This is a genomic window from Actinokineospora sp. NPDC004072 (assembly GCF_053604195.1).
Window position 1 is genome coordinate 82687 of record NZ_JBSGHB010000018.1, and the last position, 46854, is coordinate 129540.

Annotated in this window: 55 protein-coding genes and 1 pseudogene (1 of these 56 only partly in view); 20 read left to right on the forward strand and 36 right to left on the reverse strand. The window is 74.1% G+C overall.

Annotated elements, in window-relative coordinates; translation table 11 throughout:
* Both ACWEPX_RS25320 and ACWEPX_RS25325 read right to left on the reverse strand, forming a co-directional pair.
* Positions 1-227 carry the 5' portion of a PEP/pyruvate-binding domain-containing protein gene (locus ACWEPX_RS25320; protein ID WP_451899731.1) on the reverse strand. It extends 1576 nt beyond the left edge of the window, so 227 of the gene's 1803 nt are visible here — the first part of the coding sequence; its start codon is at positions 225-227; its stop codon lies off the left edge, out of view.
* Positions 228-344: 117 nt separating this feature from the next.
* Positions 345-992 carry a class II aldolase/adducin family protein gene (locus tag ACWEPX_RS25325; protein ID WP_451899798.1) on the reverse strand — a complete coding sequence of 216 codons (648 nt, stop codon included), beginning with the start codon at positions 990-992 and terminating at the stop codon, positions 345-347.
* A gap of 56 nt (positions 993-1048) precedes the next feature.
* Between ACWEPX_RS25325 and ACWEPX_RS25330 the strand changes: the two genes are divergently transcribed.
* On the forward strand, positions 1049-1714 hold the full coding sequence (locus ACWEPX_RS25330; RefSeq protein ID WP_451899732.1) for a response regulator transcription factor: 666 nt from the start codon (positions 1049-1051) through the stop codon (positions 1712-1714).
* The gene (locus ACWEPX_RS25335) at positions 1715-2833 is read left to right on the forward strand and encodes a HAMP domain-containing sensor histidine kinase (protein WP_451899733.1); all 1119 of its coding nucleotides are present in this window, start codon (positions 1715-1717) and stop codon (positions 2831-2833) included.
* Between the two features lie 12 nt (positions 2834-2845).
* On the opposite strand, the gene ACWEPX_RS25340 is transcribed toward ACWEPX_RS25335, so the two are convergent.
* From ACWEPX_RS25340 to ACWEPX_RS25355, 4 genes are all read right to left on the reverse strand, one after another.
* Positions 2846-3658 carry a DUF72 domain-containing protein gene (locus ACWEPX_RS25340; protein WP_451899734.1) on the reverse strand — a complete coding sequence of 271 codons (813 nt, stop codon included), beginning with the start codon at positions 3656-3658 and terminating at the stop codon, positions 2846-2848.
* Between the two features lie 90 nt (positions 3659-3748).
* A complete protein-coding gene (locus ACWEPX_RS25345; protein WP_451899735.1) occupies positions 3749-5848 on the reverse strand; it encodes a 3-hydroxyacyl-CoA dehydrogenase NAD-binding domain-containing protein in 2100 nt (699 codons plus the stop codon).
* On the reverse strand, positions 5848-7068 hold the full coding sequence (locus ACWEPX_RS25350; protein ID WP_451899736.1) for a thiolase family protein: 1221 nt from the start codon (positions 7066-7068) through the stop codon (positions 5848-5850). Before ACWEPX_RS25350 ends, ACWEPX_RS25345 begins: the two co-directional genes overlap by 1 nt.
* A gap of 65 nt (positions 7069-7133) precedes the next feature.
* Entirely contained in the window at positions 7134-7790 is a 657-nt protein-coding gene (locus ACWEPX_RS25355) for a TetR/AcrR family transcriptional regulator (protein ID WP_451899737.1), read from the reverse strand.
* A gap of 92 nt (positions 7791-7882) precedes the next feature.
* On the opposite strand from ACWEPX_RS25355, the gene ACWEPX_RS25360 reads away from it, so the two are divergent.
* Complete coding sequence (locus ACWEPX_RS25360) at positions 7883-8317, forward strand: nitroreductase family deazaflavin-dependent oxidoreductase (RefSeq protein WP_451899738.1); 435 nt, start codon at positions 7883-7885, stop codon at positions 8315-8317.
* Between the two features lie 12 nt (positions 8318-8329).
* Here the strand turns inward: ACWEPX_RS25360 and ACWEPX_RS25365 are convergent, their stop codons facing one another.
* The 3 genes and pseudogenes from ACWEPX_RS25365 to ACWEPX_RS25375 all read right to left on the reverse strand — a co-directional run bounded on the left by ACWEPX_RS25365 (position 8330) and on the right by ACWEPX_RS25375 (position 10781).
* A complete protein-coding gene (locus tag ACWEPX_RS25365) occupies positions 8330-9559 on the reverse strand; it encodes an HRDC domain-containing protein (RefSeq protein WP_451899739.1) in 1230 nt (409 codons plus the stop codon).
* Positions 9560-9657: 98 nt separating this feature from the next.
* Positions 9658-10374, reverse strand: a pseudogene (locus ACWEPX_RS25370) (response regulator transcription factor).
* Between the two features lie 248 nt (positions 10375-10622).
* Positions 10623-10781 (reverse strand): hypothetical protein, encoded by a 159-nt coding sequence (locus ACWEPX_RS25375; RefSeq protein ID WP_451899740.1) that lies wholly within the window; start codon positions 10779-10781, stop codon positions 10623-10625.
* Between the two features lie 44 nt (positions 10782-10825).
* Here ACWEPX_RS25375 and ACWEPX_RS25380 point away from each other — a divergent pair, with 44 nt between their 5' ends.
* Together ACWEPX_RS25380 and ACWEPX_RS25385 are read left to right on the forward strand one after the other, a co-directional pair.
* Positions 10826-11260: a membrane dipeptidase gene (locus ACWEPX_RS25380; protein ID WP_451899741.1), complete on the forward strand. Its 435-nt coding sequence runs from the start codon at positions 10826-10828 to the stop codon at positions 11258-11260.
* Between the two features lie 151 nt (positions 11261-11411).
* Positions 11412-13862, forward strand: a complete 2451-nt coding sequence (locus ACWEPX_RS25385) for a M14 family metallopeptidase (RefSeq protein WP_451899742.1) — start codon at positions 11412-11414, stop codon at positions 13860-13862.
* A gap of 49 nt (positions 13863-13911) precedes the next feature.
* On the opposite strand, the gene ACWEPX_RS25390 is transcribed toward ACWEPX_RS25385, so the two are convergent.
* Together ACWEPX_RS25390 and ACWEPX_RS25395 are read right to left on the reverse strand one after the other, a co-directional pair.
* Complete coding sequence (locus ACWEPX_RS25390) at positions 13912-14544, reverse strand: type 1 glutamine amidotransferase family protein (protein WP_451899743.1); 633 nt, start codon at positions 14542-14544, stop codon at positions 13912-13914.
* Positions 14545-14575: 31 nt separating this feature from the next.
* Positions 14576-15148: a DUF3000 domain-containing protein gene (locus ACWEPX_RS25395; protein ID WP_451899744.1), complete on the reverse strand. Its 573-nt coding sequence runs from the start codon at positions 15146-15148 to the stop codon at positions 14576-14578.
* 117 nt (positions 15149-15265) lie between these two features.
* Between ACWEPX_RS25395 and hemE the strand changes: the two genes are divergently transcribed.
* The 4 genes from hemE (at position 15266) to ACWEPX_RS25415 (ending at position 19285) form a co-directional block, all read left to right on the forward strand.
* Entirely contained in the window at positions 15266-16366 is a 1101-nt protein-coding gene (gene hemE / locus ACWEPX_RS25400; protein WP_451899745.1) for a uroporphyrinogen decarboxylase, read from the forward strand.
* The gene (hemG, locus tag ACWEPX_RS25405) at positions 16363-17754 is read left to right on the forward strand and encodes a protoporphyrinogen oxidase (RefSeq protein ID WP_451899746.1); all 1392 of its coding nucleotides are present in this window, start codon (positions 16363-16365) and stop codon (positions 17752-17754) included. Before hemE ends, hemG begins: the two co-directional genes overlap by 4 nt.
* A gap of 18 nt (positions 17755-17772) precedes the next feature.
* Positions 17773-18465: a hydrogen peroxide-dependent heme synthase gene (gene hemQ / locus ACWEPX_RS25410; protein WP_451899747.1), complete on the forward strand. Its 693-nt coding sequence runs from the start codon at positions 17773-17775 to the stop codon at positions 18463-18465.
* Between the two features lie 70 nt (positions 18466-18535).
* Positions 18536-19285 (forward strand): VOC family protein, encoded by a 750-nt coding sequence (locus ACWEPX_RS25415; RefSeq protein WP_451899748.1) that lies wholly within the window; start codon positions 18536-18538, stop codon positions 19283-19285.
* Positions 19286-19734: 449 nt separating this feature from the next.
* Here ACWEPX_RS25415 and ACWEPX_RS25420 read toward each other — a convergent pair whose 3' ends face one another.
* From ACWEPX_RS25420 to ACWEPX_RS25450, 7 genes are all read right to left on the reverse strand, one after another.
* The gene (locus tag ACWEPX_RS25420; protein ID WP_451899749.1) at positions 19735-20070 is read right to left on the reverse strand and encodes a hypothetical protein; all 336 of its coding nucleotides are present in this window, start codon (positions 20068-20070) and stop codon (positions 19735-19737) included.
* Positions 20067-20870, reverse strand: a complete 804-nt coding sequence (locus ACWEPX_RS25425) for a DUF692 domain-containing protein (RefSeq protein WP_451899750.1) — start codon at positions 20868-20870, stop codon at positions 20067-20069. Before ACWEPX_RS25425 ends, ACWEPX_RS25420 begins: the two co-directional genes overlap by 4 nt.
* A 27-nt stretch (positions 20871-20897) precedes the next feature.
* Entirely contained in the window at positions 20898-21785 is an 888-nt protein-coding gene (locus ACWEPX_RS25430) for a TIGR04222 domain-containing membrane protein (protein ID WP_451899751.1), read from the reverse strand.
* A gap of 249 nt (positions 21786-22034) precedes the next feature.
* Positions 22035-22442, reverse strand: a complete 408-nt coding sequence (locus ACWEPX_RS25435; protein ID WP_451899752.1) for a type II toxin-antitoxin system VapC family toxin — start codon at positions 22440-22442, stop codon at positions 22035-22037.
* 1 nt (position 22443) lies between these two features.
* Positions 22444-22746, reverse strand: a complete 303-nt coding sequence (locus tag ACWEPX_RS25440; protein ID WP_451899753.1) for a type II toxin-antitoxin system Phd/YefM family antitoxin — start codon at positions 22744-22746, stop codon at positions 22444-22446.
* A gap of 26 nt (positions 22747-22772) precedes the next feature.
* A complete protein-coding gene (gene msrB, locus ACWEPX_RS25445; protein WP_451899754.1) occupies positions 22773-23198 on the reverse strand; it encodes a peptide-methionine (R)-S-oxide reductase MsrB in 426 nt (141 codons plus the stop codon).
* 10 nt (positions 23199-23208) lie between these two features.
* Positions 23209-23499 (reverse strand): hypothetical protein, encoded by a 291-nt coding sequence (locus tag ACWEPX_RS25450; protein ID WP_451899755.1) that lies wholly within the window; start codon positions 23497-23499, stop codon positions 23209-23211.
* A 62-nt stretch (positions 23500-23561) separates the two neighbouring features.
* Here ACWEPX_RS25450 and ACWEPX_RS25455 point away from each other — a divergent pair, with 62 nt between their 5' ends.
* Both ACWEPX_RS25455 and ACWEPX_RS25460 read left to right on the forward strand, forming a co-directional pair.
* On the forward strand, positions 23562-24608 hold the full coding sequence (locus ACWEPX_RS25455) for a DNA polymerase domain-containing protein (protein WP_451899756.1): 1047 nt from the start codon (positions 23562-23564) through the stop codon (positions 24606-24608).
* A gap of 105 nt (positions 24609-24713) precedes the next feature.
* Complete coding sequence (locus ACWEPX_RS25460) at positions 24714-24911, forward strand: hypothetical protein (protein WP_451899757.1); 198 nt, start codon at positions 24714-24716, stop codon at positions 24909-24911.
* Positions 24912-25076: 165 nt separating this feature from the next.
* Here ACWEPX_RS25460 and ACWEPX_RS25465 read toward each other — a convergent pair whose 3' ends face one another.
* A complete protein-coding gene (locus ACWEPX_RS25465; protein ID WP_451899758.1) occupies positions 25077-26594 on the reverse strand; it encodes an alpha/beta hydrolase in 1518 nt (505 codons plus the stop codon).
* A 90-nt stretch (positions 26595-26684) separates the two neighbouring features.
* Here ACWEPX_RS25465 and ACWEPX_RS25470 point away from each other — a divergent pair, with 90 nt between their 5' ends.
* Entirely contained in the window at positions 26685-27560 is an 876-nt protein-coding gene (locus tag ACWEPX_RS25470; RefSeq protein WP_451899799.1) for an EamA family transporter, read from the forward strand.
* Here ACWEPX_RS25470 and ACWEPX_RS25475 read toward each other — a convergent pair.
* The 10 genes from ACWEPX_RS25475 to ACWEPX_RS25520 all read right to left on the reverse strand — a co-directional run bounded on the left by ACWEPX_RS25475 (position 27547) and on the right by ACWEPX_RS25520 (position 32352).
* Positions 27547-28647: an ATP-dependent DNA ligase gene (locus ACWEPX_RS25475; RefSeq protein ID WP_451899759.1), complete on the reverse strand. Its 1101-nt coding sequence runs from the start codon at positions 28645-28647 to the stop codon at positions 27547-27549. The genes ACWEPX_RS25470 and ACWEPX_RS25475 overlap by 14 nt on opposite strands.
* Before the next feature lie 17 nt (positions 28648-28664).
* Positions 28665-29249 (reverse strand): alkaline shock response membrane anchor protein AmaP, encoded by a 585-nt coding sequence (locus tag ACWEPX_RS25480; RefSeq protein ID WP_451899760.1) that lies wholly within the window; start codon positions 29247-29249, stop codon positions 28665-28667.
* A complete protein-coding gene (locus ACWEPX_RS25485; protein ID WP_451899761.1) occupies positions 29246-29413 on the reverse strand; it encodes a hypothetical protein in 168 nt (55 codons plus the stop codon). Before ACWEPX_RS25485 ends, ACWEPX_RS25480 begins: the two co-directional genes overlap by 4 nt.
* Complete coding sequence (locus ACWEPX_RS25490; RefSeq protein ID WP_451899762.1) at positions 29410-29946, reverse strand: DUF6286 domain-containing protein; 537 nt, start codon at positions 29944-29946, stop codon at positions 29410-29412. Before ACWEPX_RS25490 ends, ACWEPX_RS25485 begins: the two co-directional genes overlap by 4 nt.
* A gap of 3 nt (positions 29947-29949) precedes the next feature.
* A complete protein-coding gene (locus ACWEPX_RS25495) occupies positions 29950-30285 on the reverse strand; it encodes an Asp23/Gls24 family envelope stress response protein (RefSeq protein ID WP_451899763.1) in 336 nt (111 codons plus the stop codon).
* On the reverse strand, positions 30282-30461 hold the full coding sequence (locus tag ACWEPX_RS25500) for a hypothetical protein (RefSeq protein WP_451899764.1): 180 nt from the start codon (positions 30459-30461) through the stop codon (positions 30282-30284). The genes ACWEPX_RS25495 and ACWEPX_RS25500 overlap by 4 nt, the downstream gene beginning before the upstream one ends.
* A gap of 16 nt (positions 30462-30477) precedes the next feature.
* Positions 30478-30705: a hypothetical protein gene (locus tag ACWEPX_RS25505; RefSeq protein ID WP_451899765.1), complete on the reverse strand. Its 228-nt coding sequence runs from the start codon at positions 30703-30705 to the stop codon at positions 30478-30480.
* The gene (locus ACWEPX_RS25510) at positions 30702-30977 is read right to left on the reverse strand and encodes a hypothetical protein (RefSeq protein ID WP_451899766.1); all 276 of its coding nucleotides are present in this window, start codon (positions 30975-30977) and stop codon (positions 30702-30704) included. The genes ACWEPX_RS25505 and ACWEPX_RS25510 overlap by 4 nt, the downstream gene beginning before the upstream one ends.
* On the reverse strand, positions 30977-31486 hold the full coding sequence (locus ACWEPX_RS25515; protein ID WP_451899767.1) for an Asp23/Gls24 family envelope stress response protein: 510 nt from the start codon (positions 31484-31486) through the stop codon (positions 30977-30979). Before ACWEPX_RS25515 ends, ACWEPX_RS25510 begins: the two co-directional genes overlap by 1 nt.
* 149 nt (positions 31487-31635) lie before the next feature.
* Positions 31636-32352, reverse strand: coding sequence for a pyrimidine reductase family protein (locus tag ACWEPX_RS25520; protein ID WP_451899768.1), 717 nt, complete (start codon positions 32350-32352; stop codon positions 31636-31638).
* Positions 32353-32439: 87 nt separating this feature from the next.
* Here ACWEPX_RS25520 and zapE point away from each other — a divergent pair, with 87 nt between their 5' ends.
* Positions 32440-33450, forward strand: a complete 1011-nt coding sequence (gene zapE, locus ACWEPX_RS25525) for a cell division protein ZapE (RefSeq protein WP_451899769.1) — start codon at positions 32440-32442, stop codon at positions 33448-33450.
* Here the strand turns inward: zapE and ACWEPX_RS25530 are convergent.
* The 3 genes from ACWEPX_RS25530 to ACWEPX_RS25540 all read right to left on the reverse strand — a co-directional run bounded on the left by ACWEPX_RS25530 (position 33447) and on the right by ACWEPX_RS25540 (position 36982).
* Positions 33447-33608 (reverse strand): hypothetical protein, encoded by a 162-nt coding sequence (locus ACWEPX_RS25530; protein WP_451899770.1) that lies wholly within the window; start codon positions 33606-33608, stop codon positions 33447-33449. The two genes, zapE and ACWEPX_RS25530, sit on opposite strands and share 4 nt — an antisense overlap.
* A gap of 91 nt (positions 33609-33699) precedes the next feature.
* Entirely contained in the window at positions 33700-34275 is a 576-nt protein-coding gene (locus tag ACWEPX_RS25535) for a phosphatase PAP2 family protein (protein WP_451899771.1), read from the reverse strand.
* Positions 34276-34444: 169 nt separating this feature from the next.
* The gene (locus ACWEPX_RS25540) at positions 34445-36982 is read right to left on the reverse strand and encodes a CHAT domain-containing protein (RefSeq protein WP_451899772.1); all 2538 of its coding nucleotides are present in this window, start codon (positions 36980-36982) and stop codon (positions 34445-34447) included.
* A 106-nt stretch (positions 36983-37088) separates the two neighbouring features.
* Here ACWEPX_RS25540 and ACWEPX_RS25545 point away from each other — a divergent pair, with 106 nt between their 5' ends.
* The 4 genes from ACWEPX_RS25545 (at position 37089) to ACWEPX_RS25560 (ending at position 39564) form a co-directional block, all read left to right on the forward strand.
* A complete protein-coding gene (locus ACWEPX_RS25545) occupies positions 37089-38126 on the forward strand; it encodes a S8 family peptidase (protein WP_451899773.1) in 1038 nt (345 codons plus the stop codon).
* The gene (locus ACWEPX_RS25550) at positions 38110-38691 is read left to right on the forward strand and encodes an RNA polymerase sigma factor (protein WP_451899774.1); all 582 of its coding nucleotides are present in this window, start codon (positions 38110-38112) and stop codon (positions 38689-38691) included. Before ACWEPX_RS25545 ends, ACWEPX_RS25550 begins: the two co-directional genes overlap by 17 nt.
* Positions 38681-39118 carry a hypothetical protein gene (locus ACWEPX_RS25555; protein WP_451899775.1) on the forward strand — a complete coding sequence of 146 codons (438 nt, stop codon included), beginning with the start codon at positions 38681-38683 and terminating at the stop codon, positions 39116-39118. The genes ACWEPX_RS25550 and ACWEPX_RS25555 overlap by 11 nt, the downstream gene beginning before the upstream one ends.
* A 62-nt stretch (positions 39119-39180) precedes the next feature.
* Complete coding sequence (locus tag ACWEPX_RS25560; RefSeq protein WP_451899776.1) at positions 39181-39564, forward strand: VOC family protein; 384 nt, start codon at positions 39181-39183, stop codon at positions 39562-39564.
* Here the strand turns inward: ACWEPX_RS25560 and ACWEPX_RS25565 are convergent.
* The 4 genes from ACWEPX_RS25565 to ACWEPX_RS25580 all read right to left on the reverse strand — a co-directional run bounded on the left by ACWEPX_RS25565 (position 39561) and on the right by ACWEPX_RS25580 (position 43227).
* A complete protein-coding gene (locus tag ACWEPX_RS25565) occupies positions 39561-40190 on the reverse strand; it encodes an SRPBCC family protein (RefSeq protein ID WP_451899777.1) in 630 nt (209 codons plus the stop codon). The genes ACWEPX_RS25560 and ACWEPX_RS25565 overlap by 4 nt on opposite strands.
* The gene (locus tag ACWEPX_RS25570; protein ID WP_451899778.1) at positions 40187-40519 is read right to left on the reverse strand and encodes an ArsR/SmtB family transcription factor; all 333 of its coding nucleotides are present in this window, start codon (positions 40517-40519) and stop codon (positions 40187-40189) included. The genes ACWEPX_RS25565 and ACWEPX_RS25570 overlap by 4 nt, the downstream gene beginning before the upstream one ends.
* Before the next feature lie 39 nt (positions 40520-40558).
* Positions 40559-42799: a glycosyl hydrolase family 18 protein gene (locus ACWEPX_RS25575; protein WP_451899779.1), complete on the reverse strand. Its 2241-nt coding sequence runs from the start codon at positions 42797-42799 to the stop codon at positions 40559-40561.
* A 146-nt stretch (positions 42800-42945) separates the two neighbouring features.
* Positions 42946-43227 carry a hypothetical protein gene (locus ACWEPX_RS25580; RefSeq protein WP_451899780.1) on the reverse strand — a complete coding sequence of 94 codons (282 nt, stop codon included), beginning with the start codon at positions 43225-43227 and terminating at the stop codon, positions 42946-42948.
* Positions 43228-43731: 504 nt separating this feature from the next.
* Here ACWEPX_RS25580 and ACWEPX_RS25585 point away from each other — a divergent pair.
* From ACWEPX_RS25585 to ACWEPX_RS25595, 3 genes are all read left to right on the forward strand, one after another.
* Positions 43732-44460 (forward strand): DUF5753 domain-containing protein, encoded by a 729-nt coding sequence (locus ACWEPX_RS25585; protein WP_451899781.1) that lies wholly within the window; start codon positions 43732-43734, stop codon positions 44458-44460.
* Between the two features lie 3 nt (positions 44461-44463).
* Complete coding sequence (locus ACWEPX_RS25590; RefSeq protein ID WP_451899782.1) at positions 44464-44664, forward strand: DUF397 domain-containing protein; 201 nt, start codon at positions 44464-44466, stop codon at positions 44662-44664.
* A gap of 133 nt (positions 44665-44797) precedes the next feature.
* Positions 44798-46435 (forward strand): ABC transporter transmembrane domain-containing protein, encoded by a 1638-nt coding sequence (locus ACWEPX_RS25595; RefSeq protein ID WP_451899783.1) that lies wholly within the window; start codon positions 44798-44800, stop codon positions 46433-46435.
* Positions 46436-46854 lie beyond the last annotated feature (419 nt).

The following is a 46854-nucleotide window of genomic DNA, read 5'->3' on the forward strand; positions in this document are numbered from 1 at the left end:
CGCTCGATCTCCCCCTGAGCAAGATCGAGAATGTGCTTGGCGATGTACTGCACATGCAGCAGGCCCGCCGCCGAGTCGATGAAATGAATGCTGTTCGTGAATTTGTCGACCACGAGCTTCACGTAGGGGATGCCGGAGAGCAGGCCGGACAACCGGTCGAACGTGGAGACGTCGAGTAGCTGGTCGACTACGGATGGTAATGCTAATTCAGCGTGCTGGGTTGACACGGCACGACACCTTTCCCCTCGGTCAAGTTGACCTTACCACCGGGTGAACACCCGGTTTATGGGAAACGGAATTAGCGGCGCGGCCGTATTGCCGGCAATTCGCGCGATTCGGACAGCTCAGACTTCCCGGGTCCGGCCGTAGGCCAGCCTGCCCACCTGCTCGTCGTACTCGGCCCGCTCGGCGCGGCTGAGCGTGCGGGGCTGGCCGATCGTCGCCGCCCGCCAGTAGAGCGTGCAGCCCCACTCCAGCAGCAGCGCCCGTTCCACGGCCGTGGCCAGGTCCGCGCCGTGGGTGAGGGCGCCGTGGTTGGCCATCAGCGCGGCGGTGCGCCCGTCGAGGGCGTCGAGCACCGCCTCGGCCAGCTCCGGGGTGCCGAAGGTGCGGTAGGGCGCGACCCGGACCGTGCCGCCCAGCTCCATGAGCTGGTAGTGCACGCACGGCAGCTCGTCGAGGACCAGCGACACCGCGGTGGCCATCGTGGCGTGGGTGTGCACGACCGCGCCCGCCCGGAACCGCCGGTAGACGCCCAGGTGCAGGTCCAGCTCCGAGGTCGGGGCCAGCGTCCCCTCGACCACCGAGCCGTCGAGGTCGACGATGGTGACCTGCTCGGCGCGCACCTCGGCCAGCCGGATGCCGGTCGGGGTGATCGCCACCAGGTCGCCGTCGCGGGCGCTGACGTTGCCCGCCGTCCCCAGCACCATGCCGTCGGCGGCCAGCCGCCGGGACTGGCGGGCCACCTCGTCGCGTACCGCGCGCAGCTTCATGGCCACGATCATGCCCAAACGGGACTGCCCCGCGGCAGGTGTGGCACCGTTGTGGGGTGCGAATTCTGATCGTGGAGGACGAGGAGCCCCTGGCCGAGGCCATCGCTCGCGGCCTGCGCCGGGAGGGCATGGCCGTCGACGTCGCGCTGGACGGGAACGAGGGCCACGAGAAGGCGAGCATCACCCGCTACGACGTCGTCGTCCTCGACCGCGACCTGCCCGGCATGCACGGCGACGAGCTGTGCCGGGAGATCGTCGCCTCCGGCGCGCTGACCAGGGTCCTCATGCTGACCGCCAGCGACGCCGTCGCCGACCGGGTCGAGGGGCTGTCCCTGGGCGCCGACGACTACCTGGCCAAGCCGTTCGCCTTCCCCGAGCTGGTCGCCCGGGTGCGGGCGCTGGCCCGCCGCGCCACCCCGGTCACCCCGCCGGTCCTCGTCGCGGGCGACCTGGAGCTGGACCCGGCCCGCCGCACGGTCACCCGGGCCGGCCAGCCGGTGGAGCTGACCCGCAAGGAGTTCGGCGTGCTGGAGGTGCTGCTGGCCGCGCGCGGGTCGGTGGTGAGCAGCGAGGAGCTGCTGGAGCGGGTCTGGGACGAGAACGCCGACCCGTTCACCACCACCGTCCGGGTCACGGTCATGACCTTGCGCAAGAAGCTGGGCGACCCGGGGCTGATCGACACCGTGGTCGGCTCCGGCTACCGCGTGCGCGCGGCGAAGTAGGTGGGGCTGCGGGCCCGGATCACGCTGCTGGCCACGCTGCTGGTCGCGTTGGTCAGCGTGCTGCTGCTGTGGCTGGGCTGGGTGCTGGCAGGCGGCGTGGTCGCGTCGGTGCCGTCGCTGCCGCCGGGGGAGACGGTCCTGGTCGGCGGCGTCCCGGTCGCCGCGGACCGGCTGGCCGACGCGCTGGCCGCCGACGCGCGCGGCAGGCTGCTGCTGGCGGGCTCGGTGGCGTTCGTGTGCGTGGTCGCGGCGACGGCGCTGCTGGCGTGGGTCGTCACCGGGCGGGTGCTGCGCCCGCTGCGCGACGTGACCGCGACCGCGCACCGGCTGTCGGTGGAGTCGCTGGGGGAGCGGATCAACCACCGCGGCCCGCGCGACGAGGTCGCCGAGCTGGCCGCCACCTTCGACGCGATGCTCGACCGGCTGCAGGCCGCCTTCGCCGCGCAGCGCCAGTTCGTCGCCAACGCCAGCCACGAGCTGCGCACCCCGCTCGCGGTGATCCGCACCGAGCTGGACGTCACGCTGTCGGACCCCGACGCCTCGACCGCCGAGCTGCGGCGGATGGGCGAGGTGGCCAGGACGGCGACGCTCAAGGCGGGGCAGCTGGTGGAGGCCCTGCTGGTGCTCGCCCGCACCGACGGCCTCGGCGTCGGCGCCACCGGCCCGGTCGACCTGGCCCAGGTGGTGGCCTCGGCCTGGGCGGCCACCCGCGCCGACGCCGAGGCGCGCGGCATCACCGCGACCTTCCGCACCGACCCGGCCGTCGTCCTCGGCGACGCGCCCCTGCTGGAGCGGGTGGCGGGCAACCTGCTGGAGAACGCCGTGCGGCACAACGCCGACGGCGGCTGGATCGAGGTCACCACCACCGGCGATCCGCAGTGGACGCTGCTGCGGGTGGCCTCGTCCGGGGCCGCGGTGGCCCCCGAGCGGGTGGGCGAGCTGTTCGAGCCGTTCCGCCGCGGCGGGGTGGACCGCACCTCGCACACCGGCACCGGCCTGGGCCTGTCGATCGTGCGCGCCGTGGTCCGCGCCCACGGCGGCCAGGTCACCGCGTCAGCGGTGGCGGGCGGCGGCTTGGTGGTCAGCGTCCGGCTCCCCGCCCTCCGCACCGGGGTGTGATCTGGAAGGCCGCTAGGCGAGCCGGGCCTTGAGGGCCTGGGCGTCGATGGGGGCGCGGACCTTGGCGTCGTTGTCGAAGTAGGCGTAGACGTCGCGGTCGGTGCGCCAGCGGCGGATCCGGGCGGCCCAGTCGTCGAGGGCGTCGTCGGTGTAGCCGCTGGTGTAGAGCTCCTCGGCGCCGTGGAGTCTGATGTAGACGAACTCGGCGGTGTCGGCCTCGATGCTGGGCCAGTCGCCCGCGGCGTCGGCGAGCACGATGGCGGTGCGGTGGGCGCGCATGAGGTCGGTGAACTCCGCGGCGGTGAAGCCGGGGTGGCGCGGCTCGATGGCGTGCCGCAGGGGGCGCTCGGCGTCGGTGGTGGTGTGTGCGCGGCCCTCGACCCGGTGGTCGTGCTTGCTGGCCAGCCAGGCTGCCTCGGCGGTGGTGCGGGGGAGCGCCTTGAGGAAGGCCTCGACCGCCGCGCGCTCGTAGGGGAAGGTGGCGGGGAGCTGCCACAGGATCGGGCCGAGCTTGGGGCCCAAGGCGAGCAGGCCGGAGGCGAAGAAGTTCGCCATCGCGTCCTCGGCCTCGCGCAGCCGCTTCATGTGCGTGATGAACCGGGAGCCCTTGACCGCGAAGACGAAGTCGTCGGGGGTCTGGTCGCGCCAGGACTCGTAGCTGGTGGGGCGCTGCAGCGAGTAGAAGGAGCTGTTGATCTCCACCGAGTCCAGCAGCCCGGATAGGTAGGCCAGCTCCTGCTTCTGCCGCAGCCCCTTGGGGTAGAACACCCCGCGCCAGGGCGGGTACACCCACCCCGACGTGCCGATCCGGACCGCGCCAGCCACCGGCCCATGATGGCACCGGCGGCGGCAGGCCACCGGACGCGCGCGGGCGGCCGCCCCCCGGGGGATCGGGGGCGGCCGCCCGCGCGCGGGTCAGGCCGGGACGGAGGCGACGCCCGGGGCCAGGAACGGCTTGCCGTTGACCTGCTCGGCGATGCCGGAGCGGTCCAGGAACGGCGTCGCGCCGCCCATCCAGAACGGCCAGCCTGCGCCGAGGATCATGCACAGGTCGATGTCCTGGGCCTCGGCGACCACGCCCTCGTCGAGCATGATCCGGATCTCCTCGGCGACGCCCTCCAGCGCGCGCCTGCGGACCTCCTCGGCGGGCAACGGCGACGACCCGAACTCCCACAGGGCGGCGACCTCGGGGTCGACGCTCTGGTTGCCCGCGGCGTCCCACGTCCACACCGCGGTCTTGCCCGCGGCGACGAACCGCTTCATGTTCTCGCTGACCGGGAAGCGGTCGGGGAACGCGGCGTGCATGGTCTCGGCGACGTGCAGGGCGACGGCCGGGCCGACGAGCTGCAGCAGCACCAGCGGGCTCATCGGCAGGCCGAGGTCCTCGGTCGCCTTGTCGGCCACCTCGAACGGCGTGCCCTCGTCCACCGCGCGGATGATCTCGCCCATGAAGCGGGTCAGCAGCCGGTTGACCACGAACGCCGGGGCGTCCTTGACCAGCACGCACGACTTCTTCAGCGCCTTGCCCACGGCGAAGGCCGTGGCCAGGGTGGCGTCGTCGGTGCGCTCGGCGCGGACGATCTCCAGCAGCGGCATCACCGCGACCGGGTTGAAGAAGTGGAACCCGACCACGCGCGACGGGTGCTTCAGGCCCGCGGCCATCTCGGTGATCGACAGCGACGAGGTGTTCGTCGCCAGCACGCAGGTCTCGCTGACGTGCGCCTCGACCTCGGCGAACACCTGCTGCTTGACCTTCATCTCCTCGAACACGGCCTCGATGACGAAGTCCGCGTCGGCGAAGGCCGCCTTGTCCAGCGAGCCGGAGACCAGCGCCTTGAGCCGGTTGGCCCCGTCGGCGGACACCCGGCCCTTGGCGGCGAGCTTGTCGATCTCGCCGTGCACGTACGCCACGCCCTTGTCGACCCGCGCCTGATCGATGTCGGTGAGCACCACCGGCACCTTGAGCTGACGGGCGAACAGCAGCGCCATCTGCGAGGCCATGAGACCGGCCCCGACGATGCCCACCTTGGTCACCGGGCGGGCCAGGCCCTTGTCCGGCGCGCCTGCGGGCCGCTTGGCGCGCTTCTGCACCAGGTTGAACGAGTACAGCCCGGCGCGCAGCTCGTCGGTCATCAGCACGTCGGCCAGCGCCTCGGTCTCGGCGGCGTAGCCGCGGTCGAGGTCGTTGTGCCGGGCCAGCTCCAGCAGCTCCAGGGCCTTGAGCGCACCGGGGGAGGCGCCCTTGGTCTTGTCCTGCACGATCTGCTTCGCCCGGGCGACCGCGGCGTCCCAGCCCGCGCCGCGGTCGATCTCGCGGCGCTGCGGCTTCTCGCCTGCCAGCACGCGCGCCGCCCAGCGCAGCGACTCCTCGATGAAGTCGGCCGAGCCCAGCAGCGCGTCGAAGATCCCGAGCTCGTAGGCCTGCTTCGGCTTGAGCATCCGGTTCTGCGCCAGCGCGTTCTCGAAGATCACGCCGACCGCGGCGTCCGGGCCGATCAGGTTCGGCAGCAGCTGCGTGCCGCCCCAGCCGGGGAACAGGCCCAGGAACACCTCGGGCAGCGCGATCGCCGCGGTGTTGTCCGACAGCGTCCGGTAGTGGCAGGACAGCGCCAGCTCCAGGCCGCCGCCCATGACCGCGCCGTTGACGAAGGCGAAGGTGGGCACCGGGGAGTCGGTGAACCGCTTGAACACCGCGTGCCCGGCCTCGGCGATCTTGCGCGCCAGGGCCCGGTCGGCGACCTGCTCCACACCGGACAGGTCGGCGCCCACGGCGAAGATGAACGGCTTGCCGGTCACCGCGATCGCGGCGGGCTCGGCGGCGAACGCGGCGTCGAGCGCCTCGTTCAGGCTCACCAGGCTCTGCGGGCCGAACGTCGACGGGCGGGTGTGGTCGTGGCCGTTGTCGATGGTGATCAGCGCGACCCGGCCGATGCCCGGCGCGGTCACGACCCGGGTCACCGCCCGGGTGACGACCTCGTCGGGGAAGGCGGCTGCGGCCTCGTCCTTGGTGAACATCACTTCTCCCCGTTCCAGTGCGGGTTCTCCCAGATGACCGAGCCGCCCATGCCGATCCCGATGCACATGGTGGTCAGGCCGTAGCGCACGTCGGGGCGCTCGGCGAACTGGCGCGACAGCTGGGTCATCAGCCGCACGCCGGAGGAGGCCAGCGGGTGGCCGCAGGCGATGGCGCCGCCCCACTGGTTCACCCGCGGGTCGTCGTCGGCGATGCCGAAGTGGTCGAGGAAGGCCAGGACCTGCACGGCGAACGCCTCGTTGATCTCGAACAGGCCGATGTCGGAGATGGACAGCCCGGTGCGGGCCAGCGCCTTCTCCGTCGCCGGGACCGGACCGACGCCCATGACCTCGGGCTCCACGCCCGCGAAGGCGTAGCCGACCAGGCGCATGCCCGCGGGCAGGCCCAGCGCCCGGGCGGTGGCCTCGTCGGCCAGGATGCAGCCGGTCGCGCCGTCGTTGAGGCCCGCGGCGTTGCCCGCGGTGACGCGGCCGTGCGGGCGGAACGGGGTCTTCAGACCCGCCAGCGTCGCCACGGTCGTGCCGGGGCGCGGCGGCTCGTCCTCGGTGGCCAGGCCCCAGCCCAGCTCGGCCGAGCGGGTGGCGACCGGGACCAGCTCGGGGCCGATCTTGCCCGCCTTGACCGCCTCGGCGTAGCGCTCCTGGCTGCGCGCGGCGTACTCGTCGCAGCGCTGCTTGGTCAGGTGCGGGTAGCGGTCGTGCACGTTCTCCGCGGTCTGGCCCATCACCAGGGCGGTCGGGTCGACCAGCTTGTCGGCCACGATGCGCGGGTTGGGGTCGACGCCCTCGCCCATCGGGTGGCGGCCCATGTGCTCGACGCCGCCCGCGATGACGATGTCGTAGGCGCCGAAGGCGATGCCGCTCGCGGTCGTGGTGACCGCGGTCATCGCGCCCGCGCACATGCGGTCGATGGCGAAGCCGGGGACGGACTTGGGCAGCCCGGCCAGCAGCGCGGCGGTGCGGCCGATGGTCAGCCCCTGGTCGCCGATCTGGGTGGTCGCCGCGATGGCGACCTCGTCGACCCGCTCCGGCGGCAGCTCGGGGTGCCTGCGCAGCAGTTCGCGGATGACCTTCACGACCAGGTCGTCCGCGCGGGTCTCGGCGTAGATGCCCTTCGGGCCTGCCTTGCCGAACGGCGTGCGGACACCGTCGACGAAGACCACGTTCCGAACGGCCCGCTCGGGTGCGGCGGGTGCGGCCACGGGTGCTCCTTCACATTGGACTACCGACCAGTAACAATGCTAGCCCCTGTTACCGGCCAGTAGTGTCACCCGGTCAGGCCGATCTGCGCGGCGAGGTCGGCCACGGCGGCGTCGAAGAACTCGTCCGCGGGCTCGATGGCGCCCCTGAACTGCCCGGACAGCTCGAAGCTGATCATCCCGAGCACCTGCGTCCAGGCCCGGGTGACCCTCGCCATCGCCCCCGGTGCGATCACCACGTCCAGCGCCTGCGCGACCACGGCCATCTGCTCGGCCAGGCTAGTGCTGATCGGCGCGTCGGGCGCGTCGGCGGCGATGGCCGCCAGCACCCGCGCGGCCCGGCCCGCGGGCTGCACGGTGTCGCGGGGCGCCTGGTAGCCGGGGATGGGGGAGCCGTAGATCAGCAGGTACTCCGCCGGATTGGCCAGCGCCCACCCGCGGATCGCCCGGCACACCGCAACCCAGCGCCGCGCCGGGGCCGCGGCCGGGTCGTCGGCCTGCTCCGCGGTCTCGCCCAGGGCGTCGTAGGCGTCGATGATCAGCGCGGTCAGCAGGTCGTCGCGGCTGGGGAAGTAGCGGTAGAGCGCGGAGGAGACGAAGCCCATCGCCCGCGCCACCCCCCGCAGGGACAGGCTGTGCGCCCCGTCGGCCCGCAGCTGCCTGCGCGCCTCGTCCTTGATCCCCTGGATCGCGTTCGCCCTGCGGGTCGTGCGGAGGTCGGCCATGCGGCCAGTGTACGAGAGCACCGCTCTTGGCGAGAGCAGTGCTCTCGGATAGAAAGAGAGAGCACTGCTCTCGAAACCCTTCAGGAGGGGTCATGCGGTACCAGAAGCCCGGCGCCATCACCCGACGTGTGCTCAACCCCCTGGTCGAGTTCCTGGTCCGGCGCGGCGTCGACGTGGCCGGGTCGCGGGTGCTGGTCGTGCGGGGGCGCAAGAGCGGCCAGCCCCGCTCGAATCCGGTGAACCTGCTCGTCCTCGACGGCGAGCGCTACCTCGTGGCTGCTCGGGGGCACACCGAGTGGGTGCGCAATCTGCGAGTTGCGGGCGAGGGCGAACTCCGCATCGGCTCGCGCGCCGAGCGCTTCACCGCCACCGAGCTGCCCGACGACGCCAAGGCCGCCGTCCTGCGCGCCTACCTCAAGCGCTGGGCCTGGGAAGTCGGGGCGTTCTTCGACAAGGTCGACGCCAAGTCGGCAGACCCCGACCTGCTGCGGGTCGCGCCCGACCACCCGGTCTTCCGCCTGGCCTGACCGCTCGCGTGCTCAGGCGTGGGCCTGGAGGGCCTTGGTGAGGTCCGCGCCCGCCAGGGCGATCTGCCACTCCCGCGCGCCCCCCGCGCGCAGGGCGTCAGCGACCGACTCCGCGTCGACCGGCTCCGGGGGCTGCCAGCAGGTGCGGCGGACCAGGTCGGGCTGGAGCAGGTTCTCGACCGGGAGCCGGTTGGCCTCCGCCAGCGCGTTCAGCGAGGTGCGGGCGGCGGAGAGGCGGGCCGCGGCGTCCGGGTCCTTGTCCGCCCAGCGGTTGGGCGGCGGTGGGCCGTCGTTGGGCGGTGAGGGGTCGGGCAGCTCGCTCTTGGGCAGCCGCGCGGCGGTGCGCAGGGCGCGCATCCAGGTGCCCGACATGCGGCGCTGCGCGCGGCCGCGGAACACCGGGAGCTGGAGCAGGGCGGCCTCGTCGGCCGGGTTGGCCGTCGCGGCCGCGACGATGGCGCTGTCCGGCAGCACCCGGCCCGGGGCGATGTCGCGCTGGCGGGCCACGGAGTCCCGCGTCTCCCACAGCGCCCGCACCGCGGCCAGGCCGCGGGCCGTGCGCACCCCGTGGATGCCCGACGTGCGCCGCCACGGCTCCTTGCGCGGTGGCGCGGGCGGCGCGGTGCGCAGGGCCTCGAACTCCTCCAGCGCCCAGTCCAGCTTGCCCTGGGCCCGCAGCTCCTTCTCCAGCGCGTCGCGCAGCGGGACCAGCAGCTCCACGTCCAGCGCCGCGTAGTTGAGCCAGTCGCGGGGCAGCGGGCGGCGCGACCAGTCCGCCGCGCCGTGGCCCTTCTCCAGCTGGTAGCCGAGCAGCCGCTCGACCAGGGTGCCGAGGGCGACCCGCTCGAAGCCCGCCAGCCTGCCCGCCAGCTCGGTGTCGAACAGCCGCGGCGGGCGCAGGCCCAGCCCGGCCAGGCACGGCAGGTCCTGGGAGGCGGCGTGCAGCACCCACTCGTCGCCGGACAGCGCGGTGATCAGGGGGTCGATGCGGTCGTCGAGGGCGACCGGGTCGACCAGGAAGGTGCCAGCGCCCTCGCGGCGGACCTGCACCAGGTAGGCGCGCTGGGAGTAGCGGTAGCCGGAGGCGCGCTCGGTGTCGACGGCGATCGGGCCAGCGCCCGCCGCGATCGCCGCGGCGGCGGCCAGCAGGGCGGCGTCGTCGGCGACCACGTCCGGCGTGCCGTCCGCGGGCTCGGTGAGCGGCACCGGGGAGACATCGGGTTCTTGGCCGGGTGTGGTCACGGCGCAAGACCCTACGGCACGCGGGCCGCCGGGGCGTGCGGATCAGCAGCAGTCGTGTGGCTGGGCCATGCCCAGCCCAGCCACACGACTGCTGATGTCTAGCGGATCACCCCGGCCCGCATGGCCAAGGCGACCATCTGGGCGCGGTCGCCGGTGCCCAACTTGCGGCCGATCCGCGACAGGTGAGACTTCACCGTCAGCGCCGAGAGGTTCAGCGCCTCGCCGATCTCCTTGTTGGACTGTCCGTCCGCGACCAACTGGAGCACCTCCACCTCGCGCGCCGACAGCTCGCGCGGGGTGTTGTCGGTGCCCGGCACCCGGGTGCCCGTCGCCAGCACCGGCGCGACGCTCGGGTCGGCGTAGACGCCGCCTTCGAGCACGCGGCGGACGCCGTCGGTCACCACCACCGGCGATGCGGACTTCAGCAGGTAGGCCTGAGCGCCCGCCTGGAAGGCCGATCGGACGGCGTAGGGGTCGTCGGACGAGGCCAGCACGACGATCCGCGGCCAACCGTGGCTGCGGAGCTCCGTGACCAGCTCGATCCCGCTGCCGTCCGGCAACCCGAGGTCGAGGATCGCCAGGTCGCACGGCCCGGTGGCCTGCGCCCGCGCTCTCGCCTCGGCCACCGTGGCGGCCTCGTGCACTGTGCCCGCACCCATCTGGGTGAGTCAGGCTGCTATCGCCTCCCTCAAGAGCGGGTGGTCATCGACCACCAGCACGGAAAACAGCTCCTCCCGCGGGTGCGGGACCATGTTCGCCGGCAAGGAGCCGGCTGGCGTGGTTCGAACGGCCTGACCTAAGCCGACGGCAGCCACGTCACTACCTCCCTGGAGTCGGTCGTTGCCCCCCGACCGGCACTGGGACTTTCGACCGAACAGCCGCGCCGCCGTTGGACCGAAAGTGGTGTCGACAGGGGCAGCCTAGCCGCCCAAGCGGGTTAGCGGGACGATCAATCGGGTATGTATCCGATCGGGTTGTGACAGACGGCAGTTTGAGTAACACGTTCGGGTGAGTCACCACGTGGTGACGTAACGGAAGTGGCCAGCTACACGATGAAACGGGGTCACGGGTAGTGGCCGGGGGCGCGGCCGAGCGCGCGCTCCGCCTCCTGGCGGAGGCCCCGCTGGTCGACGGCCACACCGACCGGGCGTGGACGCTGCGTGACCGATTCCGCGGCGACCTCGACGCCCACGATCTCACCACCGAGCGCGACGACCTGCACAGCGATCTCCCCCGGCGGGCTGGGTGTCCAATTCTGGTCGGCGTATGTCCCGAGTTCGCTCAGCGGACACGAAACCGTCACCGCCGCGCTGGAGCGGACCGCCCGGCATTCGGAGCACCCGGCGCGGGCCCGAACGGCCGAGGCCGTCCCGACCGCCGTCGAGCAGGGCGAAGTCGGCGGATTGCCGGCGTTCGTCTCGCAGAGCTGTCGCCGAATGCGACCCGCGGGCGGGCGGCAACCCGCCGCGACGTCGCCGGCCCGCATCGAGCACGCCAGGACCGTGGCCGGGGGTGAACCACGTGGGCATCGGCGGCGGCTACGACGGGTGCGCGGACCTGCCCGGCGTCTCGACCATCCCCCGCCTGTTCGCCGCTCTGCTGGAGCGCGGCGGGGGTGCGTCCGACTGCGCGAAGGTTGCTGGCCGTAACGTCCTACGTGTGCTCCGCGCGGCCGAAGACGCTGCCGCCGCACGGTCGTAAGCGGCAACGGGCAACGGGGAAAACTGGCAACAGGTAAAAACTGCCGGTGCGTCCCCCGACCCCGGCAACTGGCAACCGGTAAGTCCCTCCCGGGCGATCGGCAGTGGTTAGCGTCGGCCTCGCCGAAAGACCTTCGGAAGGACACACGGGCGTGAACCGATCTGTTCGCGCGCTGCGCACGACCGCAGCGCTGGCACTCACCGGGGCCGTGATCGCGGGCCTCACCACCTCCCCCGCAGCCGCCGACGACGGCGTCCTGCGGGCCAACCAGGCCGTCGCCCGCAAGTGCTTCGCCGAGCCGCTGCCCGCGGGCGCCAAGGGCGTCGCGCACCGCGAGGTGACCGCGGGCGCCGACGGCCTCGTGCAGGCCAGGCTCGCCCCGCAGGGCGGCGGCGTCGGCGACTGGGACGTCGCGGTCTTCGACAAGGCCAGCGGCGAGCTGGTGGCGGCGTCGGCGGCGCTGCGGTCGGTCGAGCTGGCCGAGGGCTTCGTGACCGCGGGCCAGGACCTGCTCGTGCAGGCCTGCCGGTACGCGGGCCAGGCCAAGGCCGTGCGCCTGGGCGTCGACTTCCTCGCCGTGGCGGCACCGGCCGCCGCCCAGCGGGCCGACGTCGTGCGCGTGCACACCCCGACCCGCGCGGACAAGGACCGGCTGCTCGCCCTGGACCTCGACGTGACCGAGAAGGCCGACGCGACCGGCGTCGAGGTCGTCGTGGCCACCGACGAGGACCGCAGGGCGCTGGCCGACGCCGGGCTGCGGTCCACGGTCGTGCGCCGCGACATCTCCGCGCGCTCGGTCGCCAACGCCGCGGCCGACCGCGCCTACGCCGACCGCACCGAGCGCTCCCCGCTGCCCTCCGGCCGCACCTCCTACCGCCACCTCTACGACTACGAGTACGAGATCAAGGACCTCGCCCGCCGCAACCCGGGCATCGTGCGGGCGTTCACCCTGCCCGAGCAGACGTGGGAGGGCCGCGACGTCGTCGGCGTGGAGATCGCGACCGACGTCGACAACCTCGCCGACGGCAAGGCCGTCAACTTCGTGATGGGCGTGCACCACGCCCGGGAGTGGCCCGCGGGCGAGCACGCGATGGAGTGGGCGCACGAGCTGGTCAACGGCTACCGCGGCGACCCGGCGATCCGCGCGCTGATCGGCAAGACCCGCAACGTCGTGGTCCCGATCGTCAACCCCGACGGCTTCAGCATCTCCCGGGAGGCCGAGCCGCGCGGCGACTTCACCCGCTTCGACTACGAGATGAAGCGCAAGAACTGCAACGTCAACGACTCGCCCGAGGGGCTGCGGACGGGCACGTGCGCGGCCAACCCGGGCGGGCGGCTGCGCGGCACCGACCCCAACCGCAACTACGCGGGCTTCTGGGGCGGCGCGGGCGCGTCGACCACCTGGTCCAACGACACCTTCCGCGGCTCGGCCCCGTTCTCCGAGCCCGAGACCCGCAACATCCGCTCGCTGGTGTCGACCCGGCAGGTGACCAACCTGATCACCCTGCACACCTACTCCAACCTGGTGCTGCGCGTGCCCGGCGTCGCCGACGTGCGGCCGCCGCTGGACGAACCGGCGTACAAGGCGCTCGGCGACCGGATGGCCGCGCGCAACGGGTACGTGAGCCAGCCGTCCTGGCAGCTCTACGACACCACGGGGTCCACTGAGGACTGGTCCTACTTCGCCACCGGCGGCTGGGGCTTCACCTTCGAGATCGGGCCGGACGACTTCCACCCGCCGTTCGCCAACGGGGTCGTCGCCGAGTACCTCGGCCGGGCGCCCGCCGCGGGCGCGGGCAAGGGCGGCAACCGCGCGGCGTTCCTCGACATGCTGGCCAACGCCGCCGACCCCGCCGCGCACTCCACGCTCGTCGGGTCCGCGCCGCGCGGCTACAACCTCCAGCTGCGCAAGACCTTCCAGACGCCGACCTCGCCGGTGCGCCAGCCCGACGGGACCATCGGCTCGCCGATCTACGTCACCGACACGCTCACGTCGAACCTGACCGCGACCGGCGGCCGGTTCTCCTGGGCGGTCAACCCCTCGACGCGCCCGTTCGTCGCGGGCCGGTACGGCAGGCAGCCGCAGGCGCCCGCCCAGCAGCCGATCGAGCTGCCGAACCCGCCGGGCATCCCCGCCGAGAACCCGAACTACCCGGGCAACGCCACCGCCGAGGTGGTCCCGTTCCGGGTGGACGGGCTGCCCGCGGTGGACAACGGGAAGATGACGGTGTCGGTGCGGTGGGGCAGCCCGCGCACCGACTGGGACCTCTACGTCCTCGACGCGGCGGGCACCGTCGTGGCCTCATCGGCCAACGGCGGCACCACCGCCGAGGCCGCGGTCCTGTTCGACCCGCCCGCCGGGGAGTACCGGGCCGTGCTGGTCAACTACGACCAGGCCGATCCGTCCACCCCGGACGACTGGTCCGGGCTGCGGGTCGACTTCGCCAACCCGCTGCCGCCCATCTACGGCCCCAAGGAGCCCTACACGCTCACCTGCTCCGACCGCCGCGGCAAGCTGGTCGGCATCGCCGAGGTGTTCGTCGACCGCGGGCAGACCGTCGACGTCGGCGAGGTGTGCGCCCGACCGGCCAAGCGGCGCTGAGCCGGGGTGTCCGCGGCGGCTATCCCCGGGCCGCCGCGGACACCGCCGCTCACCCGGGCTGCGGCACCGCGGCCATCAGCGCGTGGAAGTGGTGCGGCTCGTGCGTGGAGAACAGCCCGTACCAGGCGTCCAGCGCGGGCGGGCTGAGCACGCCCAGGCGCGCCAGCGCGGCGCGGGCGAACTCCAGCGGGGCCACGCCGCTGGCCGTCACCAGGTCGCCATCGATCACGGCGGGCTCGTCGCGGTAGAGGTGCCCGCCCCGGTAGCCGGGGGCGAGCGCGGCGATGGCGTTGGGGTCGTTGCTGGTGTGGATGCGGTTGTCCAGCAGGCCCGCGTTGGCCAGGGCGATCGTCGCCCCGCAGATCGCGGCCACGGGCACCCCGGCGGCCAGGAACTCCGCCGCCTTGGCGGTGGCCGGGGCGTGCTCGGGGGCGTCCCAGATCTCCCCGCCCGGCAGGATCAGCAGCGCGCTGTCCTGCGGGCTCAGCTCGTCGAGGGCGAGGTCCGGGGTGATGGTGAGCCCGCCCATGGTGCGGATCGGGGCGCGGGTGGCGCCGACGGTGCGCACGGGGAGCGCGGTGCCCGGCTCGGCGAAGAAGCGGCCGGTGTTCAGCTCCGCGGTCAGGTGGCCGACCTCCCAGTCGGCGAGGGTGTCGAGGACGTAGAGGTGCGCGTTCGTCATGGCCCCACGCTAACCCCGGCCACCGACAGCTTCAGTCGGCCTGCCGCTGGCTGAACAGCGCGACCCCGACCGGCGGCAGGCCGACCACGCTGGCCATCAGGTCGCAGAACGCCTCGCCGTGGGCGGCCAGGTTCTCCGCCACCGGGGTCCAGGACGCCCGCAGCTCCAGGTCGTCGGTGCGGGCCGGGCCCGCGATGTCGCCGAAGCGGGCCGAGGAGGTGTCGGTGACCGTGCCGCCCAGGGCGGTGTGCCGCGCGCCCGCGGCATCCAGCGCGTCGGTCAGCCAGGACCAGCCGACGCTGGGCAGCAGCGGGTCGTCGGCCAGCTCGGCGTCCAGCTCGGCGCGCACGTAGGCCACCAGCCGCAGGTCGCCGTCCCAGGCCTGCTGGCCGTCCGGGTCGTGCAGCAGGATCAGCCTGCCGGTGGCGTGCACGTCCCCGGGCCCGCTGGCCTCGGCGGTGAGCGCGTACGCGAACGGGGCCAGCCGCTGCGGCGCCCGGACCTCGGCGAGCTGCAGCTCCCGGCGCGGGCGCAGCGATCGCAGCGCCGCGACAGCCCGGACGAATATCGGCGGCGTGCCATCCCCACTCACCGTCTCGGTCACGACTGGTAACTGTAAGACCACCCGAGATGGTGAGTGGGGATGGCACGCCGAGCAATACCGCGACCCAGGGTGGGAGTCGCCCCCGCCGAAGCCGCGCGTGGCACGATTGGACGTGCCATGACTGACACAGCGGACATCCAGGCGGGCCTGCCGACGGCCGCCCGCAGGCACCTCCCCGACGCCCCGTTCCTGGTGGCCGCCCGCGGCGGCGAACCGGACCGCGTCCCGGTGTGGTTCATGCGGCAGGCCGGGCGCTCGCTGCCGGAGTACCGGGCGGTGCGCGAGGGCGTGCCGATGCTCGCCGCCTGCTTCGACCCCGAGCTGGTCCGCGAGGTGACGCTGCAGCCGGTCCGCCGCCACGGCGTCGACGCGGCCATCCTGTTCAGCGACATCGTCGTGCCGCTGGTCGCCGCGGGCGTCGACCTGGACATCGTCGCGGGCACCGGCCCGGTCGTCGCCCACCCGGTGCGCACCCCGGCCGACGTGGCCGCGCTGCCGGTGCTCGACCCCGCCGCCGTCGAGCCGGTCGCCGAGGCCGTCCGCCTGCTCACCGCCGCGCTCGGCGGCACCCCGCTGATCGGCTTCGCAGGCGCGCCGTTCACCCTCGCGTCGTACCTGGTCGAGGGCGGTCCGAGCCGCAACCACGAGCACACCAAGGCCCTGATGTACGGCGACCCGGCCACCTGGCACGCCCTGCTGGACCGCCTCGCCGACATCACGCTGGCCTTCCTGCGCGTGCAGCTGGCCGCCGGGGTGGACGCCGTGCAGCTGTTCGACTCCTGGGCGGGGGCGCTGTCCGAACGCGACTACCGCGAGTACGTGCTGCCGCACTCCGCGCGCGTGCTCTCCGGGCTCGCGGACGCGGGCGTGCCGCGCATCCACTTCGGCGTCGGCACCGGCGCGCTGCTCGGCGCGATGCGGGAGGCGGGCGCCGACGTGGTGGGCGTCGACTGGCGCACCCCGCTGGACGAGGCCGTCCGCCGGGTCGCCGCGGCCCCGGGGGACTTCGCCGCCGGGCCGGTCGTGCAGGGCAACCTCGACCCGGCCGTGCTCTTCGCGGGCGAGGACGCCGTGCGCGCCCACGCCGACCGGATCGTCGCCGAGGGCCGCGCCGCGGCCGGGCACGTCTTCAACCTCGGCCACGGCGTGCTGCCGCAGACCGACCCGGACGTGCTGACCCGGCTGGTGGAGCACCTGCACTCGCTGCCGGTGCGATGACCTCGCGCGGGACCTCGGGCGTGGCCGTGGACGTCGCGGTCGTCGGGGGCGGCATCGCCGGGCTGGCCGCGGCCCACCGGCTGCGGGCCCTGCTCGGGCCGGGCGCGCGGATCGCGGTGTTCGAGCAGACCGACCGCCTCGGCGGCAAGCTGCGCACGGCCGACATCGCGGGCGAGCGCTTCGACGTCGGCGCGGAGGCCTGGCTGAACCGGCGCCCCGAGGTCGCCGACCTGGTCGCCGAGCTGGGCCTCGGCGGCGTCGTGCACCCGAGCGGGACCGCCCGCTCCACCGTCCGCGCGGGCGGGGTGACCCGGGCCGTCCCCGCGGGCACCGTGCTCGGCCTGCCCGCCGACCCCGCCGCCGTCGCCGACCTGCTCAGCCCCGACGGCCGCAGCCGGGTCGCGGCCGAGGCCGACCTGCCGCCGCTGCGGCTGGACGGGGACGCCCCGCTCGGCCCGCTGCTGCGCGGGCGCTACGGCGACGAGCTGACCGACCGGCTCATCGATCCGCTGCTCGGCGGCGTCTACGCGGGCAGCGTCGACGGGCTCGGGCTGCGCGCCACCATGCCGCCGGTCGCCGCCGCGCTGGACGCGGGCGCGACCTCGCTGACCGAAGCCGCCCGCCGCCTGGTCCGCCCGCCCAGCGGCGAGCCGGTGTTCGCCACGCTCGCCACCGGGCTGGACGCGCTGGTGGCCGCGCTGGCCGCAGGCGTCGAGGTCCGGCTCGGCACGCTCGTCCGCGACCTCGACCGCACCGCGACCGGCTGGCGGCTCACCGCCGACGGCCCGGTCGACGCCGCCGCCGTCGTGCTCGCCGTCCCCGCCCCCGCGGCGCGCAAGCTCCTGGCGACCGCCGTGCCCGCCGCGTCGGCCGGGTACGCGCGGGTCGAGCTGGCGTCGATGGCCGTCGTCGCGCTCGCCCTGCCCGAGGGGACCGAGCTGCCGGGCAGCTCCGGCGTGCTGGTCGGCGCGGGGGAGCGGCGGGCCGACGGCAGGCCGTTCGCGGTCAAGGCGTTCACCTACTCCAGCAGCAAGTGGGGCCGCAGCGGGCCGGTGCTGGTCCGCGGGTCGGTCGGGCGCTTCGGCGACCCGGGCGCGCTGCGGCTGACCGACGACGAGCTGGTGCGCGCGGTCCGCGCGGACCTGGCCGAGCTGGCGGGCGTGACCGCCGCCCCGGTCGACGTCGTGGTCCAGCGCTGGGGCGGCGGGCTGCCGCAGTACGGCGTGGGCCACACCGAGCTGGTGGCCGGGATCGAGCGCGCGGTCGACGCCGCGCCCGGCCTGGCGGTGGCGGGCGCCACCCTGCATGGGGTCGGCCTGCCCGCCTGCGCGGCCACCGGCGACGCCGCCGCCCGACGTGTCGCTGCCCACCTGCTCGGCGCGGGCTGAGGGTGGGACGATGGCGGTATGGCCCGCCTGAACTACACCGAGCTGAACGACACCATCCGCTACACCATGTGGTCGGTCTTCCGCGTCACGCCCGGCGCGCTGCCCGCCGACCGCGGTCCCGCGGCGACCGAAGCCCAGTCCTACCTGGACGCCCTGGCGGACAAGGGCGTCGAGGTGCGCGGCGTGTACGACGTCGCGGGCCTGCGCGCCGACGCCGACTACATGATCTGGTGGCACGCCGAGGCCATCGAGGAGGTCCAGGCGGCCTACACCGGCTTCCGGCGCACCGCGGTCGGCCGGGCGTCCACCCCCGTGTGGAGCCAGGTCGCGCTGCACCGGCCCGCGGAGTTCAACCGCAGCCACATCCCGGCGTTCCTCGCAGGCGAGGAGGCGCGCAAGTACGTGTGCGTCTACCCGTTCGTGCGGTCCTACGACTGGTACCTGCTGCCGGATGACGAGCGCCGCAAGATGCTCGCCGACCACGGCAAGGAGGCCCGCGACTACCCGGACGTGCGCGCCAACACCGTCGCGTCCTTCGCCCTCGGCGACTACGAGTGGATCCTCGCCTTCGAGGCCGACGAGCTGCACCGGATCGTCGACCTGATGCGCCACCTGCGCGGCACCGAGGCCCGCAGGCACGTGCGCGAGGAGATCCCCTTCTACACCGGGACGCGCGTGCCCGCCGCCGAGCTGGTGGCCAACCTGCCGTAGGCGGCGGCTGTCGGTGCCCGGGTCTAGCGTGCGGGCTTGACGCACATCACACCGACGAGAGGCGCCGACGATGGTCATCCGCACGACCGCATGGCCCGCGGGCACCCCCTGCTGGGTCGACCTGGGCACCGACACCGACCGCGCCACCGCGTTCTACGGCGGCTTGTTCGGCTGGACCTTCGAGTTCGCCGGGGAGGAGTTCGGCGGGTACGGGATCGCCAGCAAGGACGGCCACCGCGTGGCGGGCATCGGCCCCAAGCAGGACCCCGACCAGCCGTCGGAGTGGACGACGTACCTGGCCACCGACGACATCACCGCCACCGCCCACGCCGTGGCCTCCGCCGGTGGCCAGGTCTTGTTCGAGCCGATGACCGTGCAGGACAAGGGAACCATGACGATCGCCGTCGACCCGGTCGGGGCGATGTTCGGACTGTGGCAGGCGGGGACGAACACCGGTGCGGACCTGGTCAACGCACCGGGCTCGCTGGTGTGGAACGAGCACATCAGCGGGGACGTGGAGCGGGCGAAGGAGTTCTACGCGGCGGTGTTCGGGTATTCGTTCGGGGATGTGGGGGAGGGGTACTACACGTTGGATGTGGCTGGGGCTGAGCAGCCGGTTGGGGGGATCGGCGGGGGGTCTGGCGCTGGGTGGAGCACGTACTTCCAGGTGGCGGACGCTGATTCGGCTGTGGCGTTGGTGAAGGAGCTGGGTGGGTCGGTGGTGTCACCGGTGGAGGACACGCCGTTCGGGCGGATGGCTGCTGTGGTGGATGACCAGGGAACCGAGTTCCGGATCATGGGCAACGTCCCTGCGCCGTGACCTCGCGTGGGGCCGTTGGGGGCGCGGTTGCGTGGAGGCCTGGGTGGGGTCGTCCCGCAGTGGCGTGGGGCCGGGTCGTCCCGCGGTTGCGTGGGGCCGGGTCGTCCCGCGGTTTGCTTTGTGGGTCCGATGGGGTGAACTCGCATTCGCGGGGACCCCTAAGCGAAGCGCCGCTTGGGCGTGAAGAGCGGCGATGCGGGCGAAGCCCGTTCACGCCCTGGCAAGTTTAGCGGCGCTTCGCTCCCCGCGAATGCAAGTCCACCCCATCGGACACTTCGTGTGGGCGCGTCCCGTTAACGGGGTGGTCACGCTGACTCCCCGAGTCAACCCACTTCTTCCGCCCACTCCCGCCCCCGCCCTCACCCCTTCTGTCGTTCCCCCCCACCCCTTCCGCCTCCGCCCGCGCCCCGGTCCCCGCCCCGTCCCGCCCTTCGCCGCTTCGCCCTACCTCAGTTCGCTGGGCGTTTGCGTTGCCACCAGCGGCGGCGGGGGTGGGTGGGGAGGGCCCAGGCTCGGAAGTTGGCGGCGTCGGCTCGGGCTCGGGTGCCGGAGGGGCGGGGGTGGGCTTTGGCGTAGGTGTCGAAGAGGGGGCGGTAGTCGTCGCCGAGGGTGGCGGCGGTTTCGGGGTCTACGAGGGTGTTGATGCGGCGGCGTTTGGCCAGGAGGGCGGCGGATTCGATGGCGAGCATGCGGGGGTCGAAGCCGGGGGGTGGTGGGGTGTCGGTGAGGAGGGCGTGGAGGAGGGCGGACTGCTGGCGGGCCAGCTCTTCGCGGGGGGTCGTCATGCGGTGAGGGTGGCTCGGATGGTGGCCAGTTCGGCGGCGAGGGCCTCGTCGGACGGGTAGTTGTCGTCGCGTTCGAGGAGGACGCCGGGGGGTGTGCGGCGGCGGCAGAGGTCGGTGAGGAGGTCGAAGACCTCCTGGGGGACCGGGTGGGCGTGGGAGTCGTGGTAGACGCCGTGGTGTTCGTAGCCGCCCGCGACGTGGACGTAGGCGATGCGCTCCAGGGGGAGGCCGTCGAGCAGGGCGTCGAGGTCGTGGCCGAGGTTGCGGGCGTTGGCCCACATGTTGGCCACGTCGAGCAGCAGCAGGCAGCCCGTGCGCTCGGTCAGCTCGGTGAGGAACTGGGCCTCGGTCAGCTCGGCGTCGGGCCACTCCAGCAGGGCGGCGATGTTCTCCAGCGCCAGCGGGACGCCCAGGATCGACTGGGCCTCGGTGATGTTCTCGGCGAGCACGTCCAGCGCCGCGCGCGTGCGGGGGACCGGCATCAGGTGGCCCGAGTCCAGCCCGCCCGCACGCACGAAGCACACGTGGTCGCTGACCAGCGGCGCGTCCACCATCGCCGCCACCTCGGCCAGGTGCTCGACCCGCTCGGTGTCCAGCGGCTCGGCGCCGCCGAGGGACAGCGACACGGCGTGCGGGAGCACGGGGACGCCGCGGGACCGGAGCACCCGCAGGGAGTCCGGGAGCTCGCCGCGCGGGATGTTCTCCGCGACGACCTCCACGAAATCGACTCCCGGCAGCCGTTCGACCGTCAGATCGATCTCCGACCGCCAGCCGATGCCCACCCCCAAAGGTCCCGTCATGGCGTCCATCATGCCCCCGCCCGCCGATCAGCTGCCGCCGCCACCGCAGCCGCCGCAGCCGCTCCCCCCGGAGCACGACGACGACCCGCCCGAGCACGACGACCCGGCCGACGACCCCCCGGTGGAGGAGGCCGTGCTCATCCGGCTGGCGGCCAGCGCGGTCCCGATCTCCGGGTCCGGGTAGGCCGCCAGGCCCGCGAACAGCACCGCCGTGGTGGCCCCGCCGAGCAGCGCCGCCTCGGTGCCCGCGCCCGGCCGCGACTTCCCCCGCGCCTGGGCCAGCACGCGCTCCCCGGCGTACGTGCGCTCCGACAGCGGCGCCCGGTAGAGCGCGATGGCGACCACGGCGGTCACCACCAGCCCCACCGTGAGCCAGCCGATCGGGTAGCCCTCCGCGATGCCGTTGACCCACCGGGCCACGCCGACCACCAGCAGCACCAGCGCGGGCACCGCGGCCAGCCGCGCCCGCATCGCACCCCCGTCGACCAGCAGCCCCTTGCCGACCAGCGACGACCGCACGGCTTGCACCGCGTCGTCGCGGGCGACCTGGCCGACGAGGGGTCCGACGGACCGGTAGGCGTACCGCTTGGTGTCCTGGAGGACCGCCCGGTCGACCAGGTCCGTGGCCGTGGCCCCCGCCACCACCCGGATCGACCCCGTGCGGTTCGCCTTGACCTTGCCGAGGTCGAGCAGCCTGGCCACCGCGGTCTCCACCACCCGCGTCGGCCCCCCGGCCAGGTACGCCAGCTCGTGCACGGAGAGCTGCTCGGCCCCGATCATCCCCGCCGCCGAGCGCCCGACCGGCGTCCCCGCCCTGATCGCGATCCGCACCGCCGCGGCGAACAGCAGCACGAACACGAACCCGACCAGGTAGATCCGCAGGAAGTCCGGCCCGGAAATGCCCCACGGTTCCATCACGTCCCCCTTGCCCGGGCCTGCCGCGCCGACGTCCCCGAGGCCGGGATCCCCCTCCCGACCACCTCGCCGACCGCACGCCCGTCCTTCTGGCTGTCCGATCAGGATTGATCGGGCAGGACCATGCTGTGGCGGTGTGACCCCGGGCACAAGACATCTTGAGCAAGACTTAGGGAAGCCCTGTGCAGGATTTAGGCTTGCCGTTGCCGGGAAACGGACCACCCGCCGATCGGGCCGGCCCCTGCCCGGCTACGCGCCAGGGGCGACCGCGGCGAGCCCCGCGGCCCGGGCGGCGTCCAGGAGGATCTTGTCGTAGGTGAGCACGGCGGACAGGCTCTCGGCGAGGTCCAGCGCGGTGGCCAGGTGGATGGCGTCCAGCGTGCCCAGGCGGGGCGGCGGCAGGGTGGTGGCGTCGGCGAGCACCGGTGGGGTGATCTCGACCAGGTCGACCTTCCTAGCCAGGAACCGCTCCGCCGCGGGAACGGCGGTCGGGTTCGCCCTGGTGAGCACCCGGATCAGCTCCACCCCGAGCAGCTGGGACGACACGAGCGTCGGCGCGGGCTGCTCGGCCAGCCACCGGCGCAGGTCGGGCGACTCCGCCTCGGCCACGAACAGCTTCACCAGCGCTGAGGTGTCGAAGTAGACCAAGTTGGCCAACTCAGCGATCCCCCCGCTGCTCGCGGAGCAGTTCGCCGGTGCTGCGGTCGGCGAGGTTGGGCACCGGCTCGGGCAGGTCGTCGATGCGGAAGGGCTCCTGCGCCTGCCGGATCAAGCCCGCCGCGACGAGCTGCGAATAGCGGTCGTCAGCGGCGGGGACGATCCGGGCGACGGTCTTGCCGCGCTCGGTGACCTCTACCGTCTCTCCTGACTTGACCAGGGCCAAGACGCGAGCGGTGTGGTGGGACAGCTCGCGCATGCCCACGGTGGGGCGGGGGGCTTCTCGGTCGGCGGGGGCGCTCATGTGGGACATGTTACCACATGTGTGACCTAGGCCTCGTCCGGGACCAGCCGCAGGGAGATGGAGTTGATGCAGTAGCGCTGGTCGGTCGGGGTGGGGTAGCCCTCGCCCTCGAAGACGTGGCCGAGGTGGCTGTGGCAGGTCGCGCACAGGACCTCGGTGCGCACCATCCCATGCGAGCGGTCCTCGCGCAGGATGACGCGGTCGCCTGCAAGGGGGGAGAAGAACGACGGCCAGCCGCAGTGCGACTCGAACTTCGTCTCGCTGCGGAACAGCTCCGCGCCGCACGCGCGGCAGTGGTAGGCGCCAGCGGTCTTGGTGTCGGTGTACTCGCCCTTCCACGCGGGCTCGGTGCCCGCCTCGCGGAGGACGTGGTACTCGGCGGGGTTGAGCTCGGCGCGCCACTGCTCTTCGGACTTGACCACCGCGGGGGTGGCGCCGACTACCGGTTCCATGCCTTCCACGCTAACCCAGCAGCGTCGTCACGATGAACACGACGGCGTCCCAGGCGGCGATGACGACGCCCAGCAGGATGAGGATGGCCAGGATGCCCGCCATCAGCCGGTAGTGCCCGCCCAGCCGGTTGGCCGAGTCGGCGAAGTCGGAGACGCCGCCGAGGTAGCCCTCGACGGTGTAGCCGGGGCGCACCCGCTCCAGGCGGTCCAGGTGCTCGGCGAAGGCCTGCGCCTCGGGGTCGTCGCGGTCCAGCCCGATGAGGTCGTCGTTGAACCGGTCGTGCGGTTCTTCCGGGGCCATGCGTTCACGGTAGCCCGAGCGAGCCGCGCCTGTCGTCGCCCTTGCGAAGGTAGTCTGCCCCCGTGGCAGCAGCCGAGGAGATCAGCGTCGACGGCCGCGCGGTGCGGGTGTCCAACCCGGACAAACCGTACTTCGCGGAGTTGGGCCTCACCAAGCGCGACATCGTCGGGTACTTCCTCTCGGTGGGCCCGGGCATCCTGGGCGCGCTCCGCGACCGGCCCACGACGCTGGAGCGCTGGCCGGGCGGGGTGTTCGAGGGCGCCAAGCTCTCCACCCGCGCCGACAACCGCGGCGACGCCTTCTACCAGAAGCGGGCGCCGCAGAACCGCCCCGACTACGTCGAGACCGCCCGCATCGCCTTCCCCAGCGGCCGCCCGGCCGACGAGGTGTGCCCGACCGAGCTGGCCGTCGTGGCCTGGGCGGCCAACCTGGGCACGCTGACCTTCCACCCCTGGCCGGTGCGCAAGACCGACGTCGACCGGCCCGACCAGCTCCGCATCGACCTCGACCCGCAGCCCGGCACCGACTTCGCCGACGCGGTGGAGATGGCCCACGAGGCCCGCGCGCTGCTCGACGAGCTGGGCATGCAGGGGTTCCCGAAGACCTCGGGCGGCCGCGGGGTGCACCTCTACGTGCCCATCGAGCCCCGCTGGACGTTCGTGGAGGCGCGCCGGGCGGTCATCGCCTTCGGCCGGGAGCTGGAGCGGCGCAGGCCCAACCGGATCACCACGAAGTGGTGGAAGGAGGAACGCGGCGAGCGCATCTTCCTCGACTACAACCAGATGGCCCGCGACCGCACGATCGCCTCGGCCTACTCCATCCGGCCGACCCCGCGCGCCCTCGTCTCCGCGCCGGTGACCTGGGACGAGCTGTCCGATGTGCACCCGGAGGACTTCTCCGTGCTGACCATGCCCGCCCGCTTCGCCGAGGTGGGGGACCGGCACGCGGCCGTCAACGAGCACGCCTTCGGCATCGAGGCGCTGCTGGAGATGTTCGAGCGCGACGAGCGCGACCGCGGCGAGGGCGACCTGCCCTACCCGCCGGAGTACCCGAAGATGGCGGGCGAGCCCAAGCGCGTGCAGCCCTCGCGGGCCCGCGACGACACCTGAGTGCTGCTCCATCCGGTCGAATACGGGACACTTCCGGCAAACGGAAGCACGCCAAACGTCGGTCCCCGTGCCTACACTCGATCCCACGAGGAGAGGAGGCTCGACGTGACCGACCCCTATCTGGTGCGCTACGTCGGCGGGCCCCTCGACGGGCGGGTCGACACCATCGCCGCGCCCACCCAGCCGCGCGCGACGGTCACCCATGTGCACCTGCACGAGGGGCCGAAGATCGTCCACCACTACGACCTGTCCTACGCCGTGGAACTCGGGTGCGAGTACCGCCTGCGCGAGGAGAGCGCCTAGCCGGCAGGCAGGCGGAGCCGGGTCGGTCGATCGGCGGGGTGGGCGGTGCCGGGCCGCACGCCGACGCCCGATGTCCGCGGCCGCGCGCCGACGCCCGATGTCCGTAGCCCCGCGCGGACGCCCGATGTCCTGAGTGGAGTGCCCGCGGTCAGCCGGGTAGCGCCGTCACGGCGGGCAGACCATGCCGTCCTGGGGGACCGCGCCGTCGCGCAGGAAGGCGATCGCGGCCTCGGTCGCGCACGGCGACACGGCCAGCGCGCCGTGGCCCGCGCCCTCCCAGGTGACGCCGACCCCGGTGGCCAGGCGCTGCAGCGCGCGGTCGGTGCCGTCCTTGGGGGTCGCCGGGTCGGCCGCGGTGGACAGCAGGACGATCGGCGGGGCGGTCTTGGCGGTGGCCTGGGGCACCGGCTTGGACGACACCGGCCACGGCCCGCACAGCGCCAGCCACTGCGCCGACAGCGCCCCGAACACCGGGTAGCGGTCGTGCAACTCGCGGGTCGTCTGCTCGATGGCCTCGGTGGCCAGCCGGGACTTGGTGTCGTTGCACCGCACGACCAGCGTCGCGTCGAAGGTGGCCGGGTACTCGTCGGTGTCGGTGACGATCGGGGTGACGAACCGGTGCAGCCCGGCGTAGGACCCGCTGCGCGCATCCGCGATCGCGGTGGCCAGCTCGGGCCAGCCTGCGCGGTCGCGCAGGCCGTGGAACACCGCCCGGAGCAGCACGCCCGCGCCCGGTCGGTTGAGGATCTCGGTGACGACCTGCCGGGCGCTGGGCTCCAGCGGGCAGCCGCGGGCGGCGCAGTCGGCGCTGAAGGCGTCCAGGGCGGCCTCCGCGCCCGCCGCGATGCCGGTGAGCACGCCCCGGGCGTCCTCGTCGGGGTCGGGGTGCCCGTCGAGCACCAGCCTGCCCACGCGGTCGGGGTAGCGCTCGGCGAACACCGACAGCACCCGCGAGCCCTCGCCGTGCCCGATGGCGTGCAGCCGCTCCATGCCCAGCGCGGCCCGCACGGCCTCGGCGTCGGCCGCCGTGCGCCAGGTGTCCAGCGCGGGCAGCTGGGACTCCAGCGCGATCGAGCAGTTCTGCCCCGCGCTGCGGGCGAGGTCGATCCAGTCGGTGACCTCCAGGGCGCGCGGGTCGGCGCTGAGGAGGTCCTCGCGGACGTCGGCGGGGACGCAGCGCGCGGGGTCGGAGTTGCCTGTCCCCCTGCGGTCGACGCCAACCAGGGAGAAGGTGGTGAGGAAGTCCTCGGGCAGCCGGGCGGCCAGCTGGGCCGCGTAGAGGGTGCCGGGCAGGCCGTCGATGTCGTTGAACACGGCGATGGGGATCTCCCCGCTGCCCGCGCGCAGCACCTGCATGCGCATCATCCCGCGGCCCGGGGCGTACGGGGAGTCGAGCACGCCGTTGACGCGCCCGCAGGCGATCTCGACGTCGGTCTCGGGCAGCCGCGCGGTGATCTCCGGCCCGCACTCGTCCCACCGCACCGAGGCCGCGGCGGGCGCGCCCAGCGGCGGCAGGGGGGCGGGGGCCGGGGTCACCTGGGTGGGCGGGGCGAAGGTGTCGCCCCCGCGGACGACGATGGCGGGTCGGGTCGACGGGCCCGCGGTGCAGGCCGCCGCGAGCGCGGCCACGACGACACCGGCGGCACCGGCGACCACGCGCCTGGCGAATGGACCTGCGAACACTGCCGCCAGGGTGGCAGGCGCGGGGTGAGGATTCGGTGAGCGGGCCGCCGGAGAATCCGCTGGACGCAGACATAGGATGAATCGGTGGCGATGCGTGCGGAGCGGGGTTGGTGGCCGGGGCTGGTCGACGGGGTGGGCTCGGCCGTGCGCGGCGTGGGCGCGATCCCGCCGCCGCTGCAGGTGCTGCTCGGCGTCATCAGCGTCCAGGTCGGCGGGGCCGTCGCCAAGACGATGTTCGCCAGCGCCGGGCCGATGGGGATCGTCGCGCTGCGGCTGGTGTTCGCCGCCGCGGTCCTGGTGCTGATCTGGCGGCCGCGGGTGTGGCGGGAGGCGTGGGGCACGGTCGTGTCCTACGGCGTGGTCCTGGCCACCATGAACCTCCTCTTCTACCTGGCCATCGCGCGCATCCCGCTGGGGATCGCGGTCACGATCGAGTTCCTGGGGCCGCTGGCGGTGGCGCTGGTGGGCTCCCGCAAGGTCCTCGACGTCCTGTGGGCGCTGATGGCCGCCGCCGGCGTCGTGCTGCTGGCCAGGGCGGGCGGCGACGTCGACCTGATCGGGGTGGCCCTCGCGGCGGGCGCGGGGGCGTGCTGGGCCGGGTACATCCTGCTCAGCCACCGCCTGGGCAGCCGCACCACCGGGGGCGGCGGCCTGGCCCTGGGCATGGTCGTCGCCGCCGCGGTCGCCGTGCCCGCAGGCGTGGCCGACGCGGGCGGCGCGCTGCTGCAGCCCTCGGTGCTCATCGCCGGGCTGGCCGTGGCGCTGCTGTCCTCGGTGATCCCGTACTCGCTGGAGCTGCAGGCGCTGCGCAAGATCCCGCCGCGCGTGTTCGGCGTCCTGATGAGCCTGGAGCCCGCCGTCGCCGCGGTGACCGGGCTGCTCGTGCTGCACGAGCTCCTGCACCCCGCGCAGTGGGTGGCGATCTGCCTGGTGGTGGCCGCCTCGGTGGGCGTCACCCGCCGCTAGCGCGCTCCTTGACCTCGCCGCGCAGCACCGCGTCCAGGTCGTAGCGCGCCGGCTCCTCCAGCTGCTCGTAGGTGCACGACGACGGCTCGCGGTCCGGGCGCCAGCGGCGGAACTGGGCGGTGTGCCGGAAGCGGCCCGGGTAGCCGCCCTCGGTGTGCTCGTAGGCCACCTCCACGACCCGCTCCAGCCGCAGCGGCACCCACGGCTGCTCGGTGGTCCGCCAGCGGCTGATCGCCCCGGGCATCCGCAGCACGTCGTGGTCGGCGTCGGCCGCAGCCCACGGGTGGCCCTCGCGCCCGCCCTCGATCAGCGGGGCCATCTCCTCGGCCAGCTCGCGCCGCCGGGCCGCCGGGAACGAGCCGACCACGCCGACGTGGTGCAACTGCCCCTCGTGGTCGTAGAGGCCCAGCATCAGCGAGCCGACCGCCTCGCCGGGCTCGGTGTCCTTGTACCAGCGCAGGCCCGCGACCACGCAGTCCGCCGTCCGCGAGTGCTTGAACTTCAGCAGCGTGCGCTTGTTGGGGGTGTACCCCCCGTCGGCGGGCTTGCCCATCACCCCGTCGAGGCCCGCGCCCTCGAAGATCTCGAACCAGCGGCGGGCCAGCTCGGCCGAGCGGGTCACCGGGGTCAGGTGCACGCGCTCGCCCAGGGTGAGCGCGCCTTCGAGGATCTCCCGGCGGCGCACGGTCGGCGTCTCCAGCAGGACCTCGTCGCCCAGGGCCAGGATGTCGAAGGCGATGTAGCGCGACGGCGTGGTCTCCGACAGCAGCGCGACCCGGCTGGCGGCCGGGTGGATGCGCTCGGCGAGCTTGTCGAAGTCCAGCTTGCCGCCGATGTCGACGATCAGCTCCCCGTCGACCACCGACCGCTCCGGCAGCGCCGCCCGCAGCGCGACCTCCGCCTCCGGGAAGTACCGGTTGAGCGGCTTGCCCGAGCGCGACTGCAGGAACACCTCGTCCCCGTCGCGGAAGGCCAGGCAGCGGAAGCCGTCGTACTTCGGCTCGAAGACCAGGTCCTGGTCGTCCGGGATGGACGGGACGGCCTTGGCCAGCATCGGTTGGACCGGCGGGGTCAGCGGAAGGGCCACGGGGTCATCCTGCCTGATCAGCGCACCCGTGTCCGCTCCGCCGCGCCCAGCTCCATGCGCACCGCGGTCGGCAGCGCGGCCACCCCGAGGCAGTGGCGGGCGTTGGCCAGCACGGCGTCGTCCAGCTCCTGCCACACGGCCTTGACGTCGGCGCCCTCGGCCAGCCACAGGCTCAGCCGCAGCGCGGGCGCCTCCCGGCTGCCCACCACGACCGCCTTGGCCCGGTCCACCCCCGTCACCCGCTCGGCGTCGGCGGCGATGGCCGAGGCGATCGCGCCGGAGGTGACCGTCAGGTCGTCGGCCAGCACCAGGTCCGGGTGCCGCTCCGGCCGCAGCGCCCGCAGCGCCAGGCCGACGCCGAGGACGACCAGCAGCAGGCCGAGGACGATGGCGGCCGCCTTGGTGACCACGGGCCACTTCCCCAGCGCGTCGACGGCGACCGGGTCGAGCACCGGCCGGGCGGCCCGGAAGCGGCCGAGCCAGCCCGCGCCGACCACCAGCGCGGCGGCCCCGGCCAGCAGGGCGAGCAGGCCGATCACCCCGGTCAGGCCGCGTTCGGCCCGGTACGAGCGGGCGACGGCCCGCAGCGCAGGCGCCTTCATCCCGCCTCCTGCGCGCCGGGCGGATCGGGGTCGGGGGCCAGCACCAGCAGCCCCATCGTCCCGCCGCGGCGGGCGGGCCGGGCGGGGGCGCCGCGGTGCGGCGGGTGCCGGTGGCCGGGCGGGGGCGCCGGGCCGCGGCGGGCAGCGGGCAGGTGCTGGGTCATGGGCGGTCCCTCGGGGAGTCGACGACGACGCTGACCCGCGGGGTGCGGGCCAGCGGCAGGTCGGCGAGCACGCCGCCGACCACTTCGGTGAGCCGGGGGCGCAGCCGCGCCTCCGGGGCCAGGCCGCTGGCGGCCCTGACCCGCACCTTGCGGCGGGTCGCGCTGACCGAGGCGCCCCTGACCTCGTCCTCGGCGCGCACCCGCGTGCCGACGATGCGGGCCAGCGAGCGCGGCGAGGTCCGCACGGTCACCTCGGGGGCGGGGTCGCGCAGCACCACGTCGCGCCTGCGCGCGACCAGGGCAGCCAGCAGCAGGAGCAGCCCCGCCGCCGCGGTGATCCACGCCGCCGCGCGCACCGCCTGGCTCTGCCAGGTCAGCTCGCCCAGCCGGGCCTGCCAGTCCGGCCACGGCACCAGCAGCGGGTCGCCGTCGGGGCGCAGCCACCGCCAGGCGACCTCCAGCGCCAGCACCGCGCCGACGGCGGCGAGGGCCAGCCCGAGCAGCACCGCGACGATCCTCACGACGATGCGCACGGCTCACTCCACCCGCTTCCCGGTCGGCGGCACCAGGCCGGTGACCACGAGGTCGACCCGCCGCACCTGGTAGCCGGTGATGCGCTCGACCTCCTCGGCGACCCTGGCCCGCACCCCCGCGGCGACCGAGCGCAGCTCGGCGGGGTAGCGCAGGGCCAGCTCGACGCGCAGCCGCACCCGGGGCCCTTCGCCGTCGACGACGGCCGAGGCCCCGTGGCTGCCCATGCCCAGGGCGCGCGCGGTCCGCGCGGTGCCGGGCGCGCTGTCGGCGGCCCGCTCGGCCACCTGCCGCACGACGGAGGGGGCGATGGTGAGCGTGCCGCGGTCCTCCGGGCTCACCGGTCCTTGCCCCGGCCTGCGAAGACGTCGGACAGGTCCAGCTCGCCGTCGATGACCCGGCCGACGACCAGGCCGACGAAGCCGATGGCCAGCGTCACCAGGAAGGCGATGAAGCCCTGGGTGGCGGCCAGGCCGAGGACGAGGCCGGCCAGGATGCCGGTCTGGGTGGCGTTCATGATTCCCCTTCGCGGGTCAGCGGACCCTGGGCTTGCGGAAGCGCCGCGCGTACCAGCGGCGCACCCGGGCGGCGGCGCCGCGCACCCCGCGCGGCGGGTCGGCGCCCCCGACGACGGGGGCGTCGAAGCGGGGGTCGCCGCGGGCCCGCAGCTCGGCGAGCCCGGCGGCGAACACCTCGGGGTCGCCGCCGCGGTCGGGGTGGTGGCGCCGGACGAACTCCCGGTACTCATCCCGCCCGCTCACGGCAGCTCCACATCGGACACGTGCACGTCCACCGGGACCTGGCCCACCACGGCGCGAACCCGATCGCGCAGCTCGGCGGCGACGGCCGGGATGGGCTGGTCGGCGCGCAGCACGACCGCGACCTCGACCCCCTGCCCGCCGATGGCGACCCCCTGGACCCGCCGCCCGGGCAGCGCGGTGGCGACGGTCCCGAACGGACCGCCGTCGAGCCGCACCACGGCCGGATGGGCGAGCACCGCGGCGCCGAGCCGGTCGGCGAGGTCGGTGGCCATCACTCCACCCGGGACTGCTGGCCCTCGTCGCCGTCGCCGCCGTTGTCGTCGGGCAGGTGGATGTCGTTGACGGAGATGTTGACCTCGATGACCTCCAGGCCGGTCATCCGCTCGACGGCGGTGATCACGTTGCGGCGCACGGCGCGGGCCAGCTCCACGATGCCCGCGCCGTACTCGACCACCAGGTCGAGGTCGACGGCGGCCTGCTTCTCGCCCACCTCGACGGCCACGCCGGAGGTGGAGGCCGTCCCGGCGCCGGGGATCCGCTCGCGGATCGCGCCGAACGCGCGGGACACCCCGCCGCCCATCGCGTGGACGCCGGAGACCTCGCGGGCGGCCATGCCCGCGATCTTCTGCACGACGCCGGACGCGATGGTCGTCTTGCCCTGGGACTGCTCGTCGGCCAGCCGGGCGGGCACCCCGGAGCGGGCGGTCGGGACGTTCTGGGCCGAGGCGCCCGAGGGGGCCCCGGATACCGCGTTGTCGGACTTGGTGTTGGGCTGTGCCATGTCGGCTCCCTACCCGTGGAGGCATCGGTGCGGACGGGCCGGGCTCCGCCGTCCGCACACCTTGTGATGCCACCGCAACCGGCGTTCTCCCGGCAAGTCACCCAATCGAGGGAGGAAGCCGTCCACCGCGGATAGTCCAATCCGGACCGTCAGTGCCCCCGGCGGTACCTGAGCATGACGAACCCGTCCTCGACCAGCAGGGACTCCAGGGCCAGGCGGCTGGGCAGGTGCGGGCGGGTGCCCACGGCGATCCGGCTGGGGCCGCCGCCCGCCAGCATCGGCGAGACGGTCAGGTTCAGCTGGTCGACGAGGTCGGCGGCGACCAGCGCGCCGAACAGCTCCGGTCCGCCCTCGCAGCAGACCCGGTTGAGTCCGCGCTCGCCGAGGGCGGCCAGCGCCGCCGCGGGGTCCACCTGCGCGTCGCCCGCCACGATCACCTCGGCCCCCGCGTCGGCGACGGCGCGCCTGCGCTCGGGGGCCGCGGACTCGGCGGTGATGATGATCGGCGGGACCAGCGTGTCGGTGATCAGCGGGGAGTCCGGCGGGACCGAGCACCGGCCGCTGACCACCGCGATCGGCGGCACCGGGCTCAGCCCGCGGTCGGAGCGCCGGCGGTCGCGCAGCTCCCTGCGCTTGATGCCGCGGTAGCCCTCCGCGTGCGCCGTGCCCCAGCCGACGAGCACCACGTCGGCGAGGTCGCGGCCGAGGGCGAGGATCTTGCGGTCGCCGGGGCTGGAGAGCCCGACGGACTTGCCCGACAGCTCGGCCCCGCCGTCGGCGCTGGCCACGAAGTTGACCTGCACGAACGGCGCGGCGAGCGCGGGCGGGTAGTCGTAGAGATCTTCCAACGCGGTGTCGTCCACCACATCGGCAGGGGGTTGACCTGGGGAAACGGGGGGAAGTGGCCACAACTTGTGCACCGCTTCATCCCAGCACGCCGCTACGCTGCCCGCATGCCGCCGTCCCGCCTCGTCGACCGCGAGCCCGTGCTCGCGCCCGGGGAACTCGTCGCCGCGCTGACCCCGCCGCCGCGGTTCGGCGCGGTCTCCTTCGACACCTACCTGCCCAACCCCGACGAGCCGACCCAGGCGGCCGCGGTCGCCGCCTGCCGGGCCTTCGCCGGGCGCATCGGCGCCGAGCGCACGTTCCTGCAGCGGCTGTTCGGCCGGGGCGAGCCGGGCAAGCCGGGCCTGTACCTCGACGGCGGCTTCGGCGTCGGCAAGACCCACCTGCTGGCGTCGCTGTGGCACGCCGCCCCCGGCCCCAAGGCGTACGGCACGTTCGTCGAGCTGACCCACCTGGTCGGCGCGCTGGGCTTCGCCGAGGCCGTGCGCAGGCTCAGCGGCCACCGGCTGCTGGCCATCGACGAGTTCGAGCTGGACGACCCGGGCGACACGATGCTGGTGACCCGGCTGCTGGCCGAGCTGACCGACGCGGGGGTCGCCGTCGCGGCCACTTCCAACACGCTGCCGGACAAGCTGGGCGAGGGCCGCTTCGCCGCCGACGACTTCCTGCGCGAGATCCAGTCCCTGGCCGCCCGCTTCGACGTGGTGCGGGTCGACGGCCCGGACTACCGCCACCGCGGCCTGCCCGACGCGCCGGACCCGGTGGGCGACGCGGAGCTGGCCGAGCGGGCGGCCGCGCTGCCGGGCGCGACGCTGGACGACTTCGACGCGCTGTGCGCGCACCTGGCCCGGCTGCACCCGTCGAAGTACGGGCGCCTGGTGGACGGCGTGGCCGCCGTCCACCTCCGTGGGGTGCGGGCGCTGTCCGGGCAGGACGTGGCGCTGCGCGTGGTCGCCTTCGCCGACCGGCTCTACGACCGGGCGATCCCCGTGGTCGTCTCCGGTGCGGCGGTCTCGGCGCTGTTCACCCCGGACATGCTCCGGGGCGGCTACCGCAAGAAGTACCTGCGTGCGGTGAGCCGCCTCGTCGCGCTGTCCCGGGACGCGGTGGCCGCCTAGGGCCGCCTGCGCCTGCCTTCCCGGCCCCGGTGCTGGTCGATCAACGCCCACACCGACACGCCCGACCCGTCTCCCCTGGCCCGGGTCCCGGGCCGTTCGGGTTCGCCGCGTTCGTCGAGTTCGCGTCGGACCTGGTCGTAGATGGGTGTGTCGGTCACCGCCGTCCTTCCGCCGAGAGCTGATCGTCTCCGAACTCAGGTTACGCACGCTACGCCCCCGCGTGGGTAACGGCGCAGCGTGGTCTATTCGCTACTTCGAGTGGGATTGCCGGGTGAATCGACTACTCACCGGTGTTTCCCGCACGACGAGCGCCCACAGGACCCCGACCACGCCAACCGCCCAGAGCGCCGCGCCGAGGATGTCGGTGGCGTAGTGGTAGCCCATCCCGACGATCGCCGCGCCCGCCACGACCACGAGGGCGGCGGCGATCGGCGCGGTGACCGCGGCCCTGCGCGGCCCGGCGGCGAAGACGAGCACGGCGAGGATCGCGGCGAGCGCGGTGGTGTGGCCGCTGGGGTAGGCGAGGTGGTCGTCGTAGACGCGGCCGAAGGCGGGCTTGAGCACCCAGGTGTTGAGCGCGACCGCCACCGCGGGCGCTGCCGCGGCGACTGCCGCTACCCGGGGGTGCCTGCGGGCGGCCACGACGGTCACCGCGATCAAGCCGATGGTGGCCACGGGGTGGGTGGTGAGGCTGAGGGTGTCCCACAAGGCACTCGGCCCCCCAACCCGATCCGCGACCCAGTCGTCGACGCCGCTGGCCCCATCACCCACGACCACCCCGACGACGACCATCACCACAACACCCGCGACCGACCAGACGAGCATGCCCCCATCCAACCGCCCCGCGCGTCTGTCCTCAGAGGGCATGGGAGGCCGGGCGGGATGGCAGCCGAACAACCACCGGCCCGGCGCACTCCGGGTTGGGGCGGGGAGTGGAACGTGCCTCGGAGGGCGGGTGGGGCTGCGGGGCCGGGCTCGGGCGGGGCTTCCAGCCCTAGCCCGCGCCCAGGCAGACGAAGGCTGTGGCGGCGGCGGTTGCCGGGCCGGGGGTGGTGGTCAGGGTGCGTTGGGCTTCGGCCAGGGCGGTGGCGGGTGGGTGGCCTGCGGCGAGGTGGTGGTGGAGGGCGGTCATCAGGGGGACGGTTTCGGCGTCCGGGATGGGGATGACGGGGGCGATCAGGGTGGTCGTGCCGCGGCCGATGAAGGCGGCGGAGAGGCCGAGGAGTTCGTCGCCCGCGCAGACGACCGGGCGGGCGGTGGCGCAGGCGGCCAGGACGACGATCCGGGGGACGGCAGGGGCGTGTTCGAGGTCGTAGACCATCAGGGGGCCGTCGTGCAGGTGGAGGCTGGAGAACAGCGGGTTGTCGACCGCGATGCGGCCGTGCGCGGCCAGGTGCAGCAGGTCGGCGCTGCCCATCGCGGCGGTCACGGCGGTTGCGGTGGCGGCGGGGCCGAGCAGGGGGGCGCAGCCGTGGATGGCGGCGACGGCCCGCGCCTCCGCGTCGGCTCGGCTCAGGCCCGGGCCCGCGGCCACGGCGACCGAGCGCGGCGGGCGGGGTGGGCCCGCGGCCAGCCACAGCGTCGCCGAGGGCGCGACCGTCACCGGCCTGCCCGCGCACGAGGGCAGCACCGACCACGGCAGGCCGTGCAGGGCACCGGTCGGGACCACCACCAGCGGCCTGCCCGCGGTGTGCGGCAGGCCGCCCAGCAGGAGGCGGTCGAGCTTGGCCGCGGAGTCGGCCAGCAGGGCGCGGGCCGCGGCGGTCCCGGCCGTGCGGCGGGCCATCCGGTGCAGGGCGAACGCGACCCGGTCCACCAGGTCCCCCGGCCCGCCGCCCAGCCGGTGCACGCCCAACCGCCCGTCCACCAAGGTGATCGCCAGCAGCTCACCGTCCACACGCAGGTACTCCACCAGCGCCCGATCCCCCAGGGCGGTCCGCAACTCCGACGGGGTGGCCGGACGGCTGGACCGGCGGGGCTCGCCCGCCGCGCGCGTGCGATAGGCGTCGCGGATGCGCCGCTCCAAGGCCAATTGGCCGCGCCCGGGCTCGCGGGCCAAGGCGCGCAACGCGCCCAGCAGGTCGGCCAGCTCCGGATCGGCGGGCGGGGAGACCGGGCGGTGGGCGAGCCTGCTGGCCCGGCCCCGCTCGGCCCACTCGAACACCGCCGCGGGCCGCCCGCCCGCCAGCGCGATGCGCGTGCCGAGGTCGGTCAGCTCGGTGCGGTGGGCGGCGGAGTGCACGCGCAGGTCGGTCGCGCCCAGCGCCGCGGCGTGCTCGTCGAGGATGCGCAGGCCCGCGCGCACCGCGGCGGCCGCCCCCTTGGGGTGGCCGACCGCCCGGCGGCGCAGGGCCTCGGCGTACCACCCGCGGGCGCGCAGCAGCGCGGGCCCCCGCGAGCGGACCGCCGCCACGGCCGCGAGCTCGGCCGTCGCCGGGCGACCGCGCCGCAGCGCCACCGTCGCCGCCGCCAGCCGGGCCTCCACCACCGCGGCGGGCCACCCCGCCGCGGCGAGCGCGTCCACCAGGCCGGGCGGCACCCGCACGCCGGCCTCGCCCGCGCACAGCCGGGCCCGGATCGCCACCAGCCGGGCCGCCGCCGCCCACTGCGGCCGCCGCTGCCGGGTGAACCCCTCGCGGGCGCGGTCGGCCTCGGCCCGCGCCGCGGCCCAGTCGCCCGCCAGGAACGCGGCCTGGGCCAGCAGGAGCCGCGCGGGCGGGACGAGGCTGCCCCGCCGCTCGGCCTCGAACGCCGCGATCGCCCGGGCCGCGTCCGCCCGCGCCTCGGCCACCACGCCCGTGGACAGCAGCAGCTCGGCGCGGTCCTGGTACACCGGGCCGAGCTGCCCGCCGTGCGCGCCGATCGTCTGCTCGGCGACGGCGAGGTGGGCCAGCGCGGCGGGCACGTCGCCGCGCAGGGTCGCCAGGAACCCCAGGTTCTCGGCGATGATCCCGACCGCCAGCGGCCTGCCCAGGCGCCGGGCCAGCGCGTCGGCGGCCAGCAGGTCGGCCTCGGCGGCGGCGAAGGCGTGCCGCTCGGTGTGCAGGATGCCGCGGTTGACCAGCGTGCGCTGCAGGTTCAGCAGGTCGCCCGCGCGGCGCAGCAGCGGGACCGCGGCCTGGTACCCGGCCAGCGCCCGGTCCAGGTGGCCGATCTGGTGCAGCACGTCGGCGCGCTGCGCCAGCGCCCGCGCGCGCCCGGCCCCGTCGAGGGCGGCGACGGCGGCGTCGATCTCGCGCAGCGCCTCGCGGGACCGCCCGCGCTGCACGAGCGCGGCGGCGAGCGGGATGCGCGCCTCGCCTGCGAGGTCGGCCCGCTCGGCCGCGGCGGCCCGCCGCAGGTGGCGGATCGCGGCGGCGACGTCGCCGGTCTGCAGCAGCGACCGGCCCAGCGCCCGCTCCGCGACCGACAGCGCGGCCGGGTCGTGCTCGCGGCGGGCGTCGCGGATCGCCGCCCGGGCCGCGGCGCCCGCCCGGGCGGGGTCGTGGTCGGCGCGGCTGAGGGCGGCGCGCGCGTCGTCCAGCGCACCCATGCCTCGATGGTCGCGGAAACACCTCTCGACGCGCGCGCGATTTCCCCGACGGGTTGTATCAACCTCGACCGGTTCGCCATCCGTGGGGGAGACGCCAGGAGGGGACATGGGTCACCAGATGATCGTCGACCTGCCCGCGCTCGACCGGGTGCTCGACGCGCTGCAGGCCGCGGGCGTGGAGCCCGGCGCGACCGTCGACCACGAGCGGCTGGGGCTGACCCTGGTCGACCTGCCGGGCCTGCGCACGAGCGCGGACGCGCTGCTGGCCGACCTGCGCGCGGCCTTCGGCGCGGACGCGCCCGAGATGGACACCAACGACGACACCGTCTTCGGCCTGCCCCAGCACAAGGGGATCCACCCGCCGGAGCCGCTGGGCCACGTGCCCGCGCCGGTCGAGGGGGTGGACGAGGCCGCGGGCGCGCACGTCCTGATCGGCATGGTGGACACCCCGCTGGTCCCGCACGAGGCCATCGATCCCGCCGCGGTGACGGCCAACGAGCTGGTGGACCACGTGGACGGGCCGTGGGCGGGGCACGCGACGTTCGTCGCCGGGACCATCCTGCGGTACGCCCCCGCCGCGTCCATCTCGCTGAAGGCCGGTCTGGACGGCACCACCGGCACCAAGACGGTGTGGGACGTGGCGGTCAAGCTCGCCGCGCTGGCCGACGAGCACCCGGCCATCGTCAACCTGTCGCTGGGCGCGGCGACCGAGCAGCCGGTTGCGCCGCTGGCCCTGCGCCGGGCGCTGACCACCTTGGACGAGGACGTCCTGGTCGTCGCCGCGGCGGGCAACCGGCCCAACCTCCCCGACGGCGCCCGGATCTGGCCCGCGGCCGTGCCCGATGTGCTGGCCGTCGGGGCGATCGGCGGGTCGTTCACCATGCGCCGCCCCTGGGTCGACCTGCTGGCCCCGGGCGTCGACGTCGAGGGGCCGTTCCCCGGCGGGACGACCGCGATCGGGCGCAAGCAGGTGGTCTTCGAGCCGCCGTACGCCCGCTGGAGCGGGACCTCCTTCGCCGCGGCCGCCGTCTCCGGGCTGGTGGCCGGGCTGATGAGCGCCAACCCCGGGATGACGGCCCGCGCCGCCGCGGCCGCGCTGCCCGACGCCTGCCCGCTCGTCCGCCGCTATGCGCACGCGGGCTGACGTGCGCGACGACCCGGCGGTGGTGTCCCTCGTGCTGGCGGCGCGGGCGGGGGAGCGCGCGGCGTGGGACGCCATCGTCGAGCGGTACGCGCCGCTGGTGTGGGCCATCTGCGCCCGCCACCGCCTGGCCCGCCCGGACGCCGACGACGTCGCCGCCGCGGTCTGGCTGCGGCTGGTCGAACGGCTGGACGCGCTGCGCGAGCCCGCCGCCCTGCCCGGTTGGCTGGCCACGACCACCCGCAACGAGTGCGTGCACCTGCTGCGCGGGCGCGAGGTCCCGGTCGCCGACGAGTTCCCCGACGAGCCCGCCGAGCCGGTCGAGGACTGGCTGCTGGCCCGCGAGCGCGCGATCGCCCTGCGCGCGGGCTTCGCCGCGCTGTCCGAGCGCTGCCGCAGGCTGCTGGCGCTGCTGTTCGCCGACCCGCCCGCGCCGTACCGGGCGGTCTCGGCCGACCTGGCGATGCCGGTCGGCGCGATCGGGCCCACCCGCGCCCGCTGCCTGGAGCAGCTGCGCGCCACCCCGGCCGTCGCCGGGCTGCTGCCGGAGGCCCCCGATGACCCCTGACTGGACCGACGACGCGCGCCTGCTGGCCGACCTGCGGGCCGCGCTGGCCGAGGAGCCGCCAGCGGAGTTCACCGCCATCGGCAAGGAGGCGTTCGCCTGGCGCGACCCGGCGGCGAGCCTGGCCGAGCTGGTCGACGACCCCCAGCCCGCCCTGCGCGCAGGCGCCGAGGACGCCGAGGTGCGCGCGATGACGTTCGCGGGTGGGGGCCTGTCGATCGATCTGGAGATCACCGCCGACGCGCTGCTGGGCCAGCTGGTCCCGCCCGGCCCGGACCGGGTCCGGGTGCAGCGGCCCGGCGGCCCGACCACCGAGGTGGAGGTGGACGAACTCGGCTGGTTCGCCGTCCGCCCGCGGCCCACCGGGCTGATCCGGCTCGCGGTGCAGACCGCGGCCGGTCCCGTTGCCACGGCGTGGACCCGGATCTGACCCTAGACCTCGAGCGAACTTGAGGTCATAGCCTTGATCGCACAGGCGAAAGGGGAGATCCGATGACCGTCGAACTCAACCACACCATCGTCCACGCCACCGACCAGGTCGCGTCCGCGCGCTTCCTGACCGACATCCTCGGCCTGCCCGAGCCGGTCCCGTTCGGGCCGTTCACGACGGTGCCGCTGGCCCACGACCTCACCTTGGACTACCTGACGACCGAGCAGCCGATCACCACCCAGCACTACGCCTTCAAGGTGACCGAGGACGACTTCGACAAGGTGCTGGCCAGGGTGGTGGACCGGGGCATCACCTACTGGGCCGACCCGTACCACCAGCACGAGGGGCGGATCAACACCAACGACGGCGGCCGCGGGTTCTACTTCGCCGACCCCGACGGCCACAACCTGGAGGTGCTCACCCGCTCCTACGGCTCGGCGGCCTAGGGCTGCCCGGTGTAGAACGCGGTGACCCGGTCGGCGGCCGCCTGGGCCGCGGCCGGGTCGGCGCCCGCGGCGACGCTGGCCGCCTGCCACCGGGCGCTGGCCGCGGTCATGAACGCGATGCCCTCGGCGGAGGCGGTCCACTCCGCCGCCGACGCCGGGTCCACCGCCGGGTCGCCGCCGAGGTGCTGGGCCAGGCCCAGGACGGCCAGGTCCCAGCCGATCCCGACCGCGCCCGGGCCGTACTCCGCCCAGCGCTGGTCGTCGACGTGGGCGACGTGCTCCAGCTGGAACCGCACGCCGTCGCCGACCGGGGTCAGGGTGACCTCGATCCAGCTCACCTCGCCGCCGAACTCCCAGGTGGCGGCGAAGGAGGTGGGCGGGTCGCAGCGCTCGACCACGCCGCCTGCGTTGCCTTCGAGCTGGTAGCGCCCGCCCAGCCGCAGGTCGCCGGTCACCGGCAGGAACCAGCGGGGCAGGCGCTCGGGGTTGGTGATGGCGTCCCAGACGTCCTCGACCGCGCCCTTGTAGGTCTGGCTGATGGTGAGCACGCGGGCCTCGCCCGCGGCCAGGGTGCGGCTGCCCAGGCCGCGGGCCACCGCGCTGATCTGGTGGTCGACGTCGATCATGGCTTTCCCTTCTCACGACGGCCGCGGGCCACCTCGGTGGCCAGCGCGTCCAGGTGCGGCGCCCAGAAGCGCCGGAAGCGGTTGAGCCACACGTCGACGTCGCGCAGCGGGGCGGGGTCCACCGAGTACAGCCGCCGGGCGCCCTCGGCGCGGACGGTGGTGAACCCGTTCTCCCGCAGCACCCGCAGGTGCTGGGAGACCGCGGGCTGGCTGATCCCGTATTCCTGCTGGATGACCGCCGACACCGCACCCGAGGACCGCTCGCCGTCGGCGAGCAGTTCAAGGATGCGGCGTCGGACGGGGTCGCCGAGGACGTCGAGCGCGTGCACGGCGACCAAATTATCAGTATGGACTTATATAAGCAACCGCTAACGCAGTCCGGCGTCCACGGCGTTCATCAGCACCCCGGTGTCGCCCGACATCTCCCAGGCCATCACGCCGAGCAGGCCGCGCTGGCGCACCCACGCGGTCTTCTGGGCGATGGCCCACGGGTCGTCGAACGTCCACCACTGGCTGCCGTTGTAGCAGTAGGTCGCCACCGCGGCGGTGTCGTGGTGGATCGTGCAGCCGGGCACCATCGCCAGCAGGTTCCCGTACCCGCGGGTGCCCGCCTCCTCGGCGAACTGCCCGGGAGCCGCGCCGGTCGCCGACTGCCACTCGCCGTTGCGGCCGCCGTTGGGCACGCCCTGCCAGCCGCGGCCGTAGAACGCCAGGCCGACGGTCAGCCGCCTCGGGTCCACGCCCGCGTCGGTGTAGGCGTTGATCGCCTTCTCGACGCTGAACTTGTTCGGGTACGGGTCATCCGCGTCGACGTACAGGTTGCCCTGGTGGCCGGTGCGGTTGGGCTCCCACGAGTTGTCGCTGCCCGAGCCGTGGAAGTCGTAGCCCTGCACGTTGGCCACGTCCAGGTACTGGAAGATCTCCGGCACCTCCCAGCCCGCGGCCACCTTGCCCGGGTCGGCCGGGGTGAAGGCGTGCAGCTCGTAGCGCTTGCCGGTGGTGGTCGACAGCGCGTCGAGCTGGCGGCGGAACTCCGCCATCAGCAGCGTGTTGTTGCGCTTGTCGTTGGGGCTCCAGTGGTTGCCCGGGTGCCCGTCGGGGCTGCCCGGCCACTCCCAGTCGACATCGATGCCGTCGAAGATGCCCGCCGCGGTCCCCGGGCCGCCAGCGCCGCCGTACGGCTTGACGTTGCCCTTGATCCAGGTGTCGATGCAGGAGCTGACGAACTTCTTGCGGGAGGCGTCGGTGGCGGCCGCGTCGGAGAAGTACTTCGAGTAGGTCCACCCGCCGAGCGAGACCAGGATCTTCAGGCGCGGGTACATCGCCTTGAGCTTGCGCAGCTGGTTCAGGTTGCCGCGCAGCGGCTCCCACCCGGTGTCGCCCACGCCGTCGACGGACTGCGACGCGGAGAACGGGCGGGAGTAGTCGGCCTCGGCGTCACCGGCGCCGTCGCCCTGGTTCGGGTCCTGGGGGTTGGACGTGGTGCCCTTGGTGACCCCGGACATGCAGGTCAGGTTGACCGGGTCGATGTTCTGGAAGGCGTACAGCAGGTGGGTCAGCTTCGCCGCGGCCCCGGAGGTGTGCAGGTTCTTGACGAAGTACTGCCTGCCGTAGATGCCCCACTGGACGAAGTACGCCACGCGGGCGTAACCGTCCACGATGTCGCCCGTCGACGCGGTGAGCGCGGCGCTGGGCGCGGAGAGGTTGTCGTAGCCGTCCTTGGCCCGCACGGTGAAGCTGTACGAAGTGGACGGAGACAGCCCGGTGATCTTGGCGCTGGTGCCCGGCACGGTGACCGGGTCGGCGCCGGTGCGCAGCACCTCGTAGCCGACGACGCCGGTGTTGTCGGTGGAGGCGTTCCAGCTCAGCGTGATGCTGCCGGAGTCGGCCGCGGTCGAGCGCAGGCCCGTGGGCACGCTCGGCGGCTGGGTGTCATCGGCGGGGTTGTTGGTCGACACGGTGAGCGGGGCGCTGTCCGGCGACGCCGTGCCCTTGGTGTCCTTCGCCCGCACGGTGAAGGTGTAGGAGGTGTTGGGGGTCAGGTTGGCGACGGTCGCGGTCGTGGTGGTGGACGAGGCGGCCAGGGTGGTGCCCCGGTACACGTCGTACCCGGCGACCGGCAGGGAACCGGCCGTCGACGCCGTCCACGACAGGGTGATGGACTTGGTCGTCTTGACGGTGGCGCGGAGGTCCTTGGGCGCCGTCGGCGGCGTGTCCGGGGTGCCGTCGCAGTTGGCGTTGTCGATGCGGCACTGCGTCGGCTGCACGGCCGAGCTGAGCCGGAAGGTCGGGCTGTAGGGGTAGGTGGATCGGCCCGGCTGCAGGGTGTTGATGTAGAACGCGGGCGTCAGGGTGACCTGGTTGCCCGTCTGCGTGACGGTGCCGTGCGAGCCGGTGCTCGCGGTCACCCCTGCTGGCAGGGTGAAGGTGATGGCCCATCCCGTCACGGCCGTTGATCCGGTGTTGGTGACGGTGTACTCGCCGGTGGTCCCGGTGAGCACGAGTGCGGCCCGCAGGCTCCCGTCGGCGGCGGCGGGTGTCGCCGGGACGACCAGGGTGGCCAGTAGTAGGCCGAGCAGGGCGGTGAGCGGTCTGCGAACGCGGTGCATTGGCTGTGCTCCCCTCGCGGAAACAGCAACATGGTCTAGACCATGTTGCGAATGTAGCGAGGTGGGCGGGGCCGATCTATAGCGTTCGCGCGGCACTCACGACCACCGGGATACGTGACCGTCGTGCGGCCGAGGCAGGCGGTGGTCTACACCTGCGCCGACCGGCTCGGCGGCGCGAGCTGCTCCAGGGCGCGGCGCACCGAGCCGAGGTCGCCGTCGAAGAGCCAGGTCATCGTGCCGTCAGCGGCCTCCCGCCGGGCGTGCACCCGGTCGAGGTCGAAGACCACGACGGTGTCGGCCGAGTCGTCCGGCCAGACCCGGCAGGCGAGGAAGCCCGCGAACTCGGTGGGCAGCCGGGACCACCCGGCGGTCATCAGGTAGCGCACGAAGTCGGTGAAGTCGGCGATGGTCGGCGCGGTAGTCGGCATGGCGGTCCTTCTGCGGTGGGAGGGGTGGCCGGTCCGCGGCGCACCGCCGCGGGGCGGCGGCGGTCGGGGCAGCGGAGCGGACCGGCCACGCGGACGCCGCCGGGGGCGAGGGGCGGCGTCAGGTCGGGAACCGGCTCCCCGCGGGCAATCCTCACGGCGCGGCCCTTTCCCGAACGGGTCTGGCCGGGGAGCGCCCGGCCGCGGCGACAGGGCGTCCGGGAGCGGTCGGGGCTCCCCGGGCGGGAGCAGTGCTCCCACCCGGGAAACGCTAAGTTGTAGTGCACTACATTGGCGAGTCCTTCGATTGGGTGAACTCCGATCTACCCCGGATGCGGCAAGCTGGGGCGAGCCGTCGACGTTGGAGGTCCACTGTGGTCGCAAGCAGTCCCACCGTCCTGAAGCGGTGGATCGCCTTCGAGCTGCGCAGGCTGCGCGAGCGCGCGGGGATCACCCGCGAGCAGGCCGCCGCGGCCATCCCACGGCAGCGTCACCAACATCGGGCACATGGAGGTCGGCCGCTCGCTGCCCGGCCCGCTGGAGCTGGAGCGCCTGCTGGAGGTCTACGGCGTGCCCGAGCGCATCGAGTTCTGGCGGGAGCTGCGCCTGCGCGCGAAGAAGGGCCGCGACTGGTGGATCGGCTTCGGCGACGTGGTGCCCGACTACTTCTTCCTGTTCCTGGGCCTGGAGTGCAGCGCGCGGCAGATCGAGAGCTGGGACGCCCACATCGTCCCCGGCCTCTTCCAGACGCCGGACTACGCCCGCGCCGTCTTCCGCGGCCTGCGTCCGGAGCTGACCGACGCCGAGATCGACCAGCAGGTGGAGCTCCGGCTCGCCCGGCGGCAGGAGGTGCTGCACGCTGAGTCACCTCCGGTGGTGTGGCGGGTGATCGCCGAGCCCGCGATGCGGTGGGAGGTAGGCAGCCGGGACACGCTGCGTGCCCAGCTAGGCTATCTGCTGGAAGTGGCCGAGAAGCCGAACATCGAGATCCAGGTGCTGCCGTTCTCCGCGGGGGCGCACATTGGAGTCGACGGGACGTTCAGCTTGCTGACGTTCCCGGCTGAGCTGGAGAACGACCAAGGGGTGGTCTTCGCGGAGACGCGGGTGAAGGGCTACTACTACGAGGAGCCCGAGCAGATAACCCGCTACCGCGACGTCTTGACGAGGTTGCGGGTGCAAGCGATCAACCCCAAGGACACTCCGGCGTACATCCACCGGATGATGAAGGAGTTGTGATCAATGAGGTTCGAGGGAGCCTCCGGTGGCCTCCCCGCCGAGACGAAGTGGCGCAAGTCGACGTTCAGCGCTGAGAACGGGTGTGTCGAAGTTGGACCGTCCGTCGCGCACGTCGGCGTCCGGGACACCAAGCTGGGCGCGGCAAGCCCGGTCCTGGTGTTCCCGGGGCCCGCCTGGTCGGAGTTCACCGGCAGCCTGCGCTGACGAACAACCCGGGTGCCCCGGTCCACACGCTGCGTGGACCGGGGCACCCGTTCGTCGGACGCCCGAAGGCGATGATGCCTCACGATCTGGTGACTCGCCAGCGGAGTAGTTTGGCCGCGTGGGGGAGCGCCGCGTGCCGTATGCCGACCCGGGTCGACCAGACATCCGCGGCCCCGGCCGCTACCTGTGGTGGCTGGTCGTCGCGCAGTGGCGGCAGAGCGCGCAGGGCGCCCTTTGGGGCAGCCTGTGGATGTGCGGGCTGATCCTGCCGCCGTACCTGGTCGGCCGGGCGATCGACAGCCTGGCCGCAGGCGACCGGTCCGCGCTGCTGGGCTGGACCGCCGCGATCGCCGCCGCCGGGCTGGCCGACGCCGCGCTCGCGTGGCTGCGCCACCGCACGATGACCCTGGTGCGCGGCGACGCCATGTACCGGACGGTGCAGGTCGTCGTCCGCCACGTCGCCCGGCTCGGCGCGGAGTTCCCGCGCAGGCTCTCGGCGGGCGAGCTGGCCAGCGTCCAGGCGACCGACATGCAGCGCATCGCAATGGTGATGACGACGGCCGGTCCGGGCGTGGGCGCGGCCTTGGCGTACACGCTCACCGCAGTGGTGCTCGTCGGCGTCTCGTGGCTGCTGGCGGTGGTCGTGCTGCTCGGCGTGCCGGTCATGGTGCTGGCGCTGGGGCCGCTGCTGCGCAGGCTGCGCGGTCGGGAGAGCGGCTACCGGGAGCGGCAGGGCGCGCTCACCGCGCGCACGGCCGACATCGTCGCCGGGCTGCGGGTGCTGTGCGGGATCGGGGGCAAGGACGTCTTCGCCCGCGGCTACCGCGAGGAGTCGGCGCGGTTGCAGGCCGACGGGTACCGCGTCGGCGCGATCACCAGCTGGGTGCAGGCCATCGGCGCCTGCCTGCCGGGCGTCTTCCTCGCCGTGGTCACCTGGATCGCCGCCCGGCTGGCGGCGTCGGGCGAGATCACCGCGGGTGAGATGGTCTCGGTGTACGGGTTCGTGGCCGTCCTGGTGGTGCCGGTGAGCTTCCTGATCGAGGGCGCCGACGACGTCGCCCGCGGCCTGGTCTCGGCGTCGCGGGTGGTGGAGGTGCTGTCGGTGCCGGTCCCCGTGCGCGAGCGCGCCGTGCCCGCGCCCGTGTCCGCCGCGCTGGTCGACCCCTCGGGGGTGCGGGTCGAGCCGGGGAAGCTGACCGCCCTCGTCACGCCCGCCCCGGGTCCGGTGGTCCAGCGCCTCGCGGGCTACGCGCCGGGCGCGCACTGGGGTGATGTGCCCGTGCCGGACATCGCGGACCTGCGCGACCGGATCGTGCTGGCCGACGATTCGGCCTACCTGTTCCCGGGCCCGCTGCGCGCCGTCCTCGGCGGCGGCGAACCCGCCGAGGCGATCCGCGCCGCGGCCGCCGACGACATCGTCGAAGCCCTCCCCGACGGCCTCGACACCGTCCTGCAGACCCAGGCCCGCGACGTCTCCGGCGGCCAGCGCCAACGCCTGCGCCTGGCCAGGGCCCTGCACGCCGACCCAGACGTCCTGATCCTGGTCGAACCCGCATCCGCGGTGGACGCCCACACCGAATCCGCGATCGGCGCGGGCATCGCCGCCTACCGCAAAGGCCGAACCACCCTGCTCGTCACAACTTCCCCCCTCCTCCTCCGCCACGCCGACCACGTCTGCTTCACCCAGGGCGACCACGTCCTCGAAGGCCCCCACGCAGACCTGCTGTCCGACCCGACGTACCGAGCTGTAGTCGAACGGGAGACCGCATGACGGAGTTCCTGGTGCTGGAGGCCGTGCCTGGTGATTCACCCGCGGGCGATGATCGCCACTCGTCGGCCACCCCGCCCCGCAGTTCGACCCACAACCGCAACCGGGCTGTTCGAGCAGGAACCCGCTCACCCGCCACCGCCCAAACCCAACCGCCCCATCCGAACAGCACAACCACACCAAGCCCGGCCACCGACGCGAGGAGACAACTAGTGGTGGGGTCTGCGGTGCGCGGGCGGGTGGTCGCTGGGGCGTGTCGAGCCAGCGACCGAGCTTGGTGCGGTTGTGCTGTTCGGGCGGGTGCTCACTGCCGAAGGGGGTGCGATGACGGTGGCGGGTGAGCGGTCCAACTGTCGGGCGGGGTGGGGATTGGTCCGCGGTGAGCGGGTGGGTGCCTGCCGTTAGGGGTTACCTTGTCGTGG

What these genes read in the sequence shown, in the direction of transcription:
- ACWEPX_RS25500 (WP_451899764.1), bottom strand. Translation starts at nt 30,461, where the DNA reads ATGAACGCCACCCAGACCGGCATCCTGGCCGGCCTCGTCCTCGGCCTG.
- ACWEPX_RS25565 (WP_451899777.1), bottom strand. Translation starts at nt 40,190, where the DNA reads ATGATCGACGTCGACCACCAGATCAGCGCGGTGGCCCGCGGCCTGGGC.
- ACWEPX_RS25470 (WP_451899799.1), top strand. Translation starts at nt 26,685, where the DNA reads ATGCGTGCGGAGCGGGGTTGGTGGCCGGGGCTGGTCGACGGGGTGGGC.
- ACWEPX_RS25590 (WP_451899782.1), top strand. Translation starts at nt 44,464, where the DNA reads ATGAGGTTCGAGGGAGCCTCCGGTGGCCTCCCCGCCGAGACGAAGTGG.
- hemG (WP_451899746.1), top strand. Translation starts at nt 16,363, where the DNA reads ATGACCTCGCGCGGGACCTCGGGCGTGGCCGTGGACGTCGCGGTCGTC.
- ACWEPX_RS25480 (WP_451899760.1), bottom strand. Translation starts at nt 29,249, where the DNA reads ATGAAGGCGCCTGCGCTGCGGGCCGTCGCCCGCTCGTACCGGGCCGAA.
- ACWEPX_RS25360 (WP_451899738.1), top strand. Translation starts at nt 7,883, where the DNA reads ATGCGGTACCAGAAGCCCGGCGCCATCACCCGACGTGTGCTCAACCCC.
- ACWEPX_RS25580 (WP_451899780.1), bottom strand. Translation starts at nt 43,227, where the DNA reads ATGCCGACTACCGCGCCGACCATCGCCGACTTCACCGACTTCGTGCGC.
- ACWEPX_RS25440 (WP_451899753.1), bottom strand. Translation starts at nt 22,746, where the DNA reads ATGAGCGCCCCCGCCGACCGAGAAGCCCCCCGCCCCACCGTGGGCATG.
- ACWEPX_RS25390 (WP_451899743.1), bottom strand. Translation starts at nt 14,544, where the DNA reads ATGACGAACGCGCACCTCTACGTCCTCGACACCCTCGCCGACTGGGAG.
- hemQ (WP_451899747.1), top strand. Translation starts at nt 17,773, where the DNA reads ATGGCCCGCCTGAACTACACCGAGCTGAACGACACCATCCGCTACACC.
- ACWEPX_RS25425 (WP_451899750.1), bottom strand. Translation starts at nt 20,870, where the DNA reads ATGACGGGACCTTTGGGGGTGGGCATCGGCTGGCGGTCGGAGATCGAT.
- zapE (WP_451899769.1), top strand. Translation starts at nt 32,440, where the DNA reads ATGCCGCCGTCCCGCCTCGTCGACCGCGAGCCCGTGCTCGCGCCCGGG.
- ACWEPX_RS25430 (WP_451899751.1), bottom strand. Translation starts at nt 21,785, where the DNA reads ATGGAACCGTGGGGCATTTCCGGGCCGGACTTCCTGCGGATCTACCTG.
- ACWEPX_RS25560 (WP_451899776.1), top strand. Translation starts at nt 39,181, where the DNA reads ATGACCGTCGAACTCAACCACACCATCGTCCACGCCACCGACCAGGTC.
- ACWEPX_RS25325 (WP_451899798.1), bottom strand. Translation starts at nt 992, where the DNA reads ATGAAGCTGCGCGCGGTACGCGACGAGGTGGCCCGCCAGTCCCGGCGG.
- ACWEPX_RS25550 (WP_451899774.1), top strand. Translation starts at nt 38,110, where the DNA reads ATGCGCACGCGGGCTGACGTGCGCGACGACCCGGCGGTGGTGTCCCTC.
- ACWEPX_RS25515 (WP_451899767.1), bottom strand. Translation starts at nt 31,486, where the DNA reads ATGGCACAGCCCAACACCAAGTCCGACAACGCGGTATCCGGGGCCCCC.
- ACWEPX_RS25345 (WP_451899735.1), bottom strand. Translation starts at nt 5,848, where the DNA reads ATGTTCACCAAGGACGAGGCCGCAGCCGCCTTCCCCGACGAGGTCGTC.
- ACWEPX_RS25485 (WP_451899761.1), bottom strand. Translation starts at nt 29,413, where the DNA reads ATGACCCAGCACCTGCCCGCTGCCCGCCGCGGCCCGGCGCCCCCGCCC.
- ACWEPX_RS25510 (WP_451899766.1), bottom strand. Translation starts at nt 30,977, where the DNA reads ATGGCCACCGACCTCGCCGACCGGCTCGGCGCCGCGGTGCTCGCCCAT.
- ACWEPX_RS25415 (WP_451899748.1), top strand. Translation starts at nt 18,536, where the DNA reads ATGGTCATCCGCACGACCGCATGGCCCGCGGGCACCCCCTGCTGGGTC.
- ACWEPX_RS25545 (WP_451899773.1), top strand. Translation starts at nt 37,089, where the DNA reads ATGGGTCACCAGATGATCGTCGACCTGCCCGCGCTCGACCGGGTGCTC.
- ACWEPX_RS25540 (WP_451899772.1), bottom strand. Translation starts at nt 36,982, where the DNA reads ATGGGTGCGCTGGACGACGCGCGCGCCGCCCTCAGCCGCGCCGACCAC.
- ACWEPX_RS25380 (WP_451899741.1), top strand. Translation starts at nt 10,826, where the DNA reads ATGTCCCGAGTTCGCTCAGCGGACACGAAACCGTCACCGCCGCGCTGG.
- msrB (WP_451899754.1), bottom strand. Translation starts at nt 23,198, where the DNA reads ATGGAACCGGTAGTCGGCGCCACCCCCGCGGTGGTCAAGTCCGAAGAG.
- ACWEPX_RS25585 (WP_451899781.1), top strand. Translation starts at nt 43,732, where the DNA reads ATGGAGGTCGGCCGCTCGCTGCCCGGCCCGCTGGAGCTGGAGCGCCTG.
- ACWEPX_RS25450 (WP_451899755.1), bottom strand. Translation starts at nt 23,499, where the DNA reads ATGGCCCCGGAAGAACCGCACGACCGGTTCAACGACGACCTCATCGGG.
- hemE (WP_451899745.1), top strand. Translation starts at nt 15,266, where the DNA reads ATGACTGACACAGCGGACATCCAGGCGGGCCTGCCGACGGCCGCCCGC.
- ACWEPX_RS25535 (WP_451899771.1), bottom strand. Translation starts at nt 34,275, where the DNA reads ATGCTCGTCTGGTCGGTCGCGGGTGTTGTGGTGATGGTCGTCGTCGGG.
- ACWEPX_RS25575 (WP_451899779.1), bottom strand. Translation starts at nt 42,799, where the DNA reads ATGCACCGCGTTCGCAGACCGCTCACCGCCCTGCTCGGCCTACTACTG.
- ACWEPX_RS25420 (WP_451899749.1), bottom strand. Translation starts at nt 20,070, where the DNA reads ATGACGACCCCCCGCGAAGAGCTGGCCCGCCAGCAGTCCGCCCTCCTC.
- ACWEPX_RS25555 (WP_451899775.1), top strand. Translation starts at nt 38,681, where the DNA reads ATGACCCCTGACTGGACCGACGACGCGCGCCTGCTGGCCGACCTGCGG.
- ACWEPX_RS25355 (WP_451899737.1), bottom strand. Translation starts at nt 7,790, where the DNA reads ATGGCCGACCTCCGCACGACCCGCAGGGCGAACGCGATCCAGGGGATC.